Origin of the sequence: Aeromonas piscicola (assembly GCF_000820005.1) — a bacterium.
Lineage (GTDB): Bacteria > Pseudomonadota > Gammaproteobacteria > Enterobacterales > Aeromonadaceae > Aeromonas > Aeromonas piscicola.
The window spans coordinates 56429-114099 of record NZ_CDBL01000077.1 but is presented as its reverse complement, the minus strand read 5'-3'; the positions used below and the strand labels follow the sequence as shown (position 1 = coordinate 114099).

The window sequence follows — 57671 nt, the reverse complement described above, 5'->3', positions numbered from 1 at the left end:
AGTCAGGGTGAGAATGGAAGAGCAAGGTCTTGGTGTCTCCGAGATAGCCAGGAGGGCTGGTATATCCAAATCTCTTGTATCAAACCTTCTAAGTAACCCTCTCAAAGACGTTCGGGTTTCAACTTTGTTCGGCCTCGCAAAAGCTCTATCGGTAGATCCAATCGAGCTGTACACCGGTCGCCCATCTATTGAAGTGGTTAGCGACTTGGTAAATAGCGTTTATCGAATACCAGTGCTCACGATTGATGAAGTGTTGCAACACCCGACTGACTCGCTCCCGCTTGTCAGATCAGACAAAATGCTGCTCACCGAAATGCCTGGAGCGCTCATTGGGGTTGAAGCTCCTAACGATCAGCTATCCAAGCAAGGGATCGTGCAAGGGGATGTATGTGTGATCGATCTTGGGGTAAACAAGATTGAAGCGGATGCCGTTTTACTCGTACAAATAACTCGAGCCAACCAAGCCAAACTTCTTCGAGCCATACCGGCAATTGAGGGGTGGGCCTTTGGTGTTGATGATGAACGCCTTCCTGTAATTTCCTCGAAAGATGTGATCATCCTTGGGAGAATGGTTGAGCGTAGAGGTTGAGTCATCGTTCAGAGCCCCGCTAATCCGCAACCAATAGCATCAGCTAAACCCCATCCCAACAGGCCCCGCCACTAGGCGGGGCTTTTTTATTTGAAAAGTTCACGATCGTGTATTGACCAATCGTTCTCGATCGATAACAATCTATCTCGTCAACTATCGAGAACACCTGAGTTGCAGTTCGATAGATGAGATGCCACCTCACTTAGAACCAGCTTGAACCAAACCAGAGGACCAACCATGAAAGTGAATGACCCTGTGCAGTACACCAACCCTCGGACCCGCATCACACTTCCGGCCGTGATCACCGGCATCACTGACCTCGGCCAACGCCGCGGTGGCGGCCTGTTCTACACCGTCAAAACCGAGGCAGGTAAGGAACACCGGACCCGTGCAGGCTGCCTGCAAGCGGCAGCATAACCAGTCGCTCTCACCGAGTGCGGGAGCTCTCAACCGCATGAGCATTGCCTCAGTGCTCAACCGGTTGAAACGAATTATGACCGCCAGCAACAGGACCTGCCCCTAACCAGGGAAAAAGTAGAAGGCGCCTGACCAGCGCGTAAGAACGACAAAGCCCGCACAAGGCGGGCTTCGAAGGACCAGGGTACCACCCCTAGTCATATCGCCAGGGGACCAACCCCAGCAACAGGACCCAACCACGCCAAAGCGGGCTGGAGTTAACGAGGACCAACTCGTCAACAGGAGCAAATGTACCATGACCAAGAGCATTTTTTCCAGAGCCGCGCATTGCGCCGACCAGGTAATTACCAGCATTGCGGACCGGTTCAACGGCAATGCCGGCCGCCGTCGCGCACTTAAGCAGCGCCTGCACCTGGCAATGCTGGCTGCCGAGCAACACCACATTGTTGCCGCCCGTGCTGCCCAACACCGCCACGCAGTCTGACCCGGGTCTGGCGCTTCCCTGATAGCGCCGTAGCCAAAGCCTCTTTCTCAAGCACCGCAAGGTTGCTTTGGCTTCGCTCACGCCAAATTCGGCTGAGCTGCTCTTTAACAATATGGATGGGATGCCTCGAACGAAATCCACTTTCCCGGTGGATCTGCCCTGACCTGTAAAACCAGAAATTGGGTGGCTGGATGAGGTGATGTTCGCTTGCATAAGGCGGCACATCCAAGCGTCACGAGTGGCGTTTGGATGTGAAGGAACGAATGAGGATCAACCGGAAAAAGCTCAGGTTATATGTAATTCATCAAGGAAACTTCCGGCCAAGAATATTTCATTCTCTTGGAAACCAAGACAGGGAACATCGCAGGGTTTGGCTCCCACAATATCACCAATTTGCTTTGCTGCTGGGTTGAAATAGTAGTGAACGCCCCCAGTAGCTGTATCAACAAGAGAGAAAATCTGAATGGCTGCCATGACATTTGATTCGGTATAAGAATGCATAATTTCCAGGCTATTCCTAATCAAAGCAGACACACTGGCACATTCCGGTAAGTCACTCACATACAAATAAGACCACATAACTACTCCATAGTTACGAAGGCTCAGCGTGAAGCTAAATCAGTGGGAGCGTTCCTGAGCTTTCTTGAAAAAACGATCGGATACCAGTATCTGGCCCTGCAGGATCTCAAACGGAGCAACATCACATTCTTTTGCGCCTACCATCTCGGCAATTTCCTTAGCTCCTGGGCTGAAATAGTAATGTACGCCGCCAGTTACCCCATCCAATCGGGGAAAAACATGCACTTCTTCAGAAGACCCATAGGCAGTGCCACACTTTAAGGCGTTCAGACTATCCTTTATCACATTTGACACATCAGTAAATGCTTTAAAATCAGAAAGATAAAGATAAGACCACATAACCACTTCTCCAATGCGTACAAATCCACCTGACGCGACTTCAACCTCTTCAACGCCCGCCGAAGAAGCTCGCTCAAACCCATGAAATCGCTTTCTAAGCGCACTAGGTAAAGGTAGCACCGAACCCTCACGCCCAGTAATGACATAAACATCAATTGACAGGTTAAAATGTTCTAAGAATGCGAAAAGTGTGACGAATGAGGCCTTTTGAATAAGGAAGGATGCCACTAAAGGTGCCTTTAAGAGTGCCACCCTGGGTGCTATTATTGGCACTTGATAGTCAAGGAGGCTTTATGAGCTACCAAATTCTTTCCGCCACCGCAGCTAGCATCACCGAGTTGAAGCGCAACCCCATGGGGACCGTTAAAGAAGGTGAAGGTAATGCCGTTGCCATCCTGAATCGCAACGAGCCTGCGTTCTACTGCGTGCCACCTGAGCTGTTCGCCTACTACGTTGAGCTTGCCGAAGATGCTGAACTGAATCGTGTCGCTGATGAGCGCATGAAATCACCTGACGTGGTTGCGGTATCGCTGGAAGACCTATGACCTATACCCTCCAGTTCGACCGGCGAGCGCTAAAGGAATGGAGCAAACTCGCACCGCCGATCAAGAACCAGTTCAAGGCAAAATTGCAGGAACGATTGGAGAACCCACATGTTCCGTCAGCAAAGCTGCGGGGCAGTAAAGACCGCTACAAAATCAAGCTGAAAGCGTCTGGATATCGGCTCGTATACCAGGTAGATGACAACGTCATAACCCTCTTGGTCATCGCAATCGGCCGTCGAGACAGCAACGAGGCCTATATGGCTGCTGAACAACGCTGAACTACATCCCCACGACATCGCTAAAGCCCAGCCCTATCGCTGGGCTTTTTGTTTTCTACCAAACCCCAGCCCTCACGCTGGGGTTTCTTTTTAACCACCAAAGTACCCAACCATGAAAAAGCGTACCGAACAGAGCAACCAGACTATCCCCCCACTCAATGACGCATGCCGCAAGCGCCTGCGTGAATTGCGTGAGCGCCTCGGCCTGAGCCGGCCGAAGTTTGCCGACATGCTGGGCATTCCTGCCACCACGCTCAAGAACTACGAGCTGAACTACCGGGAGATTGGCGGTGGAACTCTGCTGCTACTCGCTCAGCATCCAGAGTTGTCCATCCACTTCTATTGGCTCACTACCGGCCAGATGGCCGAGCAGACCATAGCCTAACCGGAGAGTTCGCCATGACCAACGAACACACCTTGCTTGCCTTGCTAGACAGCAAAGAGGCTGAGGCCAACGCCAAGGATGAATGGATTACCGAGTGGGTAGAGACAAACCGCCTCCCGCTTCTGTCCGGCCAGCTCGACACTGATGCGGCCACCTTACTGGCCGAGGTCAATGCCGACCAGGCGACACAGCTCAACCAGACCATTTACCTACTGATGCTGTCCGGCGACAAGGTACCGCTCACTCTACATATCCAACAGCTTCTGGAACAAGGACTGACAGTTATGGCTGATGACGCATGGAGTGACCATGTTGCCGCACTAGAAGATGCTATGGGCGCCGAGCAGTGGGAGCAATACCAGCAGAGGAACGCAGCATGAACGCCGCCGTCGATACCAGCGCAGCCCTGCCGCACGGTCTGGTGCTTGGCCTCACCAATGAGCAGTATCACTCAGGTGATGGCGTCAGCAAATCCCAGCTGGATGACGTGGCGGAGAGCGGGGCCACCTACATCTGGCGCAAAAGCGCGCCGGTCGATGAGGAAAAGCTCAAGCCGCTGGACATGGGTACCGCCCTGCACTGCCTGCTGTTGGAGCCGGAGGAGTTCAAGGATCGCTTCATCATCGCGCCGGAGTTCAACCGCCGCACCAACGCAGGCAAAGAGGAAGAGAAGGAGTTCATGGCCAACTGCTCCGAGTTGGGCAAGACCATCATGGCTGCCGAGGAGGGGCGCAAGCTGCAGCTGATGCGCGAGAGCGTGTTCGCCCACCCAGACGCCCGCTGGCTGCTGGAGCAGGACGGCATCTGCGAGGGGTCACTCTACTGGACTGACTCAGAAACAGAAGAGCTCTGCCGGTGCCGCCCAGACAAGAAGCTCAGTAACTTCCCCATCATGGCCGACGTGAAGAAGGTGGACGACATGGCCCGCTTTGAGCGCCACGTCGAAGAGTTTCGCTACCACGTCCAGGACGCCATGTATTCCGATGGCTTTCGCGAGATTTACGGCGAAGTACCTGACTTCATCTTTCTGGCTGTCAGCTCATCCATTGAATGTGGTCGCTACCCGGTACGGGTTCGCCCCCTGTCGCCTGAGTGGCGCGCTGAGGGGCATGAGCTGTACCGCCGAGACCTTCACAAATTCCACGAGTGCCGGGTCAACAACGACTGGCACGACCAGCAACCACTTATTCAGCCTGTATGGGCAAGGAGAAGAACGTGAACCAAGTTGTTTCAAACCCATTCGGTGCGGCAAGCCAGCGCCAAGAGCAAGGATTGGTGGCGGTCGAGCAACAGCGGGCCATTCAAGAAGTACAGGCTGCAATGGTGATCGCCAAGAAATTTCCACGAAATCCGGTGGAAGCTACAGACCGGATCTTGCAGGCATGCTCCCGCCCGACACTCGCCGAAGGAGCCCTTTACAGTTACAACCGAGGAGGAACTGACGTTACAGGACCAAGCATACGACTGGCGGAGGCTCTTGCCCAAGCATGGGGAAACATGCAGTTCGGGGTGCGTGAACTAGAGCAACGCAAAGGAGAGTCGATCATTGAAGCATTCGCTTGGGATGTAGAGACCAACACAAAACAACTGAAAATCTTCACCGTCCCACACATTCGCCACAGTTCTCGCGGCCAGAAAAAACTAGAAGATCCCAGAGATATCTACGAAGTAGTGGCAAGCAGTGGAGCTCGCCGTCTTCGTGCATGCATTCTCGGGGTGATCCCTGGTGATGTGATCGAGGCTGCCCAGCGCCAATGCGAGGTGACCTTGAGCACCCACGCAGACACAAGCCCTGAATCCATCAAGCGTATGCTCGATATATTCAACGAAGAATTCGGTGTAACAACGGAACAAATCCAGACATATCTCGGCCGCAGACCGGATGCCATGCTCCCAGCTCAGTACGTTCAGATGCGGAAAGTTTACGCATCCTTACGTGATGGCATGAGCAAGCCTAGTGATTGGTTCAAGGGAAAAGAAGAGGAAGGGCAACCCGAACAAAACCGAGCACTGAACGCAATGCGTCAGCAAGAGAGCCTCCAAGTTCAAACGGTTGCAACCCCGCCCAAGCAGGAAGCTTCAACCCAAGAGCTAGAACCTACCGAACCGTCGCAAGAGCAAACACCAGCGGTAGATCACTCCAGCGCCTACGCCGACCACTGCGCGGCCATCGAGGGCGCATCGTCTGGTGAAGAGTGGCAAAAAGCCTACACCACCGCATGGGAGTGGGCCAACGGCACCGGCGACCCGCAGATAGTCAAAGGCATCAAGCAGGTAGCCGGCGAGCGCAAGAAGCAGCTCGGCACCGGGAACAACCCCCAGTAATAACAATCAGGCCCGCCAAGTGTGGGCCTTTTCATACCCAAGGACCCCACCATGACCGAACAAGCCAAAACCGACGCCGCCCAGGCCCAGCTGGTAGTCATCGAACCCGCCACCGAAGTGGCTCTGTTCACCGAAGGGCAAGGCATCAATGACCTACTGGCCGATATTCGCAAGAAAGCCGGTAGCCTAGTGCCTGATGTGACCACCGCCAAAGGCCGCAAAGAGATTGCCAGCGTCGCCTATGCCGTCGCCAAGACCAAGACCTATCTGGATGAAATTGGCAAGGAGCTGACCGCCAAATACAAGGTAATCCCCGCCCGTATCGACGCCAACCGCAAATTGATCCGCGATACCCTGGACACCTTGAAAGACGAGGTGCGCGCCCCACTCACCCATTTTGAAGCAGCAGAAGCCGCCCGGGTTGCAGCACTGCAAGACCGACTCACAATACTGAAAGATCTTGGCGCTTCAAGCGGCCACGAGTTCACCGCTGCCGATTTGCAAACAATGCTACTGGAGGTCGAGCAGACCGCCCTGGATGATAGCTGGCAGGATCTGCTGCCACAGGCTACCGTGGCCAAGGAACTGGCTGCCAAGCGCCTTGGTGAGACGCTGGCCACCCGGCTGAAATACGAAGCCGAGCAGGCCGAGCTGGAAGAGCTGCGCAAGAAGCAGGCCGAACAGGAGCGCATCGATCGCGAACGCCGGATAGCAGAACAGGCTGCGGAGCAGGCTCGCCTACTGGAAGAAAATCGCCAGCGCCTGGAGCGTGAAGCTGCCCAGCATCGCGAGCAGGAAGCACAGCGCCAAACCCAAGCCGCGCTGGAACGTGAAGAGCAAGCCAGGCGTGATGCCGAAGCCTCCGAGCTGGCCCGCCAGCAGGCCGAAGCCAACTCGACACGTCAAGCGGATGAAGCAGCAACCCGCGCAACTGAACAGGAACGCCAGCGCATTGCCGATGAACAGAGCCTCAAGGACGAAGAAGATACACGCCGCCTTGCCGACCGAGAGCACCGCGGCCGGATCAACAGCGCCATCATGATGGACCTGATGGGCCTTGGCATTGAAGAGGAGAAAGCAATCAACCTCATCAAGCACATCGCAAAAAACAAGATTGCATACCTGACAATCAATTACTGATCACCAGATCGGGGCCATTCTTGATAACAAAGGAGCCAATTTAATGGCTGACTATCGCGGCACGACCACCCAGGCAAACACCCGGGATATGACACAAACCCCGCTCTACCTATTCAGAGCGCTCGATCGGGAGTTCCATTTCTCCCTCGATGCAGCAGCCCTGCCCGAGACAGCATTGTGCCAGAAGTACCTGACGCCCAGCATCGACGCCCTGCAAGTGGACTGGGAGGACTTTATCAGTCCCTCAGTACGATCACCCTGGGCTTGGCTCAATCCTCCATATTCAGATATAGGGCCCTGGGTAAAGAAAGCCATTGAGCAGCAAGGGCGCGGTATTGGTACCGTCATACTGGTGCCGCAGGACACCAGCACAGAATGGTATCCCCGCGAGCTGGCCAGCGAGGTGCGCCACATCACCGGCTACTACGACGAACGAGGAAAATGGCGTAATGGCCGGGTGAGTTTCATCAATAAGACCACCGGAGAGGAGATGAAGGGAAACCCCAAAGGCTCCATGCTTCTCGTGTTTGCCCCGGGCTGGTGTGGTGAGTGTCGGATCCGGGATGTCAGTAAGCTAACCCTACTGCTTGCCGGAGCAGAGCCCATCAGTGCTGCAGCCTGATACCCCCAAATCATCCACCGCTGGCCACACAGAAACGGTGGATAAGTCCGAGGTCTCCCATGAAAGATATGGAATCACCCTACCCTGGAGCAGTAATAGCCGGGTTAGGTGTCGTCATGCCTCATCCCAAACAATCCGGTAAGTTTGTTCTGCCTGGCGGGGCAATCTGTAACCTCTATCAAGCTGAAAAGGCAGCGCAAAGGCTCCACAACCTGCAAGCCAGGCATAGCCAAAAAGGGGGTTAATTGACACTTTACAAGAAACCCCATTGGCTATCCTGGCGCTGCACATATCTGACCATTTGAGCACAGTGCCAAGGCTGTCACTGAATATTCGGACTATTAGCGGCCCTTCCTTCAATCCAATTGGCGCCCCATCCTCAAGGACAGGAGGGCCACGCCATGCAACAACTTCAACTGATCATCGACCAGGACAACCAACTTCTCAGCGACCTAGTCAGCACAGTACGCTCCCCCACCCTTTCCCGATCGGCCAAACTCGCCGAGATCGGCCGTATCCTGGCTTACTTCGATCTGCCTATCGAAGCGCCCCGGATTGCCGGCCAGCTCTGGAGCGCCACCGAACTCGGCAAAGAGCTGGGGGTCAGCGCCCAAGCTATCGGCCGGCTGGCCAACCGACACCAACTCAAACGCCCAGCGTTCGGGGAATACCGCCTTGACCAGGCGGTCAGCAGCAGGAAGCAGGTCGAATGCTTCCTCTACAACCGAGCAGGCCGGGATGAAATCACCAGATTGACGAGGACCAACCACCATGGAAACAACGACCGACCCCACCAAAAGCCAGATCCAGGGCCAGCTCATCATAATGAGAATGCCTGACGCCATACCGCTCAGCACTTACCTGAGCACCATCGAGATCACTGACCGGGACACCATCAACAAGCGCATCCAGCGAGGCATCTGGCAGTTGGGGATCCACATAGTCAATGTTGATGGGGCCAAGGAGCGTTGGGTTAACATCGCAGAGGTAATTAAGTGGGCAATGAAAAACAGCTCCCACGCGGCGTAACACTGCGCGGCGGCACCATCAATATCACCTTTACCTTCAAGGGGGTTCGCTGCCGCGAGCCCATTTCCAACCTACCAAACTCCGCCGCCAACGTGCGCTATGCCTCGCGCCTGCTTGGTGAGATCCAGGGCAAGATAGAGCGAGACCAGTTCGCCTACGCCGACTACTTTCCGAAGTCTAAAAAACTGCGGATCTTCGGTGGCGCATCCATAGCCGCAAAGGTGGCTGACTATCTGGACGAGTACATCCGTCGCTGTGAAGTCCGAGGGCTTAGCCCGTCAACTATGGTCGGGTACCGCAAGTGCTTCACAGCTCTGACGGATTTACACCAGGTGACTGTCTCCGACCTCACTCCCGCCCTGGTGAAAAACTGGCTGATCAGAAGTGACACCTCAGCCAAGACAGCGCGCAACCGTCTGTCATTCTTGCGCAGCTCCATAGATGAAGCCGTGACGGATGGGCTATTGCAGGCGAACCCGGTATCACTGGTCAAGGTCTCCAGATATTTGGACGTGGATTCAGCTTCTGAACGGGTAGTTAAGGACGTAGACCCGTTCACCCCGGCAGAGGTGGAGGCGATCTTGGACACAGCCATGAACATCAACGAACAGTGGGCTAGCCTGTTCGCCTTTGCTTTTGCCACAGGGATGCGGCCATCCGAGATCTGCGCCCTGCGCTGGTCATCGATAGACTGGATCGATAACACGGTCGCAGTTTCCAGTGCCACGGTTGTCGGCATCACAAAAAGCACCAAGACAAGAGCCGGCACCCGCATACTCGAGCTGACCAAGGAGGCTATTGCCGCACTGAACAGCCAGAAGCGTTTCACCTTCATGCGTTCAGAGCTCGTTTTTGAAGATCCAAAGCTGGGCAAGCCATGGCCCGGGGCCGAGCCGATCAGGAAGAAAGCATGGCTCTACACACTCCGGCGATCCGGTGTTCGCTATCGCCACCTCTACCAGACTAGGCACACCTACGCGACGGCCAACATCAGCCGTGGATGCAACCTGTTTTGGCTAGCCGGCCAGATGGGGCACAAGGGGCCGGAAATGCTATTTCGGCACTATGGATCCTACCTTTCCGAGTACGATGGCCAGACAGCAAAAGCGCCAATCCCGATCCAAATTCAGAAGTGAAGTGAAAAAATCCTTACAATTCAAATGGTAAAGCTTCTTTGGACGGGGGTTCAAATCCCCCCAGCTCCACCAAACGTTTGGAAAGGGCCACTTCGCAAGAAGTGGCCCTTTTTATTTGCATCCTGTTTCCACCCCGTATCGAACGATTGAGCCGTTACTGACAGTTCATTCTGCTAACTCGCTGAGATGTTAGACAAATTCCCCCGAGATCTCCGGTTCCTCTACTGCCATCTACACCGCTTTTTGCCGGGTATTCGCCCTCCATCCTGCACGCCAGACGAGGAATAGAACGGCGCTTGACCCTGCCGCTTATTGTGTCTCCTGTGCCTGGGCGCAGACCCAGTCGATAAAGGCCTGGATCTTGGGACACTGACGGTTGGGCAAGGTCGCTATGTAGTAACGCTGCGCGCAGCGCACCTCCATGCCAGGGAAAGGGGCAACCAGTTCATGTCTGGCCAGCCGCTTGCTCACCAGGTTCTTGCGTCCCATGGCGACCCCGGCATGGTTCATGGCGGCGATAATGGCGAGATCGGAGCGATCGAACCCCATGTTCGACTGACAGGCTTCTAGGGAGATGCCGCACTGGCGAGCCCAACTGCTCCACTCGTCGCTGTCCGAGTCATAGCCCCAGGCCTGCCTGTCGTGCAGCAGGCGACAGCGAGGCAAGTGGTCAGGATTGTCCAGCAGCCCATGCTGCTCGGCATATTCGGGGCTGCAGACCGGCACCATGTACTCATCCATCAGCGGGTGGATGGCGAGCCGCTCAGGGAGTTTGTCATCGAAATAGATCGTCAGGTCTATGCCATAGCCGTGCAGATTGATGTTCTCGTTACCTGTCATGACGTTGAGATCGATCTGGGGATGCAGGCGAGAAAAATCCGCGAGTCTGGGCACCAGCCAGCACTGGGCGATGGAGGGGCGGGAGTAGACGGTCAGGGAACCGGACAGTTCCTGATGCTTGATCTCCAGGATCTCCTGATTGATGAACTCCAGCGATGACTTGAGCGCCCAGAAGACTCTTTGCCCCTCTGCGGTCAGCATCACCTTGCGATGAAAGCGCTGGAACAGCTTGAAACCGAGCTCCTCTTCCAGCGCACTGATCCTGTGGCTCACCGCACTCGGGCTGAGCGCCAGCTCATCCGCCGCCAGGGCAAACGAGCTGTGACGGGCCGCCGCCTCGAAGGTATGCAGCTTGGAGAGCTGATAACCGTTTAGCAGTTTGTTTCTCGATACGTAGTTGTCTTCGGTATACATCTGGCACGCCTCTTCGCCCCAAAAAACGCACAGATGATAGCCAGAAACCCCGCCTTTGGATGCAGCCAAACAACTCAAATTTCATCAAAGAAGATAAATGTGATGAATGTGGCATCTTTGCATCAACCTGGCTCACTCAAGACGCCATTTTCATCATTTGTCAGCCGCCCGTCATTTTCATTCAATAGGCGCCTAATCATCACTCATGACACATAGAGGCGCAGTATGAATTCTGAAGTGTGGGTCGTCGGTACCTTGCTGACTAGCATCATTCTGATTGTCTTCACCATAGTGAAGGGCAAGGTGCATCCTTTCCTGGCTTTGCTGCTGGCGAGCTTCTATGTCGGCACCATGATGGGGATGAACCCGGTCAAGATGGTCAACGCCATGGAAGAGGGTATAGGCGGCACCCTGGGCTTTCTCGCCGCCGTCATCGGACTTGGCACCATACTCGGCAAGATGATGGAGGTATCGGGGGCGGCGGAGCGCATAGGTCTCGCCCTGCAGAAGTGCCGCTGGCTCTCGCCTCAGGTCATCATGGTACTGGTCGGTCTGGTGTGCGGCATCACGTTGTTTGTCGAAGTGGGAGTCGTGCTGCTCATTCCCCTTGCCTTCTCCATCGCCCGCAAGACCAGGACCTCGCTGCTGACGCTGGCCATCCCGCTCTGCACCGCCCTGATGGCCGTGCACTGCATAGTGCCGCCCCACCCGGCCGCGCTCTACGTCACCAATCAGCTGGGGGCCGACATAGGTTCCGTCATCGTCTACGGTCTCGCGGTCGGGCTGTTTGCCTCCCTGGTGGGCGGCCCGCTGTTTCTGAAGCTGCTCGGTAAACGGGTGCCGTTCAAGGAGGTGCCCGCCGCCTTTGCGAATATAGAGGCGCGCGACGAGGCAAGCCTCCCGACCTTAAGTGCCTCCCTCTTCACCGTGCTGCTGCCCATACTGCTGATGCTGGCCAAGACGGTGGCCGAGCTCAACATGGATCACGCAAGCAGCCTCTATACCCTGCTGGAGTTTATCGGCAACCCCATCACCGCCATGTTCATCGCCGCCTTCACAGCCTACTACGTGCTGGGGATCCGTCAGCACATGAAGATGGAAGGGCTGCTGAACCAGACCGAGCAGTGCTTCTCCTCCATCGCCAATATCCTGCTCATCATAGGGGCAGGTGGCGCCTTCAACGGCGTGCTCAAGGCGAGCGGACTGGGAGACAGCCTGGCGACCATCCTCTCCCAGCTGGCCATGCACCCTATCCTGCTGGCCTGGGTGGTGGCCATAGTGCTGCACGCAGCCGTGGGCTCGGCCACCGTCGCCATGATGGGGGCCACCGCCATCGTCTCCCCCATCATGGTGCACTACCCCGAGATAAGCCCCGAGATCATGACGCTGGCCATCGGCTCCGGCGCCATCGGCTGCACCATGGTGACTGACTCCCTGTTCTGGCTGGTCAAGCAGTATTGCGGCGCCACCCTGAACGAAACGCTCAAGTACTACACTACCGCCACCTTTGTCGCCTCCCTGATGGCGCTGGCCGGTACCTTCCTGCTCTCCTATATCGTGTAACAAGACCGAGACATCCCATGAAAAACATCGACGTCCAACAACTCATTACCCAATTCCCGCTGGTGCAATCCCTGATCGCACTCGAGCCAGTGACCTGGTTCAACCCCAAGGCCAGCACGCTGGCGGTTGGCCTTCCCCATGTGGGGCTGGATGGCAGCGATGTGGCGGATGCCTCAGCCCGGCTTGCCCGCTTCGCTCCCTACATGTGCGAAGCCTTCCCCGAGACCCGCGCCAGCAAGGGCATTCTGGAGTCCGAGATCGCCGTCATCCCGGCCATGCAGGCAACGCTCAATACGCGTTACGGTGTCGAGGTCACCGGCAAGCTGCTGCTGAAAAAAGACAGTCACCTGCCCATCTCCGGCTCCATCAAGGCACGCGGCGGCATCTACGAGGTGCTGACCCACGCCGAACGGCTGGCGATCAAGGCCGGGTTGCTGTGCGAAGAAGATGACTATCGCAAGCTGTTCAGCGAAGAGTTTCGCCAGTTCTTCAGCCAGTACAGCATTGCCGTGGGCTCCACCGGCAACCTCGGCATGTCCATCGGCATCATGAGCGCCAAGCTCGGCTTTACCGTCACAGTGCACATGTCCGCCGATGCGCGGGAGTGGAAGAAGCGCAAGCTGCGCGAGCACGGCGTCATAGTGGTGGAGTATGCCGAGGATTACGGGGTGGCGGTGGAGCAGGGTCGCAAGGAGGCCGAGCGCGATCCCAACTGCTTCTTTATCGACGACGAGAACTCCCGCACCCTGTTCCTCGGCTACTCGGTAGCGGGCGAGCGGGTGAAAAAGCAGTTCGATGATATGGGCATCAAGGTGGATGCCGAGCATCCGCTGTTCGTCTATCTGCCTTGCGGTGTGGGCGGTGGCCCCGGCGGCGTGGCCTTTGGTCTCAAGCTCGCGTTCGGTGACCACGTACACTGCCTGTTTGCCGAGCCGACCCACTCCCCCTGCATGCTGCTGGGGGTACACACCGGTCTGCACGATAACATCGCGGTGCAGGATCTGGGTATCGACAACCTCACCGCCGCCGACGGCCTGGCGGTGGGGCGCGCCTCCGGCTTCGTCGGCCGCGCCATGGAGCGGCTGCTTGATGGTTTCTATACCCTGAGCGATCAGGAGATGTATGACCTGCTGGGGCTGCTGGCGCGGGATGAGCAGATCAAACTCGAACCCTCGGCGCTGGCCGGCATGCCGGGCCCGTGGCGCGTCGCGGCCGATCGCGAGTGGCAGGCGGAGCGCGGCTTCGATGCCGCTACCCTGGCCCGAGCCACCCATCTGGTATGGGCTACCGGCGGCGGCATGGTGCCCGCCGAGGAGATGGAAAAATACCTGGCCACCGCCAAAATTTGATCTTTTTTCACCCGAAAAACCCGCCACCCTGGCGGGTTTTTCTCTTCATGGATCAGCAAGATGGCACACCCTTTGCCCTGAGTGTGAGCACGTCACGTCTCCTCCTTCGGCTGCCAATCCCCCCAAGTTGGTTATTTTGTGATAGGATAGGGTCCGTTTTTTGACATCTGCGCCCCGTTCACACCGTTATCCCGCGAGATCGCTACCCAATCCGGTGATAACAACGAACAGAGGAGCGCAGAAAAACAGTGACCTGGTTGAGTCAGGTCTGGCCACAGTCGAGAGGCTGTTTTGCCAGACGAGTAACAACAAGGGCACCTTAGATAAGGAGATCGGGCAATGAAACAATATCAAAGCTGGCTGGGACAATATCTGATGAGTCGCCGCGATGGAGATCACGCCATGGCATCCGAGCTCGCCAACTCCATCTGCGAGTTCTGGCAGACGCAGGGCGATGAAGCCGAAAGCAGCAAATGGCAGCAGCGCTATCAGCAACACGTAGAGCAGGCGCAATAAATCCCTTGGCTCTTCATCCATAAAAAAACCGGCGCTCATGGCGCCGGTTTTGCATTTCAGTCTTACCGCTTACATCTGATCGACCATGTCCTGGGCGAACTGGGAGCAGGAGCGCAGGGTGGCGCCTTCCATCAGTCGCTCGAAGTCATAGGTGACCGTCTTGTTGGCGATGGCCGCTTCCATGCCCTTGATGATGAGATCGGCCGCTTCGACCCAGCCCATGTGGCGCAGCATCATCTCGGCAGAGAGGATCAGCGAACCCGGGTTGACCTTGTCCTGACCTGCATACTTGGGCGCAGTGCCGTGAGTCGCCTCGAACAGGGCCACACCGTCGCCGATGTTGGCGCCAGGGGCGATACCGATACCACCGACCTGAGCGGCCAGGGCATCGGAGATGTAGTCACCGTTCAGGTTCATACAGGCGATGACGTCGTACTCGGCCGGACGCAGCAGTATCTGTTGCAGGAAGGCATCGGCGATGACGTCCTTGACCACGATAGTCTTGCCGGTTTTCGGGTTCTTGAAGGAGCACCAGGGGCCACCGTCGATGAGCTGGGCATCGTACTCTTTCTGGGCCAGGGCATAGCCCCAATCCTTGAAGGCACCTTCGGTGAACTTCATGATGTTGCCCTTGTGCACCAGGGTCACGGAGTCGCGATCGTTGTCGATGGCATACTCGATGGCGGCACGCACCAGACGCTCGGTACCGGCCTTGGACATGGGCTTGATGCCGATGCCGCAGGACTCGGGGAAGCGAATTTTCTTCACGCCCATCTCGTTTTGCAGGAAGGCGATAACCTTTTTGGCTTCATCGCTGTCCGCCTTCCACTCGATACCGGCGTAGATGTCTTCGGCGTTTTCGCGGAAGATCACCATGTCGGTCAGGTCAGGACGCTTGACCGGGCTCGGGGTACCTTCGTAGTAACGGACCGGGCGCAGGCAGATGTAGAGATCCAGCTCCTGACGCAGGGCCACGTTGAGGGAGCGAATACCGCCGCCGACCGGAGTGGTCAGCGGGCCCTTGATGGCCACGCAATATTCACGAATGAAATCCAGGGTTTCGGCCGGCAGCCAGGCACCTTCGCCATAGATATGAGTCGACTTCTCGCCGGTATAGATCTCCATCCAGGCGATCTTGCGCTCGCCTTTGTAGGCTTTCTCGACCGCGGCATTGACCACATTCAACATGGCCGGGGTCACGTCCACACCGATGCCATCCCCTTCAATAAACGGAATGATCGGATGGTTGGGAACCTGCAGCTTGCCGTTGGCATCGACTGTGATTTTCTGGCCCTGGGTCGGGATAACTACTTTGCTTTCCATCGGCATCTCCTAACTTCCGTTTGTTATCAATCTGTAAGTTGCGCGCGGCCATCTTAGCCCATTCGTTTTCATAATCAAATGGCGAGCACGCATGTCAGACCATAGTCGAGTACTGGATCACAATGCGGCCGGCTCGCTCGCCCCTGCATACATTCGGCGCCAGCCAGCCCTGCTGTACTCTGGCCCAGACGGCGGCATGACTCATACCACCAGCCTATCTCCCTGCCCCTGCGGCTGACTCAGAGAGCGATACTGTGAGGGGGTCAGCCCGGTCTTTTGCTTGAACACCCGGCAAAAATAGTTCACATCGCCGTAACCACAGCGGCTCGCCACCTCTTCAAGGCGGAAGCGGTATTTTTTCAGCATGAATTTGGCCCTGTCGATCCGCACCCAGCTGATGTAATCGGCCAGGCGCATGTGGCCCTGCTCGCGAAACAGGTGGGAGAGGTGGCTAGCCGAGACGTTGAAGCGGTGGGCGATGGAGTCGCGGGTGATGGGGCGGTGAAAATTTTCCTGGATATAGATGCAGATGCCATGAAACAGGTCTGCCCCTCTTGGCCGCTCGGCAGCGGATTCCGCCAGCAGCTGGCGGGCACTGGTGAGCAGCGCCTGCAACAGGTGGTTGTCGGTGGGGGAGCGGCCGGGATCCTCGGTCAGCACGTTGAGCGCAGCCAGTATGTGTTCGATCACGTGGCCGGCCCGCGCCATTATGCTGTGCTTTTGCACATCGAAAAAATCCGGGTCTTCCCGTCGCTTGCTCACCAGGCTGAAACCGAGCTGGCGCTTGCCAAACAGCAGGCTCAGCACCGAGCAGTCCGTGGTCCACAGTGGCTTGTTCCAACCGTTGGGCGGGATGTAGATCGCCTGTCCCGGCAGTACGCTTATCTCCTTGCAGCCCTGCTCCTTGTCCCAGACCTGGTTGAGGTATTCGCCGCTGAACACCAGTTCGAGGCGGGGAAAGTTGACCTGATAGCTGAAACTGGGCGGCACCCCCTGATCCTGGGCAAACCAGATCTGCTCAAAAGGAGCTTGCTCATGGAGGGCGCCATCGAGCAGTTGGCTGAAGATAAGTGACATGCTGATCCTGATCAAATAGAGAGAGGCAAGCGGTTGCGGCGGCCACAACCGCCCATGTTATAGTCCGGCCCACAGCAGCAATGCCACCCTTTTCTTCACCCGACTTTCTTCACACTAAATGAGGCATCCCTTATGAGCAGTCGCGATCTGCCCTCTTTTTTGTTAATGCAAAATCCGATTCAAGGTTACGACTGGGGCAGCCATGACTCCCTCACCACCCTGTTTGGCATCCCAAATCCAACGGGCAAACCCCAGGCCGAATTGTGGATGGGCGCCCACCCCAACGGCTGCTCCGAGGTGACCCTGATGGGCAGTACGCAGAAGCTCTCGGTGGTGATCGACACAGCCCCGGCCACCGCACTGGGCGAGGCCACAGTCACCCGTTTCGGCAGCCTGCCATTCCTGTTCAAGGTGCTGTGCGCCGAGAAGGCCCTCTCCATCCAGGTGCACCCGAGCAAGGCCCAGGCTGAAGCTGGCTTTGCCAAAGAAGAAGCCGCTGGCATCGACCCCAAGGCGGGCAATCGCAATTACAAAGACCCCAATCACAAGCCCGAGCTGGTGTTTGCCCTCACCCCCTATCAGGCGATGAACGGCTTTCGTGCCATTCCCGCCATCCTGGCGCTGTTCGAGCGGGTCAAGCTGGCGGCCATCGCCGATCTGGTCGCGGCCTTTGTCGCCAACCAGAACGAAGCTGGCCTGCAGCACTTCTTCCACCAGCTGCTGATTTTACAAGGGGCACGCAAGGAAGACGCCCTGGCGGGCCTGCTGGCCTATGCCGCCGCGCATCAGGATGAAGAAACCTTTGCCCTCATCACCAACCTGGCCGCCCAGTACCCGGGGGATGTGGGACTCTTCTCGCCGCTCTTGCTCAGCGTGGTGACCCTGCAGCCGGGTCAGGCCATGTTCCTCGATGCCTGCACCCCCCACGCCTATGTGCGTGGTACCGGTCTCGAGATCATGGCCAATTCGGACAACGTGCTGCGCGCCGGTCTCACCCCCAAATACATAGACGTGGCAGAGCTGCTGGATTGCACCCGCTGCCTGCCCAAGCCGGATGACCAGATCCTGCTGGCCCCCCGCGTGGAAGGGGCGGTGCAGCACTTCGATGTGCCGGTGCCGGACTTCACCTTCAGCGTCTATCCGGCAGGTGAGCATCAGCTCACCACCGCCAGCGCCGAGATCCTGTTTGCCATCGATGGCACTGTGACGCTCAAGCAGGGCGACGAGATGCTGCGCCTCGAGAAGGGCCAGTCCGCCTTTGTCCCTGCCGCCACCGGCCACTACCAGCTGCTGGCCGAAGGCCGGGTCGCCCGCGCCGGCAACCGCTGCTAAGGCGTGAACCCGGCACGGGTTCAATGACTGAATAAACGCACAAGGGCCATCACTGATGGCCCTTGTTGTTTTTCTTTGGAAATCATCGTCACCGTTAGTCTGCCCTTGATGGCGCTCACCGCCTGGCTAATAGAAACCCCCACTGCCCTTGCGGGTGGCGGGGGTTGTTCTTTTCTGCTTGATGACGATGACAACTGGCGTGGCTATCGGCCAGTGGCAATATCAGGGGCTACTCTTCAACCTCTTCCTCTTCCGGTTGCCGTTCCCCTGCCCGTATCTGTTGCAGTTCATCGACTCTGACTTGCCACTTGTCGTGGGCCTGCTTGAGCTCCTGTTGCTTGAGCTCTTCACTCATGGCGTCGATCTTCTGGTCAAGTGTTTCCATCAGAATGTCTCCTTATATCATTGGGTTAGCATGACAAGGTTAAGACTGGCTGACGGCGCTATTGGCCAACCTGCTCACCTAGTCAGACACCCCGATCCCCATAACCGCCCAACGAAATAAACGATTGATTATCTATAAACCAATCTAAAAAATGGGTGATGGCTTCTTATGAAGCCATGACGCCCATGCTCCCCAAGCCGGAAGCAGACCATTCTGCCACCCAGATTGTGCTGCAATATCAAGGGGCTATGCATATACCCAAGGCGGCCAATCCTCTGCGACTGCTTATGCCTGGCCTCCTTTCCTTGCCCCTGCTTACCAGTACAGGCATAGGCAGCAAAAGAAGATCCCCCTCCCCGGCAGCACTTTTGCCAAACGGCTCACATTCAAGAAGAGGTTAAAGAGTTCAAAACCCCGTCCCGACCTTCCCTTTTGCAAGAGGGGGAACCGCGACTCCTCTTGCCCATCATTCCAGAAAAACAAGCAAGCATTTGTTTTTAAACAGATTTAAATCCATTCAGTCCAGTACTCACCTGACAATCAAAGTGCGAGCCTGCTCACAGGGCCGGGGCATTGACACAAAAATCCAGTAAAGGGCACATATATCCGATTTCGGTGACATGGCTTGGGCGAAACAATAGGCAGGTCAATCGTTTGCTCCATTCGTTACTCATATCACCAGGGCTCGCAGAGCCAGGAGACGCCTATGCTCACCACCTTGATAGATGAAGGACTGATCTGCCTCAACATAACGGCCAACGACAAGCAGGGATTGTTTGTCGAACTGGCCGCCCGACTCAACGCCTGCGGCAAGATAGGCAATCAGGATCAGTTCATACGCGACCTCTGGGCGCGGGAAAACCTCGACAACACGGGTTTTGAACAGGGGGTTGCCCTGCCCCACGCCAAGAGTGAGGCGGTATTGCAGCCTGCCATCGTCATCGGCATCAGCCGGCAGGGGATCGACTACGGCGCCGAAGATGGGCTGCCCTCCAAACTGTTCTTCATGATTGCCTCCCCGGCGGGCGGCGCCAACCACCATATCGAGGTGCTGGCCGAGCTCTCCACCAAGCTGCTGGAACCCGGCTTTATCCCCCGGATGCAGGCGGCCACCAGCAAGGCCGAGGTGCTGTCACTGCTGGCGGCCACGGCGCCTGTCGGCCTAGCCGGCAAGCAACCGGTGCGCGCCGAGGCAGCAGCTCAACCGAGAGCCAGTGCACCTGAACCCCAGGATCGCAGCATCAAGGCCCAGCTCAATACCCTCAAGCAGCACCTGCTGTTTGGCACCTCCCACATGATCCCCTTCATAGTGGCGGGGGGCGTGCTGCTGTCACTCTCGGTGATGATGAGCGGCAAGGGCGCCGTGCCCGAGGCGGGCGTGCTCAAGGACATGGCCGACATGGGGATAGCGGGGCTCACCCTCTTTACCGCCGTACTGGGCGGCTACATCGCCTACTCAATGGCGGACAAACCGGGCCTGGCGCCCGGCATGATCGGCTCCTGGATAGCGGTGCAGCAGTTCCACACAGGTTTTCTCGGCGCCATCCTGGTGGGTTTCATCGCCGGGCTTATCGTCAATCAGCTCAAACGCATAAAACTACCGGACTCCATGAGTTCGCTCGGCTCCATCTTCATCTATCCGCTGATCGGCACCTTCTTGGTGTGCGGCATCGTCATGTGGGTCATAGGTGCGCCCATCGCCGCCATGATGGAGGGGATGAACCACTGGCTCTCCAGCATGGCGGGCTCCGGCAAGGTGATGCTGGGCGCCATCCTGGGTGGCATGACCGCCTTTGACATGGGCGGCCCGGTCAACAAGGTGGCGACCCTGTTCGCCCAGACCCAGGTCAACACCCAGCCCTGGCTGATGGGCGGCGTCGGCATCGCCATCTGCGTGCCACCGCTTGGCATGGCGCTGGCGACCCTGCTCTCCCCGCGTCGTTACAAGAAGGAAGAGCGTGAAGCAGGCAAGGCGGCCGCCATCATGGGCATGATCGGCATCAGCGAGGGGGCCATTCCCTTTGCCGCCGCCGACCCGGTGCGTGTCATTCCGGCCATAGTCGCAGGCGGCATCGTCGGCAACATCACTGGCTTCATGATGCACAGCATCAACCATGCCCCTTGGGGTGGCTGGATAGTGCTACCTGTGGTGGAAGGCAAGATGGGTTATATCCTGGGAACCGTGCTCGGCGCCCTGACCACGGCCCTTATCGTCAACCTGCTGAAAAAGCCGGTCACCGAGGATGAGACAGTGACAGCCACCGACAGCGGCTATCAGATCATCGAAGCGGAAGGGGAAGCTGACGTGCTCGCCATCACCGCCTGCCCGTCCGGCGTGGCCCACACCTTCCTCGCCGCCAAGAGCCTGCAAAAGGCGGCCGCCAAGGCAGGCATCAAGCTCAAGGTGGAGACACAAGGCGCCAACGGCATCATCAACCGCATCAGCGCCAAGGACGTAGCCAAGGCTCGCTGTGTCATCCTGGCCCACGATGTGGCCATCAAGAACCGGGAGCGCTTCGCCAATATCGAGGTTATCGATGTGAAGACCAGGGAGGCCATCCACAACCCGGAAGGGCTGCTGGCCCGCACTCTGGCAGGCAGCAAGGTGGCCTGACGAGGGCGTTTGATCCGATGTGCAACAGGAGGGGCCGAGGGCCCCTCTGTTTATTTCAACACCAGCTAAAGAGAGCAGAGCCAATCCGCCAGCCGTACCGGCCACCCAGGCGGGGATAGCACACTCAGCCCACGGAAAGATAAGATAGGAGCCATATTGCAACTGCATATCCCACGGCCCTGCGGCCCCTCACGGACGGAGCCTTGACGCTCATGGAATTGACTGACGTACTGCTCACCCTGGCGGGTCTGGTGACCGCCGGCATCATCCTCAAGAACCGCTCTGTCACTCAGCCCGACTGGGACAAGCTGCCCACCCTGCCCGAGTACCTCAACCTGCATCCCGAGTGCGCCACCGAGGATGACGAGAACGCCAGCTGCTACGCCTGCGGTTCCCACAAGGTACTGTTCAGCCCGCTGACCGGCTCCGGTGATTACCGCCTGCGTCACACCTGCCTTGCTTGCGGCAAGGTGCTGTTTCGCAGCCGCGCCATTCTCTGATCCAGGCCCCTTATCGCGCTTTCTCACCAAGGAGTCACATCATGGACCTCTTATGGCTGTTTGGCCTGCTTGCCCTTGCGGCCAGCCTCTATGCCATGCGTTTCTGGGACAGGCGCCACGCCCGCGCCGAGTACCTGAGCGTCCATCCCGAGTGTGCCACCGGGGATACGCTCAACGCCCTCTGCTGCGCCTGCGGCTCTGACAAGGTGCTGAGTCATCCCCAAACCGGCTGGTTTGATCACCGCTTTCGCCATACCTGCCTCGCCTGCGGCAAGGTGTTGTTTCGCACCGAAGAGCCACGCTAAATGGCTTCCCAAAATGCAGCGAGCCGCCCTTGGGCGGCCCGCTGATGGGTGTTTCCCTTCCGTTAATCTCTCAATAGATCGGTGAGTGCGCAGATCAGGGCGTCGAGGCCTTTATCTACCTTAGATCGCGGGCAGCCGACGTTGAGGCGAATATAGCCTTTGCCTTCCGGGCCGTAGGTGTCGCCGCGCATGATGGCGACCCGGTATTTCTCCACCAGCAAGGCTTGCAGCGCATCCATTTGCTCGGTCGAGTCGATGCCGAGGCCGCTCAAGTCAATCCAGGCGAGATAGGCCCCATCGGGCACCCGATAGTCGATGGCGGGGAAGGCGGTGTTGAGCCGCGCCTCCACTTGGGTGAGGTTGCCGTGCAGATAGGATTTGAGCGCATCAAGCCAGGCTCCGCCGTCCCGATAGGCGCTGATATGGGCCAGCACCCCGAGAATGGGCGGCGATGAGAGGCCGTGGGCCGCCTTGAGCCGCTGCAGATAGGCAGCCCGCGCATCACCGTTGGCGATAAAAGCGTAGGCACCGCCAAGGGCCGGAATATTGAAAGATTTCGAGCCCGAGCTCACCAGCGCCCAGTGATCGTCCGGCGCCACTTCACTCCAGGGCAGGTAGCGGGCAAAGCTTATATCCATATGGATGTCATCCGAGATGACCTTGACCCCGTGGCGCTGGCAGATAGCGGCCATCCGGCTCAATTCATCGCGTGTCCAGACCCGGCCGGTGGGGTTGTGGGGGCTGCACAGCAGCAAAATCCGGCAATCGGGGCGTGCCGCTTGCTGTTCGAAACATTCCCAGTCGATCTGGTAACTCCCCTGCTCTTTTTTGAGCGGGCAAGGCAGCAGCACCCTGTCGTTGGCAGCCAGCATATTGCCGAAGGCGTCGTAGGCGGGGGTATGCACCAGCACGCCCGCCCCCGGCGCCGACCAGAGGCTCACCAGCTGGGCAATCACATAGATGACCGAGGGGCCGTAGACCAGCGTCTCGGGGTCGAGGCTCGCCCCGTAACGGTGGGCAAACCAGTCGCTCACAGCCCCCTTGAAGTCGTCGTGATTCCAGCGGCTGTAGCCAAAAACCCCGTGTTCGAGCCGGGTTGCCAGGGTCTGGCGAATGCAGGGGGCGGTCTCGAAATCCATGTCGGAGATGGTAAAGGGGAGCAGGTCGGCATGGCCAAAACGGTCGGCCACATAGTCCCACTGGGTGCAGTAGGTGCCGTGGCGGTCGACCACGTGGTCGAAGTCATAAATATTGCGCATTAATTTTCTCCCTCCATAAACAGGAGACATATTGGGAGAGGCAAAGAGGGGGCTTGCGCCCCCCGTTCGAATGTCATTGGCCGGATCAGGCCCCCATCAAGCTCTGCAGCTGGTTTTTCACCAGATGCACCTGCGGGCCGATCACCACCTGCAGGTTGTGCTCATCGAGCTTGATCACCCCGATGGCGCCGTTTGCTTTCAATACCTTGTCATCGACCCGGCTCATGTCCTGCACCGACATCCGCAGACGGGTGATGCAGTTGTCCAGCGCGAGTATGTTGTCGGCGCCGCCCAGGGCGTTGAGGATGATTTCACCGTTGTAGCCGCTGTTGCCGGCCTTCTTGCCCGCGGGCTGGGCTGCCTCGCTGGTCTCAATCTCGCGGCCCGGGGTCTTCAGGTTAAAGCGCACGATGGCGAAGCGGAACACGCTGTAGTAGATGGCAAACCAGATAGCTGCCGCCACCGGCACCAGATACCACTTGGTGGCGGTGCCCTGCAGCACGCCGAACACCAGAAAATCGATGAGGTTGCCGTCGGTGTTGCCGATGGTGACGCCGAGCAGCCCCATGGTCATAAAGCCCAGACCCGTCAGGATGGCGTGAATGACGTAGAGCACAGGAGCCACGAACAGAAACAGGAACTCGAGCGGCTCTGTGATGCCACCGATGACGCAGGCCACCACACCAGAGACCAGCAGCGCCTTGATCTTGCCGCGATTTTCCGGGCGGGCGCAGTGATACATGGCGAGCGCCGCACCCGGCAGACCGCCGAGGAAGGCAGGCATCTTGCCCTGAGAGAGGAAGGAGGTGGCAGAGACCGAGAAGCCGCTGGTGTCAGCACAAGAGAGCTCGGCGTAGAAGATATTGAGCGCGCCGCTCACCTCGTTGCCGCACACAAGCGACGTGCCGCCCGCTTCGGTAAAGCGAATCAACGCCACCAGAATGTGGTGCAGACCAAGCGGCAGCAGCAGACGCTCACCGGTACCGAACAGAAAGGGACCGAAGGGGCCGGCATGGGAAATCAGCGCCCCGATACCGTTGATGCCGGCGGCAAACCAGGGCCAGGCGAACGGCACGACCAGGCCGACAACCCCCAACACCAGCACTGTGATGATGGGCACGAAGCGGGCACCGCCGAAGAAGGCGAGCGCATCTGGCATCCGGTAGGTGTAAAAACGGGCGTGCAGTTTGGCGACGATCACCCCGACTATGATGGCCCCCAGAATCCCGGTGTCGATGGAGCTGATGCCGAGGATCGATTTCACCCCGTAGGCCTTCTCCGCCGCCGCGTCACCGATGACGTTGGCCACGGTGAGGTAGAAGTTGATGGAGAGGTTGAGCGCCGCATAGCCGACGAAACCGGCAAAGGCCGCGACTCCCTTCTCTTCCCGCGCCAGCCCCAACGGAATGGCCACCGCAAACATCACCGGCAGGTAGATAAAGGCCACCAGCCCCACCTTGGTCATCCAGAGGAACAGCAGTTGCAGCACGGTGTTGTCGAGGAAGGGCATGCTCTGCTTGACCGCATCGCTGGTGAGCGAGCTGCCGACACCGAGCAGGATACCGGAGAAGGCCAGCAGGGCGACCGGCAGCATAAAGGTCTTGCCGAGGCTCTGCAGAAACTCCCATATGGTGGATTTGGCGGGGGACTTGGCCATGTGTCTGATCCTTGTGAAGTGAAGGTCACGTCTCGATGCAGATGTCCCGCACTGCGCCGGGGAGGGCAGGCAGGGGAGAGAGACCGCATCAGGTTTTGTGGATGATAAAACGTTTTATCAACTCACAAGTGCCGACAGGATCACAGAATGGCAGGCCTGAATGGCGAGTGGATCAAAATCTGTGAGCCAGATCGGCGCAGCTGTGATGTAACGTTTCACTTGGGTATGCGAGGGGGTATGCTGTGGTTCTCCGGTCTCTTTGCCCATGGCTGCAGCACTCGCCCTATGTCGTCACAACCCATGCCGTCCAAACCTATGTCGACCAAACCGCTCGTCTCGAAAAACGTCAAGATCACCGATGTCGCCCAGCTGGCGGGGGTTTCGGTCACTACCGTCTCCATGGTACTCAATGGCAAGGGCCGTATCTCCCCGGCCACCACCGAGCGGGTGCAGCAGGCGATAAAAGAGCTCGACTACGTGCCCAACAGCGCCGCCGCCAACCTGCGCAGCCAGCAATCCAATCTGGTGGGGCTGATCCTGCGCGACATCACGGATCCCTTCTATACCGAGGTGACCGCCGGGGTGAGCGAGGTGCTGGAGCAGCAGGGCTATTTGCTGTTTTTGACCCAGTGCGGCCACAGCCCGGAGCGGTTGCAGCAGAGCATCCAGTCCCTGTCACGGCAAGGGGTGGCGGGCATCATCTTCAATCCGGTGCGCGGCGCGGCGGCCAAAACCCTGGAGACCCTGCTCGACTCAGAGCTGCCGGTGGTGTGCGCCGCCCGCTCCTACTACCGGGATGACGTGGACTTTATCGGCCCCGACAACACCCATGCCGCCCAGCAGGCTACCACCTATCTCATCGAGCAGGGCCACCGCCATATCGCCTACGTGGGCGGGCGAGCCGACTCCCTCACCCGCGCCGAGCGCATCGGCGGCTACTGCGCCAGCCTGCTGCAATACGGCCTCCCCTTCAAACCGGAGTGGGTACTGGAGTGCGAGCGCACCCAGCGCAGCGCAGCCGACACCATAGCCCAGCTGCTGCACCAGCATCCCAAGGTAACCGCCGTGCTCTGCCACTACCCAGAGGTTGCGCTCGGCGGCATTTACGGGGTGGAGGCGAGCGGGCGCACCGTGGGCAAGGACAACTACATAGGCCAGCAGGTCGCCCTGCTCGGCTTTGACGACGTGGCAGAGGCGGAACTCACCTCCCCTGCCCTCACCTTCATCAGCTCACCGGCCCGTGAAATTGGCAGACAAGCCGCCCAGCGGCTGCTGACCCGGATGCAGCAACCCGAGCTTGCCCCCAATCGCCATATCATCACCCCCAATCTGCAGAAGCGGGAGTCGGCCTGAGGTCAGGATCTCTCCCGCCCATATCCTTGAGGCCCTTGCAGGCTTCCTGTCGTTAAAGGGAGCCAGGGAAGGTTATTGGGCTGCTTGTGTCCGCTGCAGGCTGAGGGTCATGCCGATGCTCATGCGATCGCCGCGGCTGAGCAGGCGCAGGCCAGGGTGACCTGCCATGTGGTGGGCATTGGCGGCGTGACTCTGGGGCTCCAGACAGACGAAGCCACTCCCCTCATCGGGCTGGTAGAGCATCAGGAAGGCGCACTCGCTTGAAACCATCAGGCGCTGCTGGCGAGCAGGATGGTCAATCTCGGCCTGACCACGCCAGCCGCCATAACAGTGGTTGAGCCACCCTTGCGGGCGCTGCCACTGGCGAAAGTCGAGCTTGGGCGCCAGCCGACTCGACCAATCGGTCGGCAAATGGTCCTCCCCCTCCTGCCAGACGCCGCTCGCCAGAAAGCGTATTCGAGTCTGCTCGTCGCGCCAGAAAAAGGGGTGGAAACCGGCGCCGTAGAGGCCGGGGCTCTCCCCGAGATGGGTCAGGCTGATCCGCGCCACCAGGCTCGCTCCCTGCAGCCGATAGTCGAGCTCAGCCAGATAGTGAAAAGGGCCATTCTGGCTGGTGAGCTGCAAGGTCACCGAGCTGTCGGTCAACGCAACCGGCTGCCAGGGCTGCAACCAGCCATCCCCATGCAAAAAGAAGTCGGGATCAAGCTCGCTCGCGGGCAATGCACACTCATCCCCCCACAGCTCGAACCGATTGCCCGCTACCCGATTGGCCAGCGGCAACATGGGAAACAGCGCGCTCTGCCCGGGATGCCAGGGCTGCGCCAGGTCAGTGTCTCGCAGCAGCGGGCGCCCTTTGTCATCTTCCAGCCCCAGCAGGCAGGCCCCTTGTGTTGAAACCCGCATCCTAAGATGCGGGTTGCTCAATGTGTATACCGTCATGCAGCCGTACTCGCCTTGGCCGGAGTCAGTTCGACCTTGCCCTGGGCCAGCTGAGCTTCCAGCGCTTCCAGCGTCACCCCCTTGGTCTCGGGCACCTTGCGATAGATAAAGATGAGACCGGCGAAACAGATGAGGCCATAAAGCAGGAAACTGCCTGCAGCGCCCAGCCCGGCATTGAGTAGCGGGAAGGTGTAGGTCAGGACGAAACAGGCAATCCAGAGCGCCAGCGTACCGGCCGACATCGCCAATCCGCGCACCCGGTTGGGGAAAATCTCCGAGAGCAGCACCCAGGTGACCGGCGCCAGGGTCAGGGCATAGATGGCGATGGCCGCCAGCACCAGCAGCAACACTGGCAGCCCCAGCATACCGCTGGCATAGGCAGCCGCCATCATGGCATAGATGATGGTCAGCCCCGCCGAGCCAATCAGCATCAGCTTGCGACGGCCAATCTTGTCCACCATGGGCAGCGCAATCAGGGTAAACAGCAGGTTGATAAGACCGGTGGCGACGATGGATTTGAGGGTGCTGTTGATGTCAAACCCGGCGGAGGCGAAGATCTCCTGCGCATAGTTGAAGATGACGTTGATGCCGCACCACTGCTGGAACACCGCCAGCACAATTCCGATGATGAGGATTGGCCGCACCGAGGGTTTGCCCAGCTCCGCCAGCGAAACCTTGTGGGTCTCGCCCACCAGGGTTTGACGGATATCGGCCAGGGTCTGCTTGGCATAGGCATCACCGCCAATCTTGCCGAGCATGCGGGAGGCTTTCTCATACTGACCATCTTTGGCCAACCAGCGCGGCGACTCCGGCACGAAGAACATCAACACCAGAAACGCCAGGGCCGGCACCAGTTCGGCGCCGAACATCCAGCGCCAGCCGGACTGGCCATTCCAGGTAGCCAGAATATCGGCCTGAGTTGCATTGCTCGCCACCGGATCGGCGATCATCAGGTTCACCAACTGGGCGGCCAGCACCCCGATGACTATGGTGAGCTGGTTAATGGCCACGAACTTGCCCCGTTTTTCGGCCGGGCTTATCTCGGCGATGTACATGGGCGAAAGCGCAGAGGCCAGACCGATGCCGATACCGCCTATGATGCGATAGACCACGAACAGATCGAAGTCGCTGGCCGCCGCAGTGCCCCACGCCGAGATGGTGAACAGGACGGCGGCCAAGATCAGCGGCTTCTTGCGACCGAAGCGGTCGGCAGACCAACCGGAAATGGCGGCCCCCAGCACGCAGCCCACCAGCGCCGAACTCATGGCCCAGCCGGACTGGGCCGGATCCGTAATGGCGAAGTAGGCCTCATAGAAGGGCTTGGCCCCGCCAATCACGACCCAGTCATAACCAAACAGCAGGCCACCGCAGGCGGCCACCAGGCAGATCATCCAGATGTAGCTCATATTGAGCCCATTCGTATCCAATTGATTTGTCGTGCGTTCCATGACTCATCCTTATCATCTTGTCGATTGTAGGGTGCAGTGGCGCCCCTCACCGTGGCGGGGCGCCGGTTTTTGTTATGAGTGTTATGAGTGGAGTGACAGCTCGCGGCAGATCAGGGCAAAGAGGTGCCCCTTGTCGTGAGCCGGGTTGAGGGCGAGCAGCTCTCGCAAGGTTTGTTCACAGCCATCGCGCTGACCCAACCCCAACAAGCCGAGCGCCCTGACCAGCAGGCAGTGCTGGCGATGTTGGTGCTGCGGATCGTCATCCAGCACGATGAGGTCGGGTAGCGAGACGGCGAAAAAGTCCGCCTCGACCGACTCGCCCATCGCCTGCTCGGCCCAGGCCACCATTCCCTCGAACAGACGCTGCGCCTCCGCAACCCGGCCAAGACGTGCCAGCGCCATGCCCTGATAGAAGAGGTAATCCACCGGCTGATCGTTGTAGTAGCGGCTGGCCCCGAGCGATCCTTGGCCGAGGCAGGCCTGTTGCAGGCACTGGACCGCCAGACTCTGGTTGTCACAAGCCAGATGGCAGAGCGCCAGCAGGTAGTGGATGTCGTTATCGGTCTGTCCCACCAGACGCCCCTCCCCCAGATTGAGGGGGTAGTGCAGCGCCTGTTGCAGCAACGGAATGGCCTGCTCATGGCGTCCTTGAGTCATCAACACCAGCGCCCGGCGCTGCTGATTGATGAGGTACTGGCCGGTCACCTTGCCCTCGCCCCCCTCCCAGGGGTGGAATTCGCGCAGCCGCAAGATCTCGGCCGCCGCATCCAGCTGGCCGGTGATGTGATAGAGGCTGAGCAATTCGGCGGTCAGATCGTCGCGCTTGAGGGCCACCTCACGATGCGCCTCCAGCAGCGCCAGCCGCTCGGCGGGGGCCATGGCGCAGCGCTTGTGCAGTTGATCCAGCTCGAACAGCAGACGGGCATCGTCTGGCTTGAGGGCAAAGGCCCGACTCAGACACTGCTCGGCCGCCACCGGATCGCAGCTCTTGTTGAAGTGATAGATGCCAAGGTTGCGCCAGGCCGGGGCAAATCCGGGTGCCTGCTCGCACACCTGCTGCCACAGGGCGATGGCTTGCGGGTAGCTGCGCTTGCTGTAGTGGAAGCAGCCCAGCAGATAGCTGGCGAACCAGCTGTGGGGCAGTTGCGCCAGCATGGCCACCTCGCCAAGGGTATTGGGGAAGCGCACCTTGCGGCCAAAGGCCTGCTCGGCCCGTTGCAGCAGGGCATCTTGCGCCTCACCTTCCGGCAGCAGCGCGGCCTGAAACAGCAGCGGCAGGGTCTCTTCCACCGTCAGTGCTGAGAGCAGTTGCTGCGCCAGCTCGGGGCGTCCCAGCGCCAGCAGATTGCTGGCCAGGAAACAGAGGTTCACCCCGCGCCCGTTGCACAGGGTGCGCAGCGCCTCGAGATCGGTCGGCTGCTCGCTTGCCAGCCAGCGCAGGAAGGCCAGCTGATAGTGAAGCGGATAACGGACTCGCTGCTCGTCGATATAGGCGATGGCGGCCTCTCGCTGGCCAGACTCCAGCAGCGCCAACCCTTTGAGGGCGATGGCACAGTAGTGGGTGCCGTTGACCGCAAGACTCTTCTCGACAAAGGGCAGTGCCTGCAGCGGATCACGGCGCACCATGGCGATGCGGGCCAGCCCGAGGAAGCCACTGTCGCGGCAGTTGCCGCTCCAGGTCGCCTTGTAGAAGTCATCGAAGGCGGCATCGAACTGCCCCAAACGCTCCTCAATGTGGCCGCGCAGCAAGCTGGCCTTGCCACACTGGGGGTTCTTGTTGAGCCGATGGGCACGGACCAGCGCCTGATTGGCGTAGCCCAGCGCCTGCTCATAGTTGGCGCGGTTGTACTCCAGCGTCGCCAGCGCCAGGTTGCAGCGATAGTCGCCACCATCCAGCTCCAGAGCCCGCAGGTAGTAATCAAAGGGCGAGCGGCTGGCGTGCAGATACTGCTCAAGATGCTGGCCGATGAAGTAGAGCTCGTCGACCGAGTCGAGATTGACGGCAGGCTCCGGCGCCGTGGCCGGATCCGGCAGGGCTTCGGCTGCGGGCTGATGCTCGAGATAGCTCAGGATCGGCTGGCCCTGCTCATCCAGCAGGCGCACCTGCAAACGTCCCTCGCTGGTGATGGCGAACGGCTCAAGCCAGGCTTGACCCGGTTGCAGGTCCAGCGTCTGGGTGAACAGCACGCCGCCTTCGTCACTCACTTCGAAACGGGCATGGCACAGCGGCGCGATTGCGTAGGCACCGCACAGCAGACCATCGTCGGTGCGCTCCAGCTTGATGGCGGCGCGGGTGTTGGCATTTTGCAGGGTGCCGAGGGTGTTGTAGGGCAGGAAGTTCTGCACGAACACCTTCTCCTCCCCCGCATCCAGCCAGGTGAAGTCGGGCTGGTTGTCGGTGTAGACCCCGGTCATCAGCTCGATGTAGGGGCCGTTGTGGTCGGTCAGGTTGCGATCCCAGGCCAGACCGAAGTCACAGTTGCCCCAGCTCCACTGCTTCTTGCCCGGCGAAACATGGTGATCCGCCACGTGCAACAGGCCGCCCTGCTCGTCATGACAGTAGGCGCCGACGAAGTCGTAGTCAGACTTGTCTGCCATATAGGAGGTGGGCACCGGAATGTTGCGGTAACGGGAGATATCGACCCCGGCGGAGTAGTCCACCTTGTAATAGGTGCCGCGGGCGATGGGGAAGGCACTGACGTCGCGTTTGCCGTGGTCATAGACGGCAGTCACATCGGGCGGGAAGACGCTCTGGTGGGCATCGCCCCCTTTCACTGCCGGGTTGGACCACCAGAGGAAGTGGCGCGGCGTGTCGTTGCCGTTGAACACCTTGCCGGTGATCTCGATAAGCGCCTTGTCGGGATAGAGGGTGAAGCCCGCCATCACCTGCAGACCACGCATCGGCTCGACCTCGCCGAGCCAGACGGTCTTGGCGCCGCCCTCCTGCTCCGCAATGGTGAAATCCACCGGCATAAAGGTTGTGGGTCTGTGGTGCTGCGGCCAGTTGAACTCGATGCCGCCGGAGATCCAGGGCCCCACCAGCCCCACCAGCGCCGGTTTGATCACCTCGTTGTAATAGACGAAGTCGCGATTCATCACCTTGTCGTAGGCACGGTGGATACGGCCACCCAACTCCGGCAGCAGCATCACCTTGATAAAGTCGTTCTCCAGCCAGACCGCCTGATAGGACTTCATCTGCTTCTGGCCGGTGAGGGTGTCGATCACACCATAGGGATAGACGGCCCCCGAGGAGCCCTGATAGACCCGCTTCTCGAGAAACATGGGGTTGGGATCTTCGGCACCGACCTCGTAGGTCGGCAGGGTGACGGCCTCTACCCAGACTCTTACATCAGCTCTCATCAATCTCGCCTCATTCAACATTTATTAGTAAACGTTTCGATGAGGCCAGTTTAGAATGGCGATGACAGCGATTTTCGCTTAAAGATCACGCAATACAGTAAGCGGAGTTTAGTGAATAGATGAACATAGGGTTGAACAACCAGAAAGTCCGCCACCACAACAAGCAGGTGCTGCTGGCCCTGCTCTATCAGCTCAAGGAGGCGAGCAAGTCCACCCTGGCCCGCCATTGCGAGCTCTCCATCCCGGCGGTCAGCAAGATCCTCGACGAACTGGTTGCCGATGGCGCCATCAACCACAGCGAACAGAACCTCTCCCAGCGCGGCATCAATGGCGGCAGCTACCGCATTGCCAGCGGCCAGGGGGCCATTCTTTGCCTCAATATCAGCCCCACCCGTCTGGAGAGCATACTGGTGGATAACCTGATCACCCCGCAGGGTGAGTTCAGCGACCAAAAGATTGCCCCGCAAACCCCAGATGAACTGCTGCGCCTGATTGAAGCGCACTACTACCAGCACAAACGCCGCCACAAGGGGCTGGCGATCCGGCTGGCCCTGTCGGTACACGGTCAGGTCAATCCGGCGACCGGGGTGTCGCAAACCATGCCGCAAGCCCCATGGCACGCGCCGGTCGAGCTCAAGTACCTGCTGGAGGAGCGGCTGGGTTGCGAGGTGATGGTGGATAACGACTGCATCATGCTGGCACTGGCCCAGAAGTGGCAGGGCCGGGAAGGAAACGGGGATTTTTGTGTCATCAACGTCGACTACGGCATAGGGTCCGCCTTTATCATCAACGGCCAGATCTATCGGGGTGCCCTGTTTGGCAGCGGCCAGATAGGCCACACCATCATCAACCCGGACGGCAGCGCCTGTGCCTGCGGCCGCTACGGCTGCCTGGAGACGGTCGCCTCGCTGTTTGCCATCAAAAAACGGGCCAGGGTGTTTCTCAAGCAACAAACCAGTGCCGACAACCCGGCGCTGGCGGGTGTGGAGCTGGATACGACCCAGCTGCTCGCACTCTACCATCAGGGAGATGCCATGATCCGCGCCCTGGTGGACGAAGGGGCCCGCGCCATTGGCCTGAGCCTCTACAACTTCCTCAATATCCTCAACATCAACCGCATCTGGCTCTATGGCCGCAGCTGCGGCTTTGGTGAAACCTGGCTGCAGACCATTATCCACCAGACCGGCGCCAATCCATTCGATTGCAGCGATGCGGTCAATGCAACCCAACTGCGCGTCGGCACGCTCAACCGCGCCCAACAGGTGATGGGCATCGGCTATCTCTATGTGGAGCGGGCACTGGAACGGCGCAGCGATGCCAGCGTCCCCGGCTGACAAGCAGAGATAGGACGCAGTCCCCTGACTGGCCCCGGTCGCCGGAAAGGTGATCCCGATCCCGATTGGCAAACTCCCTCTGGCGAGGGGGTTGAGAGCCAAGTGGGGAGGAATATGATGGGCGCCCCACTCTCTTCACAAGCCTGCACGAGCGCCATCATGACCAGCCAGCACGACCAGAACCCGCCAAGTGAAATCCATCGCTGTGACAAATGCAGGGAGCGCACCCGCCATATAGTGGTACTGGTGCCACGGGATCACAGCCAGGATGTAATGCCCAAAGACCCGCGCAAAGCCTTCTGGCAAGCCTTTCGCTCCAGCAGCCTGACCAATGCGGTATTCGGCCAGACCCTCGCCTATCAGGCCACCCATGTAAAACATCTGATCTGCGAACGCTGCGGCGAGAAGTTTCTGGAGTATTGAGTGGCTGTTGCTCCCAGTAAGGGGTGATGGTCAGCCTGCAGCTGCACAAATATGCCGCGCTCTCACCCATTTGTTGATCACTGGTCGCTTTCTCGCAAAGCGTCGTTTTACCCCCTTCCACCACCGCTTGTTATGCCCCAGTTGCAACCAGGCTCTCTCGGGATCGCTGCCTGTGCCGCAATAAGGTAATCGAACAGCCATGCCCCGCTATATCACCGGTTAGCCGCAGCAGACTGGCAGCTGTCATCACAAGTGGTAGCGTGGTTATTAGGTTGGCGCAGCGCGTAGAGAAGCCCGACAGGCGAGCATTATTGCGCCAGCCAGAGCGGAATAAACGTGGATGAAAGAGATTGGCACACCAGAATTGACGCTTCATGTCGCGGTAAACCTTGGCTTCACTTCGTTCAGCACCAGCCTGCGATTTTTAGCCCAAGATACGAGATGAGCCATATATCCAACGAGACAGCAATCGAAACGACGGTACCTTGCCCATGAAGAACTTCCTGATCGCACAGACTTGGCTGAGCCCCCTTTATTCAGTGCTCTACTGTCCTTCACCATCATTTAGCGTTACAACATTATGCTGCATTTCTCTTAGAAACAAATTGGTTAAATCTTGAACCGTCTTATCCGTATCACCCCGCTGGCGATAAACTGCAATTGTAATATTTGGGAGTGCAGGGAGTTGGGTCAATCTCTGGCTATGCTTGGGGGGTGTTTGAGAAAATAAAGCGACGACGCCCAGCCCAGCCTCTGTAGCAGCCTGTAAAGCTGCAAGGCTACTGCTCTCAAATACTATATGCCAAGGAATACCTTCTCTATTCAATGCCTCTAATATACGATTACGCCATGAGCAAGGTTGACTGAAAATGACTAAAGGTAATGATTCACCTTGATGTTCGAACCCATGAGCTGCAAACCAATAAAGTGGAAAACTGAATTCCTGAATTGGTGCTGGCGCATTGGCAATCGGCATGCTGACCAACACATCCAACTCACCACGTTCAAACGCAGCAAATAGTGACTGCTTGTTAGTCACCTCAACCCGCAAGCTTAATCCAGGATGCACACAAGCAAAGTCTGCTAGCACGCGGGTAAAGTGATTACTCACAAGATCTTCAACCAAACCAATACTGCAATGCAGTTTACCTTGTGATGCAGGCTTTAGACTCAGTTGATCGGTTAGACTCAAAATGCGTTCTGCATAAGGTAATAACGCCTCCCCCTCCGTACTTAAACGTATACCTCTGTTGGAGCGAAGCAGCAATGCATGGCCTAGTTGCTGTTCTAAACGCTGAATTTGCTGGCTAAGCGCTGGCTGTGTTTTCCCTTGCAATATTGCGGCCCGGTTAATGCTGCCACATCGCACAACACTCACGAAAGAGCGCAGCAGTGCGGTATCAAAGTCATTTGCCATAAATAAATCTTATAACTGCCATACATTTTTGCAGTCTACCTATGAACTACGGCATCCGCTAGACTGAGCATGCTTTTATTATTTAGCTGGAGTTCACGATGTATGTTTTAGCTGTCATTCTTGCTATCGCAGGTTCGGTCGTATACCACCTTTCGATTAAATTTGTACCTAGTGGTGTCAATCCATTTTTATCTTTGTCCTTGAGTTATGGTATCGCCCTTTTATTATGTTTACCTGGCATTTATTTTTATGACGGTAGTCGCAGCATCCAAATATTAAACTGGAGTGTTGCGGGCGTGGCGCTGGGGATTTTAGGGATTGAGCTTGGATTCTTGTTGTTATATCGAGCCGGTGGCCATCTGGGGATATCTTCATTCCTGACCAATGCGGCGAGTACACTCTTGCTTTTACCTATTGGACTGTTGTTTTTTCGAGAAGCCTTTTCAGTCACTCGCTTGCTGGGTATGGGTGTCGCACTCTGCGGTCTATGGTTGATGATGCCACGTAAATAATAAATCCCGTAGGTTCGGTTAGCAAAGCCGTTTCGGGCATTGGCGTATCTTGGATATTGAATTTTCGAACGCCACGGCAACCGTCAACGGAGTAGGTGGATGCTTAATTTAATGGCACCTGATGTCTATTTCGAAATGGCAAACTGAAAAATATCCATATTCAAGGAGTTCCTTACTCGCCCCAATAGAGCTAACTGGATTATACAAGAATGAATCAATACAGACGTTCCCCAAAAAACTGAACCAGATTGCTTGTGAAATTCATATCCAGCCTGGCCATTACGGCGCCACTCGGCTTGACCCCGGCACTTATCCGGCAGGATTTTCATATGGATTTGCTTTATCGGGAGGTGGGACGCCTCTGTCTGATCGGGATTCTCGTCGCGGCAGCAATGGCGGTAATTGGCTGGCCAGTGCATCGCTATCACGTCAAGCAACAACAGCCGGAGTCTCTGACAAGCATCCTGAGGATGGGCTCATCGCGCCCATCCTCAGGATGCAATATGTACCGCGACTCCCACCCCTGCCACCCCTATCGGCGGTACAACTCACTCCGTTCATTGCACCCTGCGGTTGCCCCGGAGCTCCCGCTCGCCAAGCCCATTTCTCCAGTTTGTACTCCCCCAAGCTCCCATGATGACAGCCATTTATGTGCGCCGGCTCACATCTCGTTCCATCATATACCCTCACAAATTTACAGAAGAAGCTTCTCTCTCCCGTCCAGACTGGTAGGGCCACAGCAATATGACCGCAAGGGGAAGAATGCTAACAACATGATTTTATATGTGAAAACCAATTTAATTCGCTACTGGTGCCCAACGCCTAGCTTTGGGATCCGGTTCACACTCGGGATCTTGCCGCACAAAAATCCAGTCATTCGCACATTTGTCCGATAGGGTGGCTTGCTCCCCGGCGCGATAATAGTGAGGTCAATTTTGTCTGCATGCCGTGCCAGCACGGGCGGCATGCCAACAGGCTCCCTCACGGGAGCGGGAGAGCGCCATGATCACCACACTGATCAACGAACATCTGATCAATCTCGATTTGAACGCAACGAGCAAGGAGGAGGTCTTCAGCGAGATGGCCCGCTTGCTGGTCGCGCAGGGCAAGGTCAGCGATGAGCAGCAGTTCATCAAGGACCTGTGGGCCCGGGAAGAGCTGGACAACACTGGCTTCGAGGAGGGCGTTGCCCTGCCCCACGCCAAGAGTGCGGCTGTGAGCACACCGGCGGTGGCCATCGGCATCAGCCGCAACGGCATCGAGTACGGCGCCGAGGATGGCAAGCCGTCCCAGCTGTTCTTCATGATTGCCTCCCCGGCCGGTGGCGCCAACCACCATATCGAGGTGCTGGCCGAGCTCTCCGCCAAGCTGATTGAAGAAGGTTTTATTGCCAAGTTGCTGGCTGCCAAGAGCTCGGCTGCTGCGCTGGCGCTGCTGCTGGAGCGCAAGGAGGAGCAAACCGCTGCCCCGACCACCAGCAAGGGCTTCATCATAGGTGTCACCGGTTGTCCGGCCGGCATCGCCCACACCTATCTGGCGGCAGAGTCGCTGGAGCGTGCCGCCAAGGAGCTGGGTTACGAGGTGAAGGTGGAGACCAACGGCTCCATCGGCGTCAAGAACAGCCCGACCGCGACCGAGATCGCCCGCGCCAGCGCTATCGTCGTGGCCTGCGATAAGCAGGTGGACATGGCCCGCTTCAACGGCAAGCCGCTCATCAAGACTGGGGTGAAAGCCCCCATCAAGGATGGCAAGGGTCTTATTGAGCAGGCGCTGAAGGCGCCGGCCTATGTGGCAGGCAAAGAGGACAAGAAGGGAGAGGATAAGAGCACGGGCGGCAGTTCCGATCTCTATCGCTACCTGATGAACGGCGTCTCCCACATGATCCCCTTTGTGGTCACAGGTGGTCTGCTGATCGCGCTGGCACTGGCCATCGGTGGCAACCCGACCCCGAGCGGCATGCAGATCCCGGAAGGGAGCATGTGGAACCAGATCCTCAACGTGGGCGTGGCCGCCTTTACCCTGATGATCCCCATTCTGGCGGGCTATATCGCCTACGCCATCGGTGATCGTCCGGCGCTGGCACCGGGCTTTATCGGCGGCTGGATCGCCAACAACGGCAGCTTCTATGGCGCCGACGCCGGTACAGGCTTTATCGGTGCCATCATAGCGGGCCTGCTGGTCGGTTATCTGGTGCGCTGGATTGCCACCCGTCACTACCACAAGATGGTGCAGCCGCTGGTGCCTATCCTGATCGCGCCCATCGTCGGGTCGCTCTTTATCGCTGCGGTCTTCATCTTCATCATAGGTGCCCCCATTGCCGACATGATGACGGGCCTGAACGCCATGCTGCTCTCCATGAGCGGTGGCAGTCTGGTGCTGCTGGGTATCGTACTCGGTGGCATGGCCGGCTTTGACATGGGTGGCCCGGTCAACAAGGTGGCCTTCCTGTTCTCGGTGGGCATGATAGCCTCCGGTCAGACCCAGTTTATGGGGGCCATGGCTTGCGCCATCCCGGCCGCGCCGCTCGGCATGTCGCTTGCGACCGTGCTCGGTCGCAAGCTGGGTATCTTCGATGCCTCCGAAATCGAAGCGGGCAAAGCCGCCGGTGCCATGGGCCTGGTGGGTATCTCGGAAGGGGCGATCCCGTTCGCCGCCCGTGACCCGCTCGCCGTCATCCCCGCCAACGTGCTGGGCAGCATGACAGCCGCCGTGATGGCCTTCCTGTTCGGCATCACCAACAGCGTGGCTCACGGTGGCCCCATCGTTGCCCTGCTGGGTGCGGTCAACAAGCCGCTGCTGGCGCTGCTCTGCATGATCTGTGGCGCCATCGTCACCGGCGTGGTGGCGGTTGCCCTGAAAAAACTGCGGGTGAAGAAAACCGACCAGGTGGAACTCGCCAAGGCGGCCTGATCACCCGTGAATACCTGCCAGGAGAGGCCATTCGGCCTCTCCACTTTTTACCCCGCGCTCACCGTTTCCTCTCATCACTTCAACCATTTTCTACAAATTGAGTGCCGTTTCCTGACGGAGTGCATTTCACCATCTCCATAGAATGACCTCCAGATACACAACAGGAGGTTCAATGCAGATCCAAGCCCTACAGACACTCGTCAATCAGCAAATCAGCCAGTTAGGTCACGCCGATCAAGCCGGTCGTCTTGGCAATAGCAGCCATGGCAACATTGGTGCGGGTGCATCCAGCCAGGAGCATGCATTTGCCAGCGCGGTACTGGAGCAGGTACGCAACATCTCCCTCAATCACCAGGAAGTGGCAGGCTTGCTGCCGCATATCGCCAACTTCAAGCTACAGCAAGATACAGGTGGCAATGCCGTTCTCGCCGGATTGCGCTCCGACCAGCTTTCACTCGCTGATGCCAAACTGCTGTTGGATGCCGCCTCTCGCCAACTGCCACCGCCGCTACCCGAGCGCGCCACAAAACCGGCTCCCGCCCAGCCCCCCCGTGGCCAGAACGGCATGGTGGATCTGTGCCACCATTTCGCAGGACAAGATGTGCAGGTATTGGCCAGCAAACCGGCCCCCGGCACCAATGCTGCCGCCATTTGGCCCAGTGCCAGCAAACCGGGACAATTCGGCATATTTATTCCGAACCAAGGCATGAAACACGCACCGACGCTGGCAGATGCCAAGAGTCAACTCGACGCTTACAGTGCCAGCCAGCAAACTCGACAGCTCGAAGCCCGTTGGGGCGGCGCCGTCAGCGTGCTCGCAGAAAAACCGGCAGCTAACTTCGACCGCCCCGCGATTTGGCCCAGCGCCAGCAAACCCGGCAGCTTCGGTATCCATATTCCGGGCAAGGGTGCTCTTCGCGCAGAGGATCTGGCCAAAGCTGACAGCCTGTTTGCCAAAAATGATATTGCCGCCCGCCTGAGCGATGGTCAGCACATCAAGGTCAGCAGCACCAATCTGCCCGAGGCTGCACGCATATCACTTGAGCGGCAACACCAGATAGCCATCACTCCCATCACCATCAATGGCAAAGAGATAGCCTATCTGTTCAGTGGCCAACAGCAGCTCAACCGCAATGTGCTCTTCTCTTCCCACGGGAGCGGCGTCAATGAGGGGACCTTCACCAAGCCGGAAGGGATTGAATTTGATTTTGCCTCGACCCGCAACAACGTGCTGGTCTCCAACACCATGGCCTTTGCCGAGAAGCTGAAGGATGATCGGGTCGCTTTCCGGGATGAAAGCCAGATCTACGGCACCTTGAGCCGGGAGGCGACCAACTACCGGCTGGATGGCGGCATCCGTACCCAGCCCGAGCAGGCGGCCGAGCTGATCGGCAGAATGAACCGGGACGGCGCCGCGCAACCATTTGACTTCGTGCTGCTCAACCGTGAAGCCAAAGGCGTTCATTTTGCCGATCTACTGCAGGGGTTCAAGGACACGCTGGGTTGGCTGCCGGATCAGCTGGTCTGCCACTTCTGTCGCCCGCAGGATGAGAACAAGGGCCGCTTCAACGTCAGCAACAACTATCTGGGATGAGCCACACAATGAACCTCTATACGACTCGCCTTGGCGAACTGGCAACCCATCTCGGCATCGAACCCATCGAGCAAGATGAAGCAGGTCATGCCTGCCTCACACTGGACAAACTCTGGGCCATCCATCTGGCCCCACTCGACGGGGAAAGCATGGTCATGTTTCTGCGTGCGGGTGTGCTTGGCGGCGAAGCGCAGGCTCGCGAGTTGCTGCAGGATAACCTCTTCAGCCCCGAGCCCGGCACTATCCGGGTTGCCCTGGGTCAGGACAATCACCTGATCCTCTGGTGCCAGCTGTCACTGGCGAAGGCCGAGGCACCGCGGCTCCAGCGGGCCTTGCAACAACTGGTATCAAGAGCAGTGATGCTGGCTAGCGAAACGGGAGAAAAACCACGTGGCGACAGCATGCCAAGCCTGAGGGTGTAAAAATAGAGAAAGGCCACCGTACGGTGGCCTTTCAACTGCATGGATCCCCCACCTGTTCGGCACTCGCGACCAGACTCCATGCTTCTCTCACCAACCATGCATCCTCATCCACAACAGACCCCACCACCAAACAAGCTGAAATGGCGGCAATATGCCGCCACGCTGTGATCCCCTTCACGCTTCATGGCCGGATCCCGCCAAACTAGGAAATTTTCCTAATGCCCCTAGGGATGGCTCTCACGCCATTTGCGCCGCGCCTCATTAAAGTCACGCTACCTGATGTAGTTACCCGACCCTCGCAGTGGCGCAGGGAGTGGGCATGGGTTCAATCGACAGGAGAGCGAGGCGCACAGTCCAACCTCTTGCTGTTGTCCTTTCCGTGGCGCGACCTCTAACACCAACCAAAAAGTGAGGGGCGCGGCGGAAATACCGACTATCTCGCAGAGGATGAATATGTTGGATTTTCTCAAGCAGGTGCGGGTCCCGACCCTGGACTTGCCGGTCGCAGCCCGGCGCAAACTCTGGTTCAAGCCCTTTATGCAATCCTATCTGGTTGTATTTATTGGCTATCTGACCATGTATCTGATCCGCAAGAACTTCAACATTGCGCAGAATGACATGATCCAGGAGTACGGTCTCTCCATGACCGAGCTTGGCATGATAGGCCTTGGCTTCTCCATCACCTACGGGGTGGGCAAGACGGTCGTCTCCTACTACGCCGATGGCAAGAACACCAAGCAGTTCCTGCCGCTGATGCTGATCCTCTCCGCCCTCTGCATGCTCGGCTTCAGTGCCAGCATGGGCGGCACGGGTTTCAGCCTCTACTTCATGATCTTCTTCTATGCGCTGAGCGGCTTCTTCCAGAGCTGCGGCGGCTCCTGCAGCTACTCCACCATCACCAAGTGGACCCCCCGCAACAAGCGCGGTACCTATCTCGGCATGTGGAACCTCTCCCACAACGTGGGCGGTGCCGGTGCGGCCGGGGTGGCGCTGTTCGGTGCCAACTACCTGTTCGATGGCAACGTGCTCGGCATGTTCATCTTCCCGTCCATCATAGCGCTGGTGGTCGGCTTCGTTGGCCTGCGTTTTGGCAGCGATTCACCGGAAGCCTATGGCCTGGGCAAGGTAGAAGAGCTGTTTGACGAGGTGGCCAGTGAAGAAGACATCGCCACCGAAGAGCAGAAGCTGACCAAGGGTCAGATCTTCGTGAAGTACGTGCTGATGAACAAGGTGATCTGGCTGCTCTGCTTTGCCAACATCTTCCTCTACGTGGTGCGCATCGGCATCGACCAGTGGTCCACCGTCTACGCTCACCAGGAGCTGGGCTTCTCCAAGGAGATTGCCATCCAGGGCTTTACCTTCTTCGAAGTGGGCGCCCTGGTCGGCACCCTGATGTGGGGTTACCTCTCCGATCTGGCCAACGGCCGTCGCGGTCTGGTGGCTTGCGTGGCACTGGCGCTGATCATCGCGACCCTGGGTCTCTACCAGCACGCCACCACCCAGTTCATGTTCCTCGGCTCACTGTTCACCCTAGGCTTCCTGGTGTTTGGTCCGCAGCTGCTGATCGGCGTGGCCGCCGTGGGCTTCGTACCCAAACAGGGCATAAGCGTGGCCGATGGCGTCAAGGGCACCTTCGCCTACCTCATAGGTGACAGCTTCGCCAAGCTGGGCCTGGGCATGATCGCCGATGGCACCCCCATCTTCGGTCTGACCGGCTGGGCCGGCACCTTTGCGGCGCTGGACATAGCAGCCGCCGCCTGTCTGGTGCTGATGGCCTGCGTGGCCGTGGCCGAAGAGCGCAAAATCCGCCGTATCAAACGGGAATTGAAAGCCGCTACCCTGGCCACTCAATCCGTCTGAACCAACGCGCACTGAACGCCGCCGAGCTGGCAACCCAGTCAGCCTGAACCCGCGTTAACTGGATGCAACCGGCCCCGCCTTCTGGCGGGGCCGGTTTTTTATTGTCGCTCCCATCGTCAGCAGATGAATCCATACCCTTGCCATCCCCTGTGCATGCAGGCACCACAGGGCTGCCAAGATCCCATTTTTGCCCCTCAGCTTTGGCAAAGTCCGCCCCTTGGCGCTATCTTGTTGGCCCACCTCTCTTTGCTTCGAGAACCGATGAAGATCCTCGCCGTCACCGCCTGCCCCACCGGCATAGCCCACACCTACATGGCCGCCGAAGCGCTGCAAAAAGCCGCCGACAAGCTGGGGCTGAAGATCAAGGTTGAAACCCAGGGTGCCATGGGGCTGGAGAACATTCTCACCGCGCGTGACATCGCCTGCGCCGATCTGGTGCTGATCGCCTCCGACATCGAGATTGAGATTGAGCAGAAGGATCGCTTCCTCGGTTGCCAGGTTCGCCAGGTATCGCTGGAATCAGTGCTGCTGGATGCCAGCGCCGTGCTCAAAACCGCCACCGTCGGCGTCTGAATGCTCACCCGCGAGCTCACCTTCTTCTGCCGGCTGGGATTGACCATCACCCAGGCCAAACAGCTGAGCCGGCTGGCCGGACTGTTCAAGTCCCATATCCAGTTCATCAACGTCAGCCGCCGCCAGACGGTGGAGGCGACCAACCAGCTCTCCCTGCTCACCCTGGCCACCCAACCCGGCGATCTCTGTCTGCTGCTCATCGAGGGGCTGGATGCCGAACTCGCCCACATGGCCTTCACCTGCTGGTGCGTGGAGCTGGGCCAGCCCCTTGGCCGCCCCGCCACCGCCGCCCAGGCCGAGCAGCGCCTTGGCCTCGCCCAGCCCGACTACTGTTTTTCCCTCGCCCAGCTGGGGCACGCGGCGGCATCGCTGGACAAATCCCTGGCCCTGAGGGTACTGGTCGATCTCTTGCCCGCCGAGCTGGTACGCGACAGGCCCGCGCTTGAGCAGGCCATCGCCAAGCGCGAGCAGATCGCCGCCACCATCATCCGGCCCGGCCTCGCCATGCCCCACGTGATCTGCCCCGCCATCCGCCAACCCACCGTCTCGCTCTTGAGTTGCGCCGAACCCATCGAGTGGGGATCGGCGCTCGGGCCGGTGCAGACCATCATATTGCTGGCGATCCCGGCCGGGCTCGCCCCCGAGCAGTTGCGCCCCCTCACCCGGCTGGCCCGCGCCATGATGGACGAGGTGGTCAGCACGGCGCTCTTGCACGCAGGCTCGGCCCCCGCCCGTCAGGCCATCGTCATCGAAGGGTTGCTGAGCTGAGATGCACTGAATCGGGTGCAATTCACCCCGTTCATTGCCCCCCAGGCCGTTGGCCTGCCGTGTGAGCGCATCCCCATGCCCCATCCACTCAGCCCCCTGTGATACACTGCGCCATCCCCTGTTTTTGGTATGCATGCGATGAAATCTGCCCGCCCCCGTCTCTCCCTCCAAGGCCGCACGACCGCCTCCGGCCGCACCGCACAGGATGACGCCAACCGGCCCGGTCTTGCCCGCTCACGGGCCGGCACCCGGCACGCACACGAGGCTGAACAGGCCGGGCAGAAACCGCGGGTGGACCCCGCCGATCGCAAGTTGTTGCTGCTGAACAAGCCCTACATGGTGCTGTGCCAGTTCACCGACGAGGCAGGACGGGAGACCCTCAAGGATTACATCAAGGAGCCCGGCATCTATGCCGCCGGCCGGCTGGACCGCGACAGCGAGGGGCTCTTGCTGCTCACCAACGACGGCAAGCTGCAGGCTCGCCTCACCCAGCCGGGGGAGAAGACCCCCAAGACCTACTGGGTGCAGGTGGAAGGGATTCCAAGCGAGGAGGCGCTGGCCGCCCTGCGCGCCGGAGTCGAGCTCAACGACGGCATGACCCTGCCCGCCGAGGCGCGCATCATGGACGAGCCCGCGGTGTGGCCGCGCACTCCGCCCATTCGCGAGCGCAAGGAGATCCCCACCCGCTGGCTGGAGATCAAGATAGTGGAGGGGCGCAACCGTCAGGTACGGCGCATGACGGCCCATATCGGCCACCCCACCCTGCGCCTGATCCGCTACGCCATCGGCGACTGGACCCTCGATGAGCTGGCCCCCGGGCAGAGCCGCAGCCTGCCCGCTCCCGAGCTGGCGCCTGCCCAGCGCCAGCGCAAACCCTCATCATCCCGCTCGGATGGCAGCGCAGCCAAACCGGCAGGCGACGCGCCACGGCGGGCAAACCAACCGAGACGGGATGAACGGCCCCGCAGCACCGCATCGACCACTAGCCCGACCGGCGGCAAACCCCGCAGCAGCGGTCGCGGCACGGCCCGCCGTCCTGCCCGTCACACCACAGACAAGGAGTCATCATGATGGATCGCCCGCCGATGGAAGAGAGAATGCCGGCCAGATTGACGGTGGCTGCGCTGGTGCACTGGCAGGGTCGCTTCCTGCTGGTGGAAGAAGAGATCAAGGGCCAGCGCCGTTTCAATCAGCCCGCCGGCCATGTGGAACCGGGTGAAAACCTGATTGAAGCGGCCTGCCGCGAGCTCAAAGAAGAGACGGGACTGACTGCCGCCCCCAGCGCCTGGCTTGGGGTCTATCTCTACAAACCGGCCGACAGCGAGGCCACCTTTGTGCGCACCGCCGTCATCTTCGACCTTGAAAAGGCGCCGGGTCAGCACCATCCAGAGGATCCTGACGGCGACGTGCTGGCTTGCCACTGGCTCACCCTGGAGGAGATAGCCGAGTGCAAACCGGCCCTGCGCAGCCCGCTGGTATGGCAGTGCATCCAGGATTATCTGGCGGGCACCCGCTTGCCTCTGTCGGCGCTCAAGGCCTTTATCTGAGGCCATTTGGCGCTCTTTTTTGGCCTCGATGGCCAGCAGCAGAAAAACGATTTCCTGCCACTGCATTCCCGATGGGAGCCAGGGCATGGATATGTGACCGGGGGCGCGAAATTCTGGTAGAATACGCCCCGTTTAAACGAACTGGTAACTTCGACTAATGACAGACAACAGCCAAATCAAGGTGATCGTCGGCATGTCCGGCGGCGTGGATTCTTCCGTCTCGGCCTACCTGCTGCAGCAGCAGGGTTATCAGGTCGAAGGCTTGTTCATGAAGAACTGGGAAGAAGACGACACGGACGAGTATTGCTCTGCCTCCCAGGATTTGGCTGATGCCAAGGCCGTCTGCGACAAGCTGGGTATGAAACTGCATACCATCAACTTCGCCGCCGAGTACTGGGACAATGTGTTCGAGCACTTCCTCGAAGAGTACAAGGCAGGCCGCACGCCGAACCCGGATATCCTGTGCAACAAGGAGATCAAGTTCAAGGCGTTCCTCGAATTTGCCGCCGAAGAGCTGGGTGCCACCTACATCGCCACCGGCCACTACGTGCGCCGTGACGACAGCACCGGCCACCCGCGCCTGCTGCGCGGTCTCGACGGCAACAAGGATCAGAGCTACTTCCTCTACACCCTGAGCGAAAAGCAAGTGGGTCAGAGCCTGTTCCCGGTCGGGGATCTGGAGAAGCCGGAGGTGCGCCGCATCGCCGAGCAGCTGGATCTCATCACCGCCAAGAAGAAAGACTCCACCGGCATCTGCTTCATCGGTGAGCGCAAATTCAAGGACTTCCTGGCCAAGTTCCTGCCCGCCCAGCCCGGCCCCATCGAAACGGTGGACGGCAAGGTGATCGGCGAGCATCAGGGCTTGATGTATCACACCCTGGGTCAGCGCAAGGGGCTCGGCATCGGTGGTCGCAAAGATGCCACCGAAGAGGCCTGGTATGTGGTCGACAAAGAGGTCGAGCGCAACGTGCTGGTGGTGGCGCAGGGCGAGCACCCCCGCCTCTACTCAGACGGCCTGGTTGCCAGCCAGCTGCACTGGGTGGATCGCACCCCGATCCGCGCACCGCGTCGCTGCACCGTCAAGACTCGCTATCGCCAGCAGGACATCCCCTGCCTCATTCAGCCCATCGACGATGAGACCATCCGGGTCATCTTCGACGAGAAACAGGCCGCAGTGACCCCGGGCCAGTCCGCCGTCTTCTATGACGGGGAAGTGTGCCTGGGCGGCGGCATCATAGAACAGCGTTTCAGCCATCCGGTGTGAGCCGGTCAGGAGCCTGCCGGCGTCCGCGCACTTGACTCCCTTCTCCCCCCGTGGGAGAAGGCTCAGATTGATGCCGCGATGCCAAACGGCTCGCCACTGAATAACGGGAATGGCGCTGTTTGAACGAACAGCAGGATCAAGCAGCACAAGGCAACGAGAGATGCCTGAAAAATGCCAGGGCCGGATCATGGCCTGCTGCGATATCAGCCAGTGAATGAACGAAACAGGGCCGTGAACATATGACTGACAAATTCCAAGACAGAACCATGGCCTTTGCCGGCATCTGCCAGGCAGCCTATCTGGTACAGAAAGTGGCGCGCGACGGCAGCTGTGATGAGGCCTCGCTGCGCGAGAGCCTGCAAAGCGTGCTGGTGACCGACCCCAAGCAGCCGCTGGAGGTGTTCGGCAACCACCTGGCCATTCGTGATGGCTATCGCGCCCTGGTCGAACAGCTGGGCTCCGATGGCAGCCAGAAGAACGCCGAACTGACCCGCTACGTGGTCAGCCTGATCGCGCTGGAGCGCAAGCTGGCCAAGCGCAAGGACATACTCAACATGCTGGGGGAGCGGATCGGTCAGATCGGCCGCCAGCAACAGCATTTCGATCTGCTCGACGAGCAGATCCTGGCCAACATGGCGAGCATCTACAGCGATCTCATCAGCCCCATAGGGCCGCGCATCCAGGTGGCGGGTACTCCGCTGTTCCTGCAGCAGCCGCTGGTGCAGCACAAGGTGCGCGCCCTGCTGCTGGCAGGCATCCGTGCCTGCGTGCTGTGGCGCCAGCTCGGCGGCAGCCGCACCCAGATCATCTTCGCTCGCAAGAAGATGGTGGAATTGGCCAAACGTTTTTAACCCCCACACCAAACATCAGGAGTTCACCCCATGGAGCTGTCCGCGCTGACTGCTGTTTCCCCGATTGACGGTCGTTATGGCGACAAGGCCGATGCCCTGCGCCCTATCTTCTCCGAATTCGGCCTGCTGCGTTTTCGCGTCGAAGTTGAGGTGCGCTGGTTGCAGAAACTGGCCAGCCACGCCGGGATCCCGGAAGTTCCTGCCCTGAGCGCGGCCGCCAACGCCCTGCTCGACGGCATAGTCCTCAACTTCAACGAGAGTGACGCCGCCCGCATCAAACAGATAGAGCGCACCACCAACCATGATGTGAAAGCGGTGGAGTACTTCCTTAAAGAAAAGGTTGAAGTGAACCCCGAGCTGGCCGCCGTCAGCGAGTTCATCCACTTCGCCTGTACCTCGGAAGACATCAACAACAACTCCCACGGTCTGATGCTGAAAACCGCCCGTGACGAGGTCATCAAACCTTACTGCGAGAAGCTCATCAGCGAACTCAAGCGTCTGGCCCACGAGTACCGTGACATGCCGCTGCTGTCGCGCACCCACGGCCAGCCGGCGACCCCGAGCACCATGGGCAAGGAGATGGCCAACGTCGCCTATCGCCTGGAGCGCCAGTTCAAGCAGATCATGGCGGTGGAGATCCTCGGCAAGATCAACGGTGCGGTCGGCAACTACAACGCCCACGTCAGCGCCTATCCGGAAGTGGACTGGCACCAGTTCTCCGAGGAGTTTGTCACTTCGCTCGGCCTGAACTGGAACCCCTACACCACCCAGATCGAGCCGCACGACTACATCGCCGAGCTGTTTGACGCCATGGCCCGCTTCAACACCATCCTCATCGACTTCGATCGGGACGTGTGGGGCTATATCTCGCTGGGTCACTTCAAGCAGCGCACAGTGGCGGGCGAAATCGGCTCCTCCACCATGCCGCACAAGGTCAACCCCATCGACTTCGAGAACTCCGAAGGCAACCTGGGTCTGGCCAACGCCGTGTTCCAGCACCTGGCCTCCAAGCTGCCCATCTCCCGCTGGCAGCGAGACCTCACCGATTCGACCGTGCTGCGCAACCTGGGTGTGGCGGTCGGTTACTCCCTGATTGCCTATCAGGCGACCCTGAAGGGGATCTCCAAGCTGGAAGCCAACGCCGGTGCCATGGCCGCCGATCTGGACGCCAACTGGGAAGTGCTGGCCGAGCCGATCCAGACTGTGATGCGCCGCTACGGCATCGAGAAGCCCTACGAGAAGCTCAAGGAGCTGACCCGTGGTCGCCGCGTCGATGCCGAAGGCATGCGCACCTTCATCGACACCCTCGAACTGCCGGAAGCGGTCAAGGTCGAGCTGAAGAAACTGACCCCGGCCAACTACATCGGTCAGGCTCAGCGTCTGGTTGATCTGCTGAAATAAGCGGACAAGTGACACTACCGGGGCCCTGTGCATGATCTGCAACAGGGCCCCGGTTATTTTATGTGACACCCTATACACAGTTTGCAAGAGGGCTTGCCCGAGGCCGGTAGCCGCCTCTGGCAAGACCTCTCTTGACCTTTGTCGAACCCTTTGACGAGAAGACCTATGTACGAACTCAATCTGGATATCGCTCACTTCCTCGAGCATTACTGGCAGAAGCGCCCGCTCCTTATCAAGGGCGGCTTCAAGAATTTTCAGGATCCCATCAGCCCGGACGAGCTGGCGGGCCTGGCCATGGAAGAGGTTATCGAGTCCCGTCTGGTGACCCGCTTCGACAACAAGTGGGAAGCGGCCCACGGCCCCTTCGAATCTTACGACCATCTGGGCGAAGAGAACTGGACCATTCTGGTGCAGGCCTGCAACCACTGGGCCCCCGAGGTCAACGAGCTGGCACTGCCGTTCCAGTTCATTCCGGGCTGGCGCTTTGACGATGTGATGGTGAGCTTCTCTACCCCCCATGCGGGTGTCGGTCCCCACATCGACAACTACGATGTGTTCATCACCCAGGGCCTGGGCAAGCGTCACTGGCGCGTCGGCGATGCCAAGCCTCTCAACGAGTTTGCCGCCCACGCCGCGCTGCTGCACTGCGAGCCGTTCGAGGCGATCATCGACGTCATCATGGAGCCGGGCGACATCCTCTACATTCCGCCTGGATTCCCCCACGAAGGCTACGCCATCGAGCCTTCCATGAACTTCTCCGTGGGCTTCCGCGCGCCTGACGCAAAAGCGCTCATATCCTCCTTTGCCGATCACCTGATCGACAACGAGGTGCGCACCGAGCGTTACGGCGATGGGGATCTCAAGCCCCGCGCCCGCCACGGCGAGATCTTGCCCCATGAGCTGCACCGTCTGCGCGAGCTGATGCAGCAGGCCCTCGATGACGAGACCCTGTTCAAGGAGTGGTTCGGCACCATGATCTCCGAAGCCAAGCACGATCTGGACGTCAATCCGGTCGAACCTGACTACAGCGCCGAGGAAGTGGCCGACCTGCTGACCCAGGGCGAGCCCGCCATCAAGGTGCCTGGCCTGCGCACCGTCTGGTTCAGCGGCGACAGTCAGCAGTGCTATATCGACGGCGAAGCCTGGACCCTGGCAAGCGAAGATGCAGCCGCCATCTCCCTGCTGTGTGACAAGGACATCATCACTCAGGCCGACATGGTTACGCTTACCGATCAGGCCGGTTTCCTGCAACTGCTGACCCGGCTGGTCAACCGTGGTTACTGGTTCTTCAGCTGATTTGGCTGACTGACAGAAACGACAGAGGCGCCTTGATGGCGCCTTTTTTGTTACTCCGCGGCAGTGCAATTAACAATCGATTCGCGAAGCTGAACCCACTCTTGACGAACAAACAGATGGTGCTTTCTTGAGCGAAACCGGACCAGTATCATGCGTCCGTCCCTGTTCAGAAGAGAAGCGTCGCCATGCAGATCACCTCCCGGCCCATGCCGCTGCCCGATTACAGCAAGTATCCCTCCTACCCCGACGTAACGCCTGAGCAGATCAATCAGGCCCGCAACCAGGCACTGGACAAGAAGGATGAGGTGCAGGCGCAGAGCGAGGAGAAGGCAAGCGCCCGCAGAACCATGGCGGTCTCCTATGCCGCCCACCAGCAGGATAAAGCCGTGGTGGAGCGTTATCTGCAAGCAAGCGGGCAGGAGAGCAGTGAAACAACCGCCCCCAGCGCCACCGACATCTATCGGATGGAGAATCGCTACCAGCGCCAGCAGGTGCGCATCGACTACCTGCAATACCGGCAGAGCCCGCTTGGAAAACAGCTGGAGGGCATGACGGGTGCCGAGGATCGCAAGGGTAACCTGCTCGATACCAGCGCCTGAACAAGACCCTGTGCAGAGCGTGGGATGACATAAAAAAAGCCCTCGCTGAGGGCTTTTGAGTTTTGCCGATAAGGGCGCTGCTTATTTTCGACACTGTCACGCTCAATACGGGCCCTTCATGGCCCAGGGATTGAGAGGGTACTGGCTGCGTTATTTAGGAATAAACGCATTCTTGTAGAAGGATCTGAATCCATTATCCGGCACCTGAAACTCAACCCCATTGTGCAATGACAATGAAGCATCGCCAGTCTTATTCATAATTGCGCCATAGCGCGCATAACCACTTTTGCCATCGTGATACATAAAGTCCATCCGCGAAACCAGATCGTTGGTTTTCTTGAACAACCTGCCAACAATCGGCGAGTCTGAGGACATGGGATTATTGATGGTCCGCAGTAATTTCATACTGGTATAATCACCATTGTCATCCCGGGCCAGCAGATAATGGTAGCGAGTCTCGGGAGCCTGCAGACCATTTAACCGATAGATCAAATTCACGTTGGTACCGAGTGCCAGAGCATTAAGACCATAGGTTATCGGTGCATCGCGCTGACCGACAAAGTCAGATATTATCCTGCGTGCTACACCACCTTTCACTTGATAGATATGTCGGGTAGTAAAGATAAGGAACATGGTCTCATCAAGGCCATTGATGGCAACTACATCCAGCGGATATTCTTGCCACTCCAGATTTAATTGACTGGTCAACTCATTGCTACTTGTCGGGGCATCTTCCAGATGAGAGGTCAAGAAGGCGCGTGAAAAGCTTGAACCGTTGCCCAGCACCACGAATATTGCAGCGCGATTATTATTGCTTGCCTGACTCTCAACGGCATGCCAGCAGGTCTGCAAATCACTCCCCGGCCGCCAGTTACTGATTGGTGTTGTGGCTCCCACTGTGAAGAAATTCGATATATTTCCGTAGCCTGGCTTCTGAATATTGGCAAAGTTATAAATCTTGCCATTTCTTGGGGAGGTTACCAATGCCCCTGGCTGAGTATAAATCGGGTTATCATGATCAGCGATACTTGGGACGTAATCCCAATCGGTATTCATGGTCCTTGCATCGAATGCGCATACCAGAGTACGCTTCCAGTAACTGGATACCCGGCAAATATATGCACCAAGGTCTTCATACTCAAGCCCCCGAGGTTTAATATATTCGTTGGTATATCTCGCGATTGGGGTAGGTTTGATCTCTTCTTTCTTGAGTAACGTGTAGATCCACTGGGCGATGGCCACCACTATGCCTATCACCGCAATAATAATACCCAAAGGACCGGCAATGGCAAACCCCATAAAAGAGGCAATGGCGACGCCCAACGCCACCGTGGCGACCAACATATTTATTGCAGCAAATATAATATCCCCAACATCCCCGCCCTCAACAGCCTGATATAGGTTATACGCGGCTAGGGCCGCCCCCAGCGCGGCCAATCCAATAAAACATATATTGATAACCCGAGCGATATTTTGAGTGGCGAGAAACATCTTGCTGGCTATCTGCCGCTCTAGCACATTCGTGAGATGTTGGCCTTTGGCTGTAAGATTGCTCAAGAATTGACTGAATTTCCCCATATTAATCGCTATGCTATTTATGATGCCTTCACCATTGCCATAAATAAACATGGTCACTTTATCAAGGAACCGACCGAGCTGGATCAGATTCAATGTCACATCAAAAAGGGCCGCCCCCAACTCCATCAAAGGAACAGGATTGCTCCATTCCTCCCGCTCGGTCGCAGTCAACCAGGTAAAGTTGCCCACCCCCAGCAACAAGGTAAACACGGAAAGGAATGAATCTATGGAGAAGGCAGCGGGGGCCACACCGGAGAAGGCTGTGGGAGCCATACTGCCCGTCGCCCCTGCCAGAGCAGGATATCTTTGAAGAATACGCTGCCGGGCATCCCCATCCTGCAAGGTGCTCGTTCTCAAGCTCATATTATTCAGTTCATTCCAGAAGCTATCCGGGCTATTTTGGTTGAAGAAATTGTTCCAGAAGGTGCGCTGAGTACCGCTTTCAGTTTTCAGCAAGGTCACCACATCATCGAAATTTTTCCTGTTGGCCAGGACTGTGTATTTCTCGCTTTGATGACCCCAGCTCATGTTCATGGCAAACCCACTGTAAACAGAACCCGCCATGGTGCGTTCAAATTTTTTCAGCTCATCACTGGAGATGTGACTACCGGATGAGATATTGAGCGCTCTTGTTTTATTGATGGTGTTGTACACTTTCCTCATCGCCATTTCAAACGATGAGTTTGTTCCCAACTCCTGAACTTTAAAAGAACTGATGAGTTCGTCTAACACCTCATTCTTGGAGTAGTGTTCGATAAGTTGACGAGCCCAACTTTCCCCCCCAGCTTTGTAGGCGGTTAACTTTCCACTTTGACAATAATGGGTGGCGACAGAGTATAGCTGGTCGATAATCTCTTTAAATTGCGTCCCCTTTTCTGCTTGCTTGATATTCGCATTTACCTTCACCATATCCCAAGAGTTATACAGCTTCCGGTCAGCCACTGTGACATCTTTTTGTTTGCTATATGAGTGCTGCAACAAGCCACTCACATATTCAACCATGTTGTCAGTAAAATAGCGTCGATTGCTGGTGAAAATAGTATTTACCGAGTTGATGCCATCACTCATTGTCAGCACATTATTATTAGGCTTCATGCCAGGGCCTAAGGCTTCGCTTAATGAGCTGTTCTGATACTGGAATTCGAACTTCATCAACTCTTGAAACATCACCTGGGCAAGATATTGAGCTTCATCGGTTTCTTGTACAAAGTTGACCCGATTTGAATCAACGGCGGGCTGGTTAGACGCCATCACGTAAAAGTCGATCGCATCCAGTTCAGCGAAAGTGCCACTATTCAGGATAGAAATGGCGGCCTGCACCGGGGCAGGAAAAACGCTGCTCGCCGCCAAGCCAAGCAATGACATGGAAGAGAAAGTGAGGAAATCGCGACGACCCTGTGAAACTTCACGATGGATTATTTCTGAAAGTTTTTTCATATAATATATCCCTATCAGTGCTCAATGGTTTTTCCAGATTGATCGATATCTTCAGACAATAGCCGGGCAGGCCATATCATCATGACCGAGCACATGGTTGTTGTTTTCCGGTGAGAAATTAAAATAGGTTACCGCATCAGAATGATTGATACGCAAATGACAGCAACGCTACCGATATATATAAGACAAGGGCAAATATAGATAATCAAGACCATGGCAATCGCGCTGGGCCTCCTTGTTTATATATTTCACAACCTACCTTTTCATCCTCATTTGAGTCAAACATCAATAATGAGGTCAAACCAGAAAGTGTTAGCCATTAGACAAAAATAGATCTTGCTGAGAGAAAAATTGTAACAAGATATTGCAACGAAACACATCCGGAAAAATGCAACGACGTGCAGTCAGACAGCGGATCAGCACCGTCATATTCAGGGATATGACTGTGCTGATCCGTATATCCCAACACGGGGCCAAGATGCGTTTATTCAATTGCATGGCCGCAGATACTGCCCAGGATGATTAAGCGGGGGAGAACAGCGACTCATCGGCTATTCGAGGGGGAAAAGCAGAGCGCTTGCTGCTCATTCAGATAACAAAACGGCAGCCTCAAGGCTGCCGTTTTGTTGCTCATTGTTCTTCGGGGATCTCGTCAAACAGCGGGTGGTAGAGTACCTCGCCGGCCATGCCGGCCAGCCCCCCTTCCTGCAGCTCCATCGCCAGAAAACAGTCGGCGGGCACCTCGTAGATGCAGTGCAGGCCGAACTCGCTGGCGGGACGAAAACCGAAGCGACCGTAATAGGTCGGGTCGCCGAGCACCACCACCGCCTTCCAGTCCATCTCCAGCGCCGTATCCAGCCCTTCACGCACCAGATCCGAGCCTATGCCCTGCCCCTGCCAGTCCGGATGCACGGCCACCGGCGCCAGACCGAGCCAGGGCCCTTCCAGGCCGTTAATGGTGATCGGGCTCAGCATCAGGTGCCCCATGAACTCGTACTCTTCCTCTTCGACCATGGTCACCACGGCGGCGCCACACTCGCGCAGGCGGTTGACCAGTTCGGCCTCATCGGAACGGCCAAAGGCGGCGCTCACCAGTTCATAGACCGGCAACATGTCGCCGGGGCGCTCGGTTCTCAGCATACAGCGTTACTCCTCGTACAGCAGAGCGGGCATTATTCCACAAAGTGCCGGCCAGCCTGAGCACCTTTGTCCAGAAATGGGAGGGTGGACTCAGGAAAACGAGCCGCAAGTTGCCGCAGCAACCCCAGCAAGGCCGCCGGCGTCAGGGTGTCAATGGCCTCGCGGTAGGCCGCAAACAGCTCGGCATCGTCTTGCTCAAGCCGGGCCAGCGTATGCTCGGGCCCCTGATGCCAATGCCCGGCCAGCTCATCGATGAGAGCAGGCAGCTCCACCAGCAACCAGAGCAGGCGATAGCGCCCCGCCACAGCGTCTCCAGCACTGGCCCCGGTCGCGGGCAGGCCGGCGCGACGCGCCATCTTGCCAATCCAGCCGAGCCGCTGCTGTCGCTGCGCGCGGGTAAGCAGGACGGGGCCCTGGCGCCGCAGGCTGGCCAGTTGCAGCAGGCAGGCAAGCCCCTGCTCATCCCTGTCCTTGAGCAGCACACCGCCCAGCAGAGGCAACCGCTCGGGCTCGGCCAGATCCAGCTCACTGAGCGGATAGCAGATGACATCGAGCCAGGCTCCATCATCAGAGGCGACCCCCGGCAAGTCGGGGTCATAGCCCTGCTCATCCAGAAACAGGGTGAGCTGCCACGGGCGGCCATGGTCCAACCCTGTCTGTGCATCGGCACCTTGCAGGATAGCCACGGCCACCCGCTCGTCCGCCAGCCAGGGCGCCAGTTGCAGGGTCACTGGCTCGGGCAGGCTGATGGCCCTGTCCAGTCGCCAATAACTCACCTCGCAAGGCTGCTGGGCGGTTCGGCCGCGCAGCCCGCGATAGTGCATGCCGAGCTTGGCCATCACCCGGCCGGAGGCGAGGTTGCCCGGCATGTGGCGCGCAGTCAGTGCCGGCAGCTGCAAGGTGTCGAATGCAAACGACTTGACCCGCTGCGCCGCCCGGGTGGCCAGCCCCTGGTTCTGCCAGGGGACGCCGACCCACCAAGCCAGCTCGCCGTTCCAGTGCAGCGAGATCACCCCGACCAGCGGGGCCACTTCATCCCCCTGTGGCAGCGTCATGGCCCAGCTCCAGCCCAGCCCCAGCGCCGCCTTGCGCCAGCTGCCGACGAGCCAGTCACGGGCCCCTTCCGGCGGGTAGGGGTGAGGAATGTTGAGGGTATAGCGGGAGAGCGCCTCGTCGCCGCAGTAGCGCACCACTTCGGCCTCGTCGTCGGCCAGCAGCGGCCGCAGCACCAGCGCAGACGAGGAGGACGCAGCAGCGGGCTCGCGCAGCAGGGGCACGGTCAAACGGCGGGCGAGCAGGCGGTTGAGCACGGCGCCCATGTCGTCGTCCGCGGTCAGCACCAGATCGGCCCCAAGCGGCCCCAGGGTGAGCAGGCCGCTCTCCTTGGCCAGGGTCAGCAGAGAGGGGGACGCGCTGATCAGGATCTGACAGCTGGGGTCGAGATGAGGATCCGCGCTCAGATCGCCATCAAGCCAGGCGGCCAGCAGCGAAGTGGCCGAGAGGAGGCCGTCGGGTCGGCAGGTGGACCAGAGGTCATCCTCCTCTGTCAGGTGGGACTCTGCCTCCTTGCTGAGCAGCAGTTGCCAGCGATGGCCTTGCCGTTGCCAGGCCTGCAACACTTGGGCCCAATCGGGTTGCCACAGCGCCCGCTCGATCAGCAGCTCCATCAGCTTGCCTGACAGGCTGCAGGCAGGCTCAGGTGGCGGGGGTGAGCCTCGAGGCGGGCGATCCAGGCCTGGATGGCGGGCCAGCCCTGCAAGGAGAAGATTCCCTCCTCCGCCACATGGGTGTAGGCATAGAGGGCGATATCGGCGATGGTCGGTGCCTCGCCGCACAGGTAGGGGCTCTGTTTCAGCTGCTGCTCCATCACTGCCAGCGCCCGCTCGCCACCGGCCTTGAGGCCGTCGAGTCGCGCCTCCTGGGACTCAGGGCGGCCCAGATAGTGGACGATGAAGCGCGCCACCGCTATGTAGGGCTCGTGGCTGTATTGCTCGAAGAACAGCCACTTGAGCACCTCGGCTTGCTGACGCGGCTCCGCCGGCCAGAGCGCCGAGCCCTGCGCCAGATAGAAGAGGATGGCGTTGGACTCGGCCAGCGCATCCCCTTCATCGATGGCCAGCACGGGGATCTTGCCGTTGGGGTTCATGGCCAGAAAGGCCGGGGTTTGGGTGTCACCGGCCTGGATATCCACCGTGACCCAGTCGAGAGGCAGCTCAAGCCAACGGGCCAGCAGCCACACCTTGTAACAGTTGCCGGATCTCAGATCGCCATACAGACGCATACAGACTCCTTGTCAGCACAGGATTGCAGAGGATAAGCGGGGGATCAGGGCGCCAGCCGCTCTATGTGCCAGCCTTCCCCTTCCCGGCTGTAGTAGAAGCGGTCGTGCAGCCGGTGCTCGCCACCCTGCCAGAATTCGACCGTCTCGATCCGCACCCGATAGCCACCCCAGAAACTCGGCAAGGGCACCTCGCCCTTGGCAAATTTCTGCTTGAGCTCGAGGAACTTGGCCTCCAGCACACCGCGGGCCGAGATGCGGGTCGACTGCTTGGAAACCCAGGCGGCTATCTGGCTGTCCTTGGGACGGCTGTGGAAATACTTCATTACCTCGAAGGTGCTCATCTTCTCCACCCGGCCGGTCAC

The 57671-nt window shown here is 58.6% G+C and carries 54 protein-coding genes (2 of these 54 running past the window's edge); 37 read left to right on the top strand and 17 right to left on the bottom strand.

Translation table 11 applies throughout. From position 1 onward, the window contains the following. The 3 genes from BN1128_RS20280 to BN1128_RS20270 all read left to right on the top strand — a co-directional run. A protein-coding gene (locus BN1128_RS20280) for a helix-turn-helix domain-containing protein (RefSeq protein WP_082030489.1) crosses the window boundary here: on the top strand, positions 1-589 show its 3' portion. It extends 23 nt beyond the left edge of the window; the window shows 589 of its 612 coding nt (coding positions 24-612); its start codon lies beyond the left edge, outside the window; the stop codon is at positions 587-589. Between the two features lie 237 nt (positions 590-826). Further along, the gene (locus tag BN1128_RS20275; protein ID WP_042872150.1) at positions 827-1006 is read left to right on the top strand and encodes a hypothetical protein; all 180 of its coding nucleotides are present in this window, start codon (positions 827-829) and stop codon (positions 1004-1006) included. Positions 1007-1301: 295 nt separating this feature from the next. Continuing rightward, a complete protein-coding gene (locus BN1128_RS20270; protein ID WP_042872148.1) occupies positions 1302-1490 on the top strand; it encodes a hypothetical protein in 189 nt (62 codons plus the stop codon). 285 nt (positions 1491-1775) lie between these two features. Here BN1128_RS20270 and BN1128_RS20265 read toward each other — a convergent pair whose 3' ends face one another. Both BN1128_RS20265 and BN1128_RS25655 read right to left on the bottom strand, forming a co-directional pair. Continuing rightward, positions 1776-2069 (bottom strand): hypothetical protein, encoded by a 294-nt coding sequence (locus tag BN1128_RS20265; protein ID WP_042872146.1) that lies wholly within the window; start codon positions 2067-2069, stop codon positions 1776-1778. 39 nt (positions 2070-2108) lie between these two features. Further along, positions 2109-2636, bottom strand: a complete 528-nt coding sequence (locus BN1128_RS25655; RefSeq protein ID WP_156140559.1) for a hypothetical protein — start codon at positions 2634-2636, stop codon at positions 2109-2111. Positions 2637-2701: 65 nt separating this feature from the next. Here BN1128_RS25655 and BN1128_RS20255 point away from each other — a divergent pair, with 65 nt between their 5' ends. From BN1128_RS20255 to BN1128_RS20205, 10 genes are all read left to right on the top strand, one after another. Then, complete coding sequence (locus BN1128_RS20255; protein ID WP_042872142.1) at positions 2702-2953, top strand: type II toxin-antitoxin system Phd/YefM family antitoxin; 252 nt, start codon at positions 2702-2704, stop codon at positions 2951-2953. Beyond that, positions 2950-3231 (top strand): type II toxin-antitoxin system RelE family toxin, encoded by a 282-nt coding sequence (locus BN1128_RS20250; protein WP_042872140.1) that lies wholly within the window; start codon positions 2950-2952, stop codon positions 3229-3231. The genes BN1128_RS20255 and BN1128_RS20250 overlap by 4 nt, the downstream gene beginning before the upstream one ends. Positions 3232-3343: 112 nt before the next feature. Further along, on the top strand, positions 3344-3616 hold the full coding sequence (locus BN1128_RS20245) for a helix-turn-helix domain-containing protein (RefSeq protein WP_042872138.1): 273 nt from the start codon (positions 3344-3346) through the stop codon (positions 3614-3616). Between the two features lie 14 nt (positions 3617-3630). Beyond that, positions 3631-3996 carry a hypothetical protein gene (locus BN1128_RS20240; protein ID WP_042872136.1) on the top strand — a complete coding sequence of 122 codons (366 nt, stop codon included), beginning with the start codon at positions 3631-3633 and terminating at the stop codon, positions 3994-3996. Continuing rightward, positions 3993-4835 carry a PD-(D/E)XK nuclease-like domain-containing protein gene (locus tag BN1128_RS20235; protein ID WP_042872134.1) on the top strand — a complete coding sequence of 281 codons (843 nt, stop codon included), beginning with the start codon at positions 3993-3995 and terminating at the stop codon, positions 4833-4835. Before BN1128_RS20240 ends, BN1128_RS20235 begins: the two co-directional genes overlap by 4 nt. Further along, on the top strand, positions 4832-5941 hold the full coding sequence (locus BN1128_RS20230) for a hypothetical protein (protein WP_042872132.1): 1110 nt from the start codon (positions 4832-4834) through the stop codon (positions 5939-5941). The genes BN1128_RS20235 and BN1128_RS20230 overlap by 4 nt, the downstream gene beginning before the upstream one ends. A gap of 51 nt (positions 5942-5992) precedes the next feature. Then, a complete protein-coding gene (locus tag BN1128_RS20225) occupies positions 5993-7081 on the top strand; it encodes a hypothetical protein (RefSeq protein WP_042872130.1) in 1089 nt (362 codons plus the stop codon). A 43-nt stretch (positions 7082-7124) separates the two neighbouring features. Beyond that, on the top strand, positions 7125-7703 hold the full coding sequence (locus BN1128_RS20220; RefSeq protein WP_042872128.1) for a phage N-6-adenine-methyltransferase: 579 nt from the start codon (positions 7125-7127) through the stop codon (positions 7701-7703). A gap of 401 nt (positions 7704-8104) precedes the next feature. Beyond that, on the top strand, positions 8105-8542 hold the full coding sequence (locus BN1128_RS20215; RefSeq protein ID WP_042872125.1) for a hypothetical protein: 438 nt from the start codon (positions 8105-8107) through the stop codon (positions 8540-8542). 156 nt (positions 8543-8698) lie between these two features. Then, positions 8699-9868, top strand: coding sequence for a site-specific integrase (locus BN1128_RS20205; RefSeq protein ID WP_042872118.1), 1170 nt, complete (start codon positions 8699-8701; stop codon positions 9866-9868). 309 nt (positions 9869-10177) lie between these two features. Here the strand turns inward: BN1128_RS20205 and dsdC are convergent, their stop codons facing one another. Then, on the bottom strand, positions 10178-11122 hold the full coding sequence (gene dsdC / locus BN1128_RS20200) for a DNA-binding transcriptional regulator DsdC (protein ID WP_042872115.1): 945 nt from the start codon (positions 11120-11122) through the stop codon (positions 10178-10180). Between the two features lie 225 nt (positions 11123-11347). Here dsdC and dsdX point away from each other — a divergent pair, with 225 nt between their 5' ends. The 3 genes from dsdX to BN1128_RS25650 all read left to right on the top strand — a co-directional run bounded on the left by dsdX (position 11348) and on the right by BN1128_RS25650 (position 14550). Then, positions 11348-12685: a D-serine transporter DsdX gene (gene dsdX, locus BN1128_RS20195; RefSeq protein ID WP_042872113.1), complete on the top strand. Its 1338-nt coding sequence runs from the start codon at positions 11348-11350 to the stop codon at positions 12683-12685. A 17-nt stretch (positions 12686-12702) separates the two neighbouring features. Beyond that, positions 12703-14034: a D-serine ammonia-lyase gene (locus BN1128_RS20190; RefSeq protein ID WP_042872111.1), complete on the top strand. Its 1332-nt coding sequence runs from the start codon at positions 12703-12705 to the stop codon at positions 14032-14034. A gap of 339 nt (positions 14035-14373) precedes the next feature. After that, positions 14374-14550, top strand: coding sequence for a hypothetical protein (locus tag BN1128_RS25650; RefSeq protein WP_156140558.1), 177 nt, complete (start codon positions 14374-14376; stop codon positions 14548-14550). Between the two features lie 69 nt (positions 14551-14619). Here BN1128_RS25650 and icd read toward each other — a convergent pair whose 3' ends face one another. Beyond that, positions 14620-15873, bottom strand: coding sequence for an NADP-dependent isocitrate dehydrogenase (icd, locus tag BN1128_RS20185; RefSeq protein ID WP_005312750.1), 1254 nt, complete (start codon positions 15871-15873; stop codon positions 14620-14622). 201 nt (positions 15874-16074) lie between these two features. After that, on the bottom strand, positions 16075-16950 hold the full coding sequence (locus BN1128_RS20180; protein WP_042872109.1) for a helix-turn-helix transcriptional regulator: 876 nt from the start codon (positions 16948-16950) through the stop codon (positions 16075-16077). A 132-nt stretch (positions 16951-17082) separates the two neighbouring features. Between BN1128_RS20180 and manA the strand changes: the two genes are divergently transcribed. Further along, a complete protein-coding gene (gene manA / locus BN1128_RS20175) occupies positions 17083-18282 on the top strand; it encodes a mannose-6-phosphate isomerase, class I (protein WP_042872107.1) in 1200 nt (399 codons plus the stop codon). A 229-nt stretch (positions 18283-18511) separates the two neighbouring features. Here manA and BN1128_RS25645 read toward each other — a convergent pair whose 3' ends face one another. Next, on the bottom strand, positions 18512-18667 hold the full coding sequence (locus BN1128_RS25645) for a hypothetical protein (protein ID WP_005312738.1): 156 nt from the start codon (positions 18665-18667) through the stop codon (positions 18512-18514). 706 nt (positions 18668-19373) lie between these two features. Between BN1128_RS25645 and BN1128_RS20170 the strand changes: the two genes are divergently transcribed. The 3 genes from BN1128_RS20170 (at position 19374) to BN1128_RS20160 (ending at position 22086) form a co-directional block, all read left to right on the top strand. Further along, positions 19374-21281, top strand: coding sequence for a PTS fructose transporter subunit EIIC (locus BN1128_RS20170; protein WP_042872105.1), 1908 nt, complete (start codon positions 19374-19376; stop codon positions 21279-21281). A 212-nt stretch (positions 21282-21493) separates the two neighbouring features. Next, positions 21494-21781, top strand: coding sequence for a hypothetical protein (locus tag BN1128_RS20165; RefSeq protein ID WP_052445543.1), 288 nt, complete (start codon positions 21494-21496; stop codon positions 21779-21781). Positions 21782-21822: 41 nt separating this feature from the next. Beyond that, on the top strand, positions 21823-22086 hold the full coding sequence (locus BN1128_RS20160) for a hypothetical protein (RefSeq protein ID WP_042872103.1): 264 nt from the start codon (positions 21823-21825) through the stop codon (positions 22084-22086). 62 nt (positions 22087-22148) lie between these two features. Here the strand turns inward: BN1128_RS20160 and BN1128_RS20155 are convergent, their stop codons facing one another. Both BN1128_RS20155 and malX read right to left on the bottom strand, forming a co-directional pair. Further along, positions 22149-23345: a MalY/PatB family protein gene (locus tag BN1128_RS20155; RefSeq protein WP_042872101.1), complete on the bottom strand. Its 1197-nt coding sequence runs from the start codon at positions 23343-23345 to the stop codon at positions 22149-22151. 85 nt (positions 23346-23430) lie between these two features. Next, positions 23431-25002: a maltose/glucose-specific PTS transporter subunit IIBC gene (malX, locus tag BN1128_RS20150; protein ID WP_042872099.1), complete on the bottom strand. Its 1572-nt coding sequence runs from the start codon at positions 25000-25002 to the stop codon at positions 23431-23433. Between the two features lie 315 nt (positions 25003-25317). On the opposite strand from malX, the gene BN1128_RS20145 reads away from it, so the two are divergent. Next, complete coding sequence (locus BN1128_RS20145; RefSeq protein WP_042872186.1) at positions 25318-26355, top strand: Mal regulon transcriptional regulator MalI; 1038 nt, start codon at positions 25318-25320, stop codon at positions 26353-26355. Between the two features lie 72 nt (positions 26356-26427). On the opposite strand, the gene BN1128_RS20140 is transcribed toward BN1128_RS20145, so the two are convergent. The 3 genes from BN1128_RS20140 to BN1128_RS20130 all read right to left on the bottom strand — a co-directional run bounded on the left by BN1128_RS20140 (position 26428) and on the right by BN1128_RS20130 (position 32102). Then, entirely contained in the window at positions 26428-27294 is an 867-nt protein-coding gene (locus tag BN1128_RS20140) for an aldose 1-epimerase (RefSeq protein ID WP_042872097.1), read from the bottom strand. Continuing rightward, positions 27291-28742, bottom strand: a complete 1452-nt coding sequence (locus tag BN1128_RS20135) for a sugar porter family MFS transporter (protein ID WP_042872095.1) — start codon at positions 28740-28742, stop codon at positions 27291-27293. The genes BN1128_RS20140 and BN1128_RS20135 overlap by 4 nt, the downstream gene beginning before the upstream one ends. Positions 28743-28823: 81 nt before the next feature. Next, entirely contained in the window at positions 28824-32102 is a 3279-nt protein-coding gene (locus BN1128_RS20130) for a DUF5107 domain-containing protein (protein ID WP_042872094.1), read from the bottom strand. Positions 32103-32221: 119 nt separating this feature from the next. Between BN1128_RS20130 and BN1128_RS20125 the strand changes: the two genes are divergently transcribed. Then, on the top strand, positions 32222-33436 hold the full coding sequence (locus BN1128_RS20125) for an ROK family transcriptional regulator (protein WP_042872092.1): 1215 nt from the start codon (positions 32222-32224) through the stop codon (positions 33434-33436). A gap of 159 nt (positions 33437-33595) precedes the next feature. Further along, positions 33596-33859, top strand: coding sequence for a hypothetical protein (locus tag BN1128_RS20120; RefSeq protein WP_042872090.1), 264 nt, complete (start codon positions 33596-33598; stop codon positions 33857-33859). Positions 33860-34403: 544 nt separating this feature from the next. Here the strand turns inward: BN1128_RS20120 and BN1128_RS24950 are convergent. Next, complete coding sequence (locus tag BN1128_RS24950; RefSeq protein ID WP_080741045.1) at positions 34404-35276, bottom strand: LysR substrate-binding domain-containing protein; 873 nt, start codon at positions 35274-35276, stop codon at positions 34404-34406. Positions 35277-35374: 98 nt separating this feature from the next. On the opposite strand from BN1128_RS24950, the gene BN1128_RS24945 reads away from it, so the two are divergent. From BN1128_RS24945 to BN1128_RS20055, 14 genes are all read left to right on the top strand, one after another. Further along, entirely contained in the window at positions 35375-35788 is a 414-nt protein-coding gene (locus BN1128_RS24945; protein WP_082030487.1) for an EamA family transporter, read from the top strand. A gap of 1002 nt (positions 35789-36790) precedes the next feature. Beyond that, a complete protein-coding gene (locus BN1128_RS20115) occupies positions 36791-38698 on the top strand; it encodes a fructose-specific PTS transporter subunit EIIC (protein ID WP_042872088.1) in 1908 nt (635 codons plus the stop codon). Between the two features lie 172 nt (positions 38699-38870). Then, a complete protein-coding gene (locus tag BN1128_RS24185) occupies positions 38871-40292 on the top strand; it encodes a hypothetical protein (protein WP_052445541.1) in 1422 nt (473 codons plus the stop codon). Between the two features lie 8 nt (positions 40293-40300). Next, positions 40301-40714, top strand: a complete 414-nt coding sequence (locus tag BN1128_RS20105; RefSeq protein WP_042872086.1) for a CesT family type III secretion system chaperone — start codon at positions 40301-40303, stop codon at positions 40712-40714. 453 nt (positions 40715-41167) lie between these two features. Further along, complete coding sequence (gene uhpT / locus BN1128_RS20100; protein ID WP_042872083.1) at positions 41168-42574, top strand: hexose-6-phosphate:phosphate antiporter; 1407 nt, start codon at positions 41168-41170, stop codon at positions 42572-42574. 261 nt (positions 42575-42835) lie between these two features. Beyond that, positions 42836-43147 carry a PTS fructose transporter subunit IIB gene (locus BN1128_RS20095; protein WP_042872081.1) on the top strand — a complete coding sequence of 104 codons (312 nt, stop codon included), beginning with the start codon at positions 42836-42838 and terminating at the stop codon, positions 43145-43147. Continuing rightward, a complete protein-coding gene (locus tag BN1128_RS20090) occupies positions 43148-43915 on the top strand; it encodes a PTS sugar transporter subunit IIA (RefSeq protein WP_042872078.1) in 768 nt (255 codons plus the stop codon). It begins immediately after the preceding gene. Between the two features lie 138 nt (positions 43916-44053). Then, positions 44054-44986, top strand: a complete 933-nt coding sequence (locus BN1128_RS20085; RefSeq protein ID WP_042872076.1) for a pseudouridine synthase — start codon at positions 44054-44056, stop codon at positions 44984-44986. Next, a complete protein-coding gene (locus BN1128_RS20080; RefSeq protein ID WP_042872074.1) occupies positions 44983-45462 on the top strand; it encodes an NUDIX hydrolase in 480 nt (159 codons plus the stop codon). Before BN1128_RS20085 ends, BN1128_RS20080 begins: the two co-directional genes overlap by 4 nt. Positions 45463-45619: 157 nt before the next feature. Further along, entirely contained in the window at positions 45620-46726 is a 1107-nt protein-coding gene (gene mnmA / locus BN1128_RS20075; protein ID WP_042872072.1) for a tRNA 2-thiouridine(34) synthase MnmA, read from the top strand. 239 nt (positions 46727-46965) lie between these two features. Then, positions 46966-47577, top strand: coding sequence for a high frequency lysogenization protein HflD (gene hflD / locus BN1128_RS20070; protein ID WP_042872068.1), 612 nt, complete (start codon positions 46966-46968; stop codon positions 47575-47577). A 30-nt stretch (positions 47578-47607) separates the two neighbouring features. After that, a complete protein-coding gene (gene purB, locus BN1128_RS20065) occupies positions 47608-48978 on the top strand; it encodes an adenylosuccinate lyase (RefSeq protein ID WP_042872066.1) in 1371 nt (456 codons plus the stop codon). A gap of 165 nt (positions 48979-49143) precedes the next feature. Further along, on the top strand, positions 49144-50274 hold the full coding sequence (locus BN1128_RS20060) for a ribosomal protein uL16 3-hydroxylase (protein WP_042872065.1): 1131 nt from the start codon (positions 49144-49146) through the stop codon (positions 50272-50274). Between the two features lie 185 nt (positions 50275-50459). After that, positions 50460-50873, top strand: coding sequence for a hypothetical protein (locus tag BN1128_RS20055; RefSeq protein ID WP_042872063.1), 414 nt, complete (start codon positions 50460-50462; stop codon positions 50871-50873). 150 nt (positions 50874-51023) lie between these two features. On the opposite strand, the gene BN1128_RS20050 is transcribed toward BN1128_RS20055, so the two are convergent. The 5 genes from BN1128_RS20050 to pdxH form a co-directional block, all read right to left on the bottom strand. Continuing rightward, a complete protein-coding gene (locus BN1128_RS20050; protein WP_042872061.1) occupies positions 51024-53888 on the bottom strand; it encodes a hypothetical protein in 2865 nt (954 codons plus the stop codon). A gap of 630 nt (positions 53889-54518) precedes the next feature. Further along, entirely contained in the window at positions 54519-55028 is a 510-nt protein-coding gene (locus BN1128_RS20045; RefSeq protein ID WP_042872058.1) for a GNAT family N-acetyltransferase, read from the bottom strand. Positions 55029-55060: 32 nt separating this feature from the next. Continuing rightward, positions 55061-56695: a GNAT family N-acetyltransferase gene (locus BN1128_RS20040; protein WP_082030485.1), complete on the bottom strand. Its 1635-nt coding sequence runs from the start codon at positions 56693-56695 to the stop codon at positions 55061-55063. Continuing rightward, the gene (locus BN1128_RS20035; protein WP_042872057.1) at positions 56695-57309 is read right to left on the bottom strand and encodes a glutathione S-transferase family protein; all 615 of its coding nucleotides are present in this window, start codon (positions 57307-57309) and stop codon (positions 56695-56697) included. Before BN1128_RS20035 ends, BN1128_RS20040 begins: the two co-directional genes overlap by 1 nt. 44 nt (positions 57310-57353) lie before the next feature. Then, positions 57354-57671, bottom strand: the 3' portion of a protein-coding gene (gene pdxH / locus BN1128_RS20030; protein WP_042872055.1) for a pyridoxamine 5'-phosphate oxidase. Its footprint extends 321 nt past the window's final position; only the last 318 of its 639 coding nucleotides appear in the window; its start codon lies off the right edge, out of view; it ends in the stop codon at positions 57354-57356.

Bases quoted from the DNA above. Each gene is read 5' to 3' on its own strand.
- mnmA (WP_042872072.1), top strand. From the start codon at position 45,620: ATGACAGACAACAGCCAAATCAAGGTGATCGTCGGCATGTCCGGCGGC.
- BN1128_RS24185 (WP_052445541.1), top strand. From the start codon at position 38,871: ATGCAGATCCAAGCCCTACAGACACTCGTCAATCAGCAAATCAGCCAG.
- hflD (WP_042872068.1), top strand. From the start codon at position 46,966: ATGACTGACAAATTCCAAGACAGAACCATGGCCTTTGCCGGCATCTGC.
- BN1128_RS20040 (WP_082030485.1), bottom strand. From the start codon at position 56,695: ATGGAGCTGCTGATCGAGCGGGCGCTGTGGCAACCCGATTGGGCCCAA.
- BN1128_RS20115 (WP_042872088.1), top strand. From the start codon at position 36,791: ATGATCACCACACTGATCAACGAACATCTGATCAATCTCGATTTGAAC.
- BN1128_RS20275 (WP_042872150.1), top strand. From the start codon at position 827: ATGAAAGTGAATGACCCTGTGCAGTACACCAACCCTCGGACCCGCATC.
- BN1128_RS20130 (WP_042872094.1), bottom strand. From the start codon at position 32,102: ATGAGAGCTGATGTAAGAGTCTGGGTAGAGGCCGTCACCCTGCCGACC.
- BN1128_RS20225 (WP_042872130.1), top strand. From the start codon at position 5,993: ATGACCGAACAAGCCAAAACCGACGCCGCCCAGGCCCAGCTGGTAGTC.
- BN1128_RS20120 (WP_042872090.1), top strand. From the start codon at position 33,596: ATGACCAGCCAGCACGACCAGAACCCGCCAAGTGAAATCCATCGCTGT.
- BN1128_RS20270 (WP_042872148.1), top strand. From the start codon at position 1,302: ATGACCAAGAGCATTTTTTCCAGAGCCGCGCATTGCGCCGACCAGGTA.
- BN1128_RS20080 (WP_042872074.1), top strand. From the start codon at position 44,983: ATGATGGATCGCCCGCCGATGGAAGAGAGAATGCCGGCCAGATTGACG.
- BN1128_RS20240 (WP_042872136.1), top strand. From the start codon at position 3,631: ATGACCAACGAACACACCTTGCTTGCCTTGCTAGACAGCAAAGAGGCT.
- BN1128_RS24950 (WP_080741045.1), bottom strand. From the start codon at position 35,276: ATGGCAAATGACTTTGATACCGCACTGCTGCGCTCTTTCGTGAGTGTT.
- BN1128_RS24945 (WP_082030487.1), top strand. From the start codon at position 35,375: ATGTATGTTTTAGCTGTCATTCTTGCTATCGCAGGTTCGGTCGTATAC.
- BN1128_RS25645 (WP_005312738.1), bottom strand. From the start codon at position 18,667: ATGGAAACACTTGACCAGAAGATCGACGCCATGAGTGAAGAGCTCAAG.
- dsdC (WP_042872115.1), bottom strand. From the start codon at position 11,122: ATGTATACCGAAGACAACTACGTATCGAGAAACAAACTGCTAAACGGT.
- BN1128_RS20265 (WP_042872146.1), bottom strand. From the start codon at position 2,069: ATGTGGTCTTATTTGTATGTGAGTGACTTACCGGAATGTGCCAGTGTG.
- BN1128_RS20060 (WP_042872065.1), top strand. From the start codon at position 49,144: ATGTACGAACTCAATCTGGATATCGCTCACTTCCTCGAGCATTACTGG.
- uhpT (WP_042872083.1), top strand. From the start codon at position 41,168: ATGTTGGATTTTCTCAAGCAGGTGCGGGTCCCGACCCTGGACTTGCCG.
- BN1128_RS20250 (WP_042872140.1), top strand. From the start codon at position 2,950: ATGACCTATACCCTCCAGTTCGACCGGCGAGCGCTAAAGGAATGGAGC.
- BN1128_RS20135 (WP_042872095.1), bottom strand. From the start codon at position 28,742: ATGGAACGCACGACAAATCAATTGGATACGAATGGGCTCAATATGAGC.
- BN1128_RS20125 (WP_042872092.1), top strand. From the start codon at position 32,222: ATGAACATAGGGTTGAACAACCAGAAAGTCCGCCACCACAACAAGCAG.
- BN1128_RS20235 (WP_042872134.1), top strand. From the start codon at position 3,993: ATGAACGCCGCCGTCGATACCAGCGCAGCCCTGCCGCACGGTCTGGTG.
- BN1128_RS20170 (WP_042872105.1), top strand. From the start codon at position 19,374: ATGCTCACCACCTTGATAGATGAAGGACTGATCTGCCTCAACATAACG.
- BN1128_RS20090 (WP_042872078.1), top strand. From the start codon at position 43,148: ATGCTCACCCGCGAGCTCACCTTCTTCTGCCGGCTGGGATTGACCATC.
- BN1128_RS20145 (WP_042872186.1), top strand. From the start codon at position 25,318: ATGTCGACCAAACCGCTCGTCTCGAAAAACGTCAAGATCACCGATGTC.
- BN1128_RS20140 (WP_042872097.1), bottom strand. From the start codon at position 27,294: ATGACGGTATACACATTGAGCAACCCGCATCTTAGGATGCGGGTTTCA.
- malX (WP_042872099.1), bottom strand. From the start codon at position 25,002: ATGGCCAAGTCCCCCGCCAAATCCACCATATGGGAGTTTCTGCAGAGC.
- BN1128_RS20255 (WP_042872142.1), top strand. From the start codon at position 2,702: ATGAGCTACCAAATTCTTTCCGCCACCGCAGCTAGCATCACCGAGTTG.
- BN1128_RS20160 (WP_042872103.1), top strand. From the start codon at position 21,823: ATGGACCTCTTATGGCTGTTTGGCCTGCTTGCCCTTGCGGCCAGCCTC.
- BN1128_RS20035 (WP_042872057.1), bottom strand. From the start codon at position 57,309: ATGCGTCTGTATGGCGATCTGAGATCCGGCAACTGTTACAAGGTGTGG.
- BN1128_RS20180 (WP_042872109.1), bottom strand. From the start codon at position 16,950: ATGTCACTTATCTTCAGCCAACTGCTCGATGGCGCCCTCCATGAGCAA.
- BN1128_RS20220 (WP_042872128.1), top strand. From the start codon at position 7,125: ATGGCTGACTATCGCGGCACGACCACCCAGGCAAACACCCGGGATATG.
- BN1128_RS20050 (WP_042872061.1), bottom strand. From the start codon at position 53,888: ATGAAAAAACTTTCAGAAATAATCCATCGTGAAGTTTCACAGGGTCGT.
- BN1128_RS20095 (WP_042872081.1), top strand. From the start codon at position 42,836: ATGAAGATCCTCGCCGTCACCGCCTGCCCCACCGGCATAGCCCACACC.
- BN1128_RS20245 (WP_042872138.1), top strand. From the start codon at position 3,344: ATGAAAAAGCGTACCGAACAGAGCAACCAGACTATCCCCCCACTCAAT.
- purB (WP_042872066.1), top strand. From the start codon at position 47,608: ATGGAGCTGTCCGCGCTGACTGCTGTTTCCCCGATTGACGGTCGTTAT.
- BN1128_RS25650 (WP_156140558.1), top strand. From the start codon at position 14,374: ATGAAACAATATCAAAGCTGGCTGGGACAATATCTGATGAGTCGCCGC.
- BN1128_RS20155 (WP_042872101.1), bottom strand. From the start codon at position 23,345: ATGCGCAATATTTATGACTTCGACCACGTGGTCGACCGCCACGGCACC.
- BN1128_RS20085 (WP_042872076.1), top strand. From the start codon at position 44,054: ATGAAATCTGCCCGCCCCCGTCTCTCCCTCCAAGGCCGCACGACCGCC.
- icd (WP_005312750.1), bottom strand. From the start codon at position 15,873: ATGGAAAGCAAAGTAGTTATCCCGACCCAGGGCCAGAAAATCACAGTC.
- BN1128_RS20105 (WP_042872086.1), top strand. From the start codon at position 40,301: ATGAACCTCTATACGACTCGCCTTGGCGAACTGGCAACCCATCTCGGC.
- BN1128_RS20055 (WP_042872063.1), top strand. From the start codon at position 50,460: ATGCAGATCACCTCCCGGCCCATGCCGCTGCCCGATTACAGCAAGTAT.
- manA (WP_042872107.1), top strand. From the start codon at position 17,083: ATGAGCAGTCGCGATCTGCCCTCTTTTTTGTTAATGCAAAATCCGATT.
- BN1128_RS20215 (WP_042872125.1), top strand. From the start codon at position 8,105: ATGCAACAACTTCAACTGATCATCGACCAGGACAACCAACTTCTCAGC.
- BN1128_RS20045 (WP_042872058.1), bottom strand. From the start codon at position 55,028: ATGCTGAGAACCGAGCGCCCCGGCGACATGTTGCCGGTCTATGAACTG.
- BN1128_RS20190 (WP_042872111.1), top strand. From the start codon at position 12,703: ATGAAAAACATCGACGTCCAACAACTCATTACCCAATTCCCGCTGGTG.
- dsdX (WP_042872113.1), top strand. From the start codon at position 11,348: ATGAATTCTGAAGTGTGGGTCGTCGGTACCTTGCTGACTAGCATCATT.
- BN1128_RS20165 (WP_052445543.1), top strand. From the start codon at position 21,494: ATGGAATTGACTGACGTACTGCTCACCCTGGCGGGTCTGGTGACCGCC.